The 57,671-nt window shown below is 68.3% G+C and carries 49 protein-coding genes, 1 tRNA gene and 8 pseudogenes (2 of these 58 running past the window's edge); 29 read left to right on the top strand and 29 right to left on the bottom strand.

From position 1 onward, the window contains the following. The 4 genes from PBV52_RS50805 to PBV52_RS50785 form a co-directional block, all read right to left on the bottom strand. A protein-coding gene (locus PBV52_RS50805) for a hypothetical protein (protein ID WP_274249177.1) crosses the window boundary here: on the bottom strand, positions 1 to 59 show its beginning. 145 nt of this gene lie to the left of the window's left edge; the window shows 59 of its 204 coding nt (coding positions 1–59); the start codon lies at positions 57 to 59; its stop codon lies off the left edge, out of view. A gap of 796 nt (positions 60 to 855) precedes the next feature. Further along, entirely contained in the window at positions 856 to 1,128 is a 273-nt protein-coding gene (locus PBV52_RS50800) for a hypothetical protein (protein ID WP_274249175.1), read from the bottom strand. Positions 1,129 to 2,607: 1,479 nt separating this feature from the next. After that, positions 2,608 to 5,034, bottom strand: coding sequence for a DEAD/DEAH box helicase (locus PBV52_RS50795; protein WP_274236148.1), 2,427 nt, complete (start codon positions 5,032 to 5,034; stop codon positions 2,608 to 2,610). 495 nt (positions 5,035 to 5,529) lie between these two features. Further along, positions 5,530 to 5,603 (bottom strand) — tRNA-Met (locus tag PBV52_RS50785). Positions 5,604 to 6,171: 568 nt separating this feature from the next. Here PBV52_RS50785 and PBV52_RS51985 point away from each other — a divergent pair. The 3 genes and pseudogenes from PBV52_RS51985 to PBV52_RS50770 form a co-directional block, all read left to right on the top strand. After that, positions 6,172 to 7,079, top strand: a pseudogene (locus tag PBV52_RS51985) (DUF6192 family protein). A 2-nt stretch (positions 7,080 to 7,081) separates the two neighbouring features. Further along, the gene (locus PBV52_RS50775) at positions 7,082 to 7,492 is read left to right on the top strand and encodes a RacP protein (protein ID WP_274236149.1); all 411 of its coding nucleotides are present in this window, start codon (positions 7,082 to 7,084) and stop codon (positions 7,490 to 7,492) included. 22 nt (positions 7,493 to 7,514) lie between these two features. Further along, a pseudogene (locus PBV52_RS50770) lies at positions 7,515 to 8,313 on the top strand (IS5 family transposase); the annotation flags it as partial. A 299-nt stretch (positions 8,314 to 8,612) separates the two neighbouring features. On the opposite strand, the gene PBV52_RS50765 reads toward PBV52_RS50770, so the two are convergent. Together PBV52_RS50765 and PBV52_RS50760 are read right to left on the bottom strand one after the other, a co-directional pair. Further along, a complete protein-coding gene (locus PBV52_RS50765) occupies positions 8,613 to 9,218 on the bottom strand; it encodes a dihydrofolate reductase family protein (protein WP_274236150.1) in 606 nt (201 codons plus the stop codon). A gap of 149 nt (positions 9,219 to 9,367) precedes the next feature. After that, a complete protein-coding gene (locus PBV52_RS50760) occupies positions 9,368 to 9,844 on the bottom strand; it encodes an RES family NAD+ phosphorylase (RefSeq protein WP_274236151.1) in 477 nt (158 codons plus the stop codon). Positions 9,845 to 10,225: 381 nt separating this feature from the next. Here PBV52_RS50760 and PBV52_RS50755 point away from each other — a divergent pair, with 381 nt between their 5' ends. After that, positions 10,226 to 10,936 carry an SDR family oxidoreductase gene (locus tag PBV52_RS50755; protein ID WP_274236152.1) on the top strand — a complete coding sequence of 237 codons (711 nt, stop codon included), beginning with the start codon at positions 10,226 to 10,228 and terminating at the stop codon, positions 10,934 to 10,936. A 92-nt stretch (positions 10,937 to 11,028) separates the two neighbouring features. On the opposite strand, the gene PBV52_RS50750 is transcribed toward PBV52_RS50755, so the two are convergent. Then, a complete protein-coding gene (locus PBV52_RS50750) occupies positions 11,029 to 11,631 on the bottom strand; it encodes a hypothetical protein (RefSeq protein WP_274236153.1) in 603 nt (200 codons plus the stop codon). A 10-nt stretch (positions 11,632 to 11,641) separates the two neighbouring features. Here PBV52_RS50750 and PBV52_RS50745 point away from each other — a divergent pair, with 10 nt between their 5' ends. The 3 genes from PBV52_RS50745 to PBV52_RS50735 all read left to right on the top strand — a co-directional run bounded on the left by PBV52_RS50745 (position 11,642) and on the right by PBV52_RS50735 (position 14,018). Further along, complete coding sequence (locus PBV52_RS50745; protein WP_274236154.1) at positions 11,642 to 12,274, top strand: hypothetical protein; 633 nt, start codon at positions 11,642 to 11,644, stop codon at positions 12,272 to 12,274. A 785-nt stretch (positions 12,275 to 13,059) separates the two neighbouring features. After that, positions 13,060 to 13,806, top strand: coding sequence for a hypothetical protein (locus PBV52_RS50740; RefSeq protein WP_274236155.1), 747 nt, complete (start codon positions 13,060 to 13,062; stop codon positions 13,804 to 13,806). Next, complete coding sequence (locus PBV52_RS50735) at positions 13,773 to 14,018, top strand: hypothetical protein (RefSeq protein ID WP_274236156.1); 246 nt, start codon at positions 13,773 to 13,775, stop codon at positions 14,016 to 14,018. Before PBV52_RS50740 ends, PBV52_RS50735 begins: the two co-directional genes overlap by 34 nt. 759 nt (positions 14,019 to 14,777) lie before the next feature. On the opposite strand, the gene PBV52_RS50730 is transcribed toward PBV52_RS50735, so the two are convergent. Further along, complete coding sequence (locus PBV52_RS50730; RefSeq protein WP_274236157.1) at positions 14,778 to 14,951, bottom strand: hypothetical protein; 174 nt, start codon at positions 14,949 to 14,951, stop codon at positions 14,778 to 14,780. Between the two features lie 1,077 nt (positions 14,952 to 16,028). Between PBV52_RS50730 and PBV52_RS50725 the strand changes: the two genes are divergently transcribed. The 6 genes from PBV52_RS50725 to PBV52_RS50700 all read left to right on the top strand — a co-directional run bounded on the left by PBV52_RS50725 (position 16,029) and on the right by PBV52_RS50700 (position 19,590). Next, on the top strand, positions 16,029 to 16,178 hold the full coding sequence (locus PBV52_RS50725) for a hypothetical protein (protein WP_274236158.1): 150 nt from the start codon (positions 16,029 to 16,031) through the stop codon (positions 16,176 to 16,178). Between the two features lie 113 nt (positions 16,179 to 16,291). After that, positions 16,292 to 16,534, top strand: coding sequence for a hypothetical protein (locus tag PBV52_RS50720; RefSeq protein ID WP_274236159.1), 243 nt, complete (start codon positions 16,292 to 16,294; stop codon positions 16,532 to 16,534). A gap of 188 nt (positions 16,535 to 16,722) precedes the next feature. Next, entirely contained in the window at positions 16,723 to 16,947 is a 225-nt protein-coding gene (locus PBV52_RS50715) for a DUF6207 family protein (RefSeq protein ID WP_306801505.1), read from the top strand. Between the two features lie 843 nt (positions 16,948 to 17,790). Next, positions 17,791 to 18,543, top strand: a complete 753-nt coding sequence (locus PBV52_RS50710) for a hypothetical protein (RefSeq protein ID WP_274236160.1) — start codon at positions 17,791 to 17,793, stop codon at positions 18,541 to 18,543. A gap of 1 nt (position 18,544) precedes the next feature. Beyond that, on the top strand, positions 18,545 to 18,691 hold the full coding sequence (locus PBV52_RS50705) for a hypothetical protein (RefSeq protein ID WP_274236161.1): 147 nt from the start codon (positions 18,545 to 18,547) through the stop codon (positions 18,689 to 18,691). A 200-nt stretch (positions 18,692 to 18,891) separates the two neighbouring features. Further along, entirely contained in the window at positions 18,892 to 19,590 is a 699-nt protein-coding gene (locus PBV52_RS50700; RefSeq protein ID WP_274236162.1) for a hypothetical protein, read from the top strand. Between the two features lie 363 nt (positions 19,591 to 19,953). Here the strand turns inward: PBV52_RS50700 and PBV52_RS50695 are convergent, their stop codons facing one another. Then, positions 19,954 to 20,205 carry a hypothetical protein gene (locus PBV52_RS50695; protein ID WP_274236163.1) on the bottom strand — a complete coding sequence of 84 codons (252 nt, stop codon included), beginning with the start codon at positions 20,203 to 20,205 and terminating at the stop codon, positions 19,954 to 19,956. Positions 20,206 to 20,463: 258 nt separating this feature from the next. On the opposite strand from PBV52_RS50695, the gene PBV52_RS50690 reads away from it, so the two are divergent. Both PBV52_RS50690 and PBV52_RS50685 read left to right on the top strand, forming a co-directional pair. Further along, positions 20,464 to 22,245, top strand: coding sequence for a WD40 repeat domain-containing protein (locus tag PBV52_RS50690; protein WP_274249173.1), 1,782 nt, complete (start codon positions 20,464 to 20,466; stop codon positions 22,243 to 22,245). 2,222 nt (positions 22,246 to 24,467) lie between these two features. Continuing rightward, positions 24,468 to 26,450: an amino acid transporter gene (locus PBV52_RS50685; RefSeq protein ID WP_275947772.1), complete on the top strand. Its 1,983-nt coding sequence runs from the start codon at positions 24,468 to 24,470 to the stop codon at positions 26,448 to 26,450. A gap of 578 nt (positions 26,451 to 27,028) precedes the next feature. Here the strand turns inward: PBV52_RS50685 and PBV52_RS50680 are convergent. Continuing rightward, on the bottom strand, positions 27,029 to 27,163 hold the full coding sequence (locus PBV52_RS50680) for a hypothetical protein (protein WP_274249170.1): 135 nt from the start codon (positions 27,161 to 27,163) through the stop codon (positions 27,029 to 27,031). Between the two features lie 653 nt (positions 27,164 to 27,816). On the opposite strand from PBV52_RS50680, the pseudogene PBV52_RS50675 reads away from it, so the two are divergent. Together PBV52_RS50675 and PBV52_RS50670 are read left to right on the top strand one after the other, a co-directional pair. Further along, positions 27,817 to 29,473: pseudogene (locus tag PBV52_RS50675) on the top strand (IS1182 family transposase). A 122-nt stretch (positions 29,474 to 29,595) separates the two neighbouring features. Further along, positions 29,596 to 30,114 carry a cupin domain-containing protein gene (locus PBV52_RS50670; protein WP_274250006.1) on the top strand — a complete coding sequence of 173 codons (519 nt, stop codon included), beginning with the start codon at positions 29,596 to 29,598 and terminating at the stop codon, positions 30,112 to 30,114. 125 nt (positions 30,115 to 30,239) lie between these two features. Here the strand turns inward: PBV52_RS50670 and PBV52_RS50665 are convergent, their stop codons facing one another. Together PBV52_RS50665 and PBV52_RS50660 are read right to left on the bottom strand one after the other, a co-directional pair. After that, a complete protein-coding gene (locus tag PBV52_RS50665; RefSeq protein WP_274249169.1) occupies positions 30,240 to 30,455 on the bottom strand; it encodes a hypothetical protein in 216 nt (71 codons plus the stop codon). Between the two features lie 217 nt (positions 30,456 to 30,672). Next, entirely contained in the window at positions 30,673 to 31,047 is a 375-nt protein-coding gene (locus tag PBV52_RS50660; protein ID WP_274249167.1) for a peptidase inhibitor family I36 protein, read from the bottom strand. Between the two features lie 335 nt (positions 31,048 to 31,382). On the opposite strand from PBV52_RS50660, the gene PBV52_RS50655 reads away from it, so the two are divergent. Then, a complete protein-coding gene (locus PBV52_RS50655; RefSeq protein WP_274250005.1) occupies positions 31,383 to 32,357 on the top strand; it encodes a phosphotransferase family protein in 975 nt (324 codons plus the stop codon). 511 nt (positions 32,358 to 32,868) lie between these two features. After that, positions 32,869 to 33,408, top strand: a complete 540-nt coding sequence (locus tag PBV52_RS50650) for a hypothetical protein (RefSeq protein ID WP_274249165.1) — start codon at positions 32,869 to 32,871, stop codon at positions 33,406 to 33,408. A gap of 130 nt (positions 33,409 to 33,538) precedes the next feature. Here the strand turns inward: PBV52_RS50650 and PBV52_RS50645 are convergent, their stop codons facing one another. Next, entirely contained in the window at positions 33,539 to 34,768 is a 1,230-nt protein-coding gene (locus PBV52_RS50645) for an MFS transporter (RefSeq protein WP_274249163.1), read from the bottom strand. 314 nt (positions 34,769 to 35,082) lie between these two features. Here PBV52_RS50645 and PBV52_RS50640 point away from each other — a divergent pair. The 3 genes and pseudogenes from PBV52_RS50640 to PBV52_RS50630 form a co-directional block, all read left to right on the top strand. Next, positions 35,083 to 35,238 (top strand): annotated as a pseudogene (locus PBV52_RS50640) (kinase); the annotation flags it as partial. Between the two features lie 52 nt (positions 35,239 to 35,290). Then, positions 35,291 to 36,001: pseudogene (locus PBV52_RS50635) on the top strand (ABC transporter ATP-binding protein). 315 nt (positions 36,002 to 36,316) lie between these two features. Further along, positions 36,317 to 37,006, top strand: coding sequence for an FtsX-like permease family protein (locus PBV52_RS50630; protein WP_274249161.1), 690 nt, complete (start codon positions 36,317 to 36,319; stop codon positions 37,004 to 37,006). Positions 37,007 to 37,097: 91 nt separating this feature from the next. Here PBV52_RS50630 and PBV52_RS50625 read toward each other — a convergent pair whose 3' ends face one another. From PBV52_RS50625 to PBV52_RS50615, 3 genes and pseudogenes are all read right to left on the bottom strand, one after another. Then, positions 37,098 to 37,694 (bottom strand): transposase, encoded by a 597-nt coding sequence (locus tag PBV52_RS50625; protein ID WP_274249159.1) that lies wholly within the window; start codon positions 37,692 to 37,694, stop codon positions 37,098 to 37,100. 197 nt (positions 37,695 to 37,891) lie between these two features. Further along, a complete protein-coding gene (locus PBV52_RS50620; RefSeq protein WP_274249157.1) occupies positions 37,892 to 38,341 on the bottom strand; it encodes a hypothetical protein in 450 nt (149 codons plus the stop codon). A gap of 175 nt (positions 38,342 to 38,516) precedes the next feature. Further along, a pseudogene (locus tag PBV52_RS50615) lies at positions 38,517 to 39,007 on the bottom strand (DNA polymerase III subunit alpha); the annotation flags it as partial. A 237-nt stretch (positions 39,008 to 39,244) separates the two neighbouring features. Here PBV52_RS50615 and PBV52_RS50610 point away from each other — a divergent pair. After that, entirely contained in the window at positions 39,245 to 39,838 is a 594-nt protein-coding gene (locus tag PBV52_RS50610; RefSeq protein WP_373922056.1) for an HD domain-containing protein, read from the top strand. A gap of 173 nt (positions 39,839 to 40,011) precedes the next feature. Here the strand turns inward: PBV52_RS50610 and PBV52_RS50605 are convergent, their stop codons facing one another. The 7 genes and pseudogenes from PBV52_RS50605 to PBV52_RS50575 all read right to left on the bottom strand — a co-directional run bounded on the left by PBV52_RS50605 (position 40,012) and on the right by PBV52_RS50575 (position 47,479). Beyond that, positions 40,012 to 40,881, bottom strand: coding sequence for a calcium-binding protein (locus PBV52_RS50605; protein ID WP_274249153.1), 870 nt, complete (start codon positions 40,879 to 40,881; stop codon positions 40,012 to 40,014). Between the two features lie 85 nt (positions 40,882 to 40,966). Next, positions 40,967 to 41,596, bottom strand: a complete 630-nt coding sequence (locus tag PBV52_RS50600; RefSeq protein ID WP_274250004.1) for a HEAT repeat domain-containing protein — start codon at positions 41,594 to 41,596, stop codon at positions 40,967 to 40,969. A gap of 445 nt (positions 41,597 to 42,041) precedes the next feature. Further along, positions 42,042 to 42,341: a pentapeptide repeat-containing protein gene (locus PBV52_RS50595; RefSeq protein ID WP_274250003.1), complete on the bottom strand. Its 300-nt coding sequence runs from the start codon at positions 42,339 to 42,341 to the stop codon at positions 42,042 to 42,044. 498 nt (positions 42,342 to 42,839) lie between these two features. After that, positions 42,840 to 43,376 (bottom strand): hypothetical protein, encoded by a 537-nt coding sequence (locus PBV52_RS50590; protein ID WP_274249151.1) that lies wholly within the window; start codon positions 43,374 to 43,376, stop codon positions 42,840 to 42,842. A 13-nt stretch (positions 43,377 to 43,389) separates the two neighbouring features. Then, positions 43,390 to 45,471 (bottom strand): hypothetical protein, encoded by a 2,082-nt coding sequence (locus tag PBV52_RS50585; RefSeq protein WP_274249149.1) that lies wholly within the window; start codon positions 45,469 to 45,471, stop codon positions 43,390 to 43,392. Positions 45,472 to 45,718: 247 nt separating this feature from the next. After that, a pseudogene (locus PBV52_RS50580) lies at positions 45,719 to 46,124 on the bottom strand (transposase); the annotation flags it as partial. A 419-nt stretch (positions 46,125 to 46,543) separates the two neighbouring features. Next, positions 46,544 to 47,479, bottom strand: coding sequence for a LysR family transcriptional regulator (locus PBV52_RS50575; protein WP_274249147.1), 936 nt, complete (start codon positions 47,477 to 47,479; stop codon positions 46,544 to 46,546). A gap of 133 nt (positions 47,480 to 47,612) precedes the next feature. Between PBV52_RS50575 and PBV52_RS50570 the strand changes: the two genes are divergently transcribed. Further along, positions 47,613 to 48,905: an MFS transporter gene (locus PBV52_RS50570; protein ID WP_274249145.1), complete on the top strand. Its 1,293-nt coding sequence runs from the start codon at positions 47,613 to 47,615 to the stop codon at positions 48,903 to 48,905. A gap of 71 nt (positions 48,906 to 48,976) precedes the next feature. On the opposite strand, the gene PBV52_RS50565 is transcribed toward PBV52_RS50570, so the two are convergent. Further along, complete coding sequence (locus PBV52_RS50565) at positions 48,977 to 49,120, bottom strand: hypothetical protein (protein ID WP_274249143.1); 144 nt, start codon at positions 49,118 to 49,120, stop codon at positions 48,977 to 48,979. Between the two features lie 182 nt (positions 49,121 to 49,302). On the opposite strand from PBV52_RS50565, the gene PBV52_RS50560 reads away from it, so the two are divergent. After that, complete coding sequence (locus PBV52_RS50560; protein ID WP_274249141.1) at positions 49,303 to 49,617, top strand: hypothetical protein; 315 nt, start codon at positions 49,303 to 49,305, stop codon at positions 49,615 to 49,617. A 287-nt stretch (positions 49,618 to 49,904) separates the two neighbouring features. Here PBV52_RS50560 and PBV52_RS50555 read toward each other — a convergent pair whose 3' ends face one another. After that, on the bottom strand, positions 49,905 to 50,240 hold the full coding sequence (locus tag PBV52_RS50555) for an ankyrin repeat domain-containing protein (protein WP_274249139.1): 336 nt from the start codon (positions 50,238 to 50,240) through the stop codon (positions 49,905 to 49,907). A gap of 365 nt (positions 50,241 to 50,605) precedes the next feature. Between PBV52_RS50555 and PBV52_RS50550 the strand changes: the two are divergent. The 3 genes and pseudogenes from PBV52_RS50550 to PBV52_RS50540 all read left to right on the top strand — a co-directional run. Then, positions 50,606 to 50,710: pseudogene (locus PBV52_RS50550) on the top strand (hypothetical protein); the annotation flags it as partial. Positions 50,711 to 50,927: 217 nt separating this feature from the next. Continuing rightward, a complete protein-coding gene (locus tag PBV52_RS50545; RefSeq protein ID WP_274249137.1) occupies positions 50,928 to 51,725 on the top strand; it encodes a thymidylate synthase in 798 nt (265 codons plus the stop codon). A gap of 8 nt (positions 51,726 to 51,733) precedes the next feature. Then, positions 51,734 to 52,240: a dihydrofolate reductase gene (locus PBV52_RS50540; protein WP_274249134.1), complete on the top strand. Its 507-nt coding sequence runs from the start codon at positions 51,734 to 51,736 to the stop codon at positions 52,238 to 52,240. 583 nt (positions 52,241 to 52,823) lie between these two features. Here PBV52_RS50540 and PBV52_RS50535 read toward each other — a convergent pair. The 4 genes from PBV52_RS50535 to PBV52_RS50520 form a co-directional block, all read right to left on the bottom strand. Further along, positions 52,824 to 53,399, bottom strand: a complete 576-nt coding sequence (locus PBV52_RS50535; protein ID WP_274249132.1) for a transcriptional regulator — start codon at positions 53,397 to 53,399, stop codon at positions 52,824 to 52,826. A 164-nt stretch (positions 53,400 to 53,563) separates the two neighbouring features. After that, complete coding sequence (locus tag PBV52_RS50530) at positions 53,564 to 54,718, bottom strand: hypothetical protein (RefSeq protein ID WP_274249130.1); 1,155 nt, start codon at positions 54,716 to 54,718, stop codon at positions 53,564 to 53,566. A 237-nt stretch (positions 54,719 to 54,955) separates the two neighbouring features. Then, entirely contained in the window at positions 54,956 to 56,590 is a 1,635-nt protein-coding gene (locus PBV52_RS50525; RefSeq protein WP_274249129.1) for a helix-turn-helix transcriptional regulator, read from the bottom strand. Further along, a complete protein-coding gene (locus PBV52_RS50520) occupies positions 56,587 to 57,204 on the bottom strand; it encodes a hypothetical protein (RefSeq protein WP_274249127.1) in 618 nt (205 codons plus the stop codon). The genes PBV52_RS50525 and PBV52_RS50520 overlap by 4 nt, the downstream gene beginning before the upstream one ends. 329 nt (positions 57,205 to 57,533) lie before the next feature. On the opposite strand from PBV52_RS50520, the gene PBV52_RS50515 reads away from it, so the two are divergent. Further along, on the top strand, positions 57,534 to 57,671 hold the beginning of the coding sequence (locus tag PBV52_RS50515; RefSeq protein WP_274249125.1) for a transporter substrate-binding domain-containing protein. 579 nt of this gene lie beyond the right edge of the window; only the first 138 of its 717 coding nucleotides appear in the window; its start codon is at positions 57,534 to 57,536; its stop codon lies beyond the right edge, outside the window.

The raw sequence follows: 57,671 nt of genomic DNA, 5'->3' as shown, positions 1-57,671 counted from the left end.
GTGTAGACCAGCGGCGGCCAGCCGTTGTCCGCGTTGCGGAACTGGTCGCTCAGCGGCATGCGCTGCCTGCACAGTATCTACCGGATACGTCTGGCCCAGGCAAAAGCGGCACGTTCCCAGTGGAGCGTGGCACGGCTATTGCTCCGCAGCTTTTCATTCTTCGTCCATAACGGGGATTGTCGACGCTGTCACGATCCATTTCGTGAAGGGTCGACCTGTTTGTGATACCGTCAGGCGTCGGCCAGGAAAGCCAGCATCAGTACGGCCGGTCAGGTCATGAACTTGTAGGTATCTCCGATCGTCCAGGAGTCGATGTAGCGAGCCGCGGGCGATGGGGCATCACACACGGGCGGCGTATTCCCGTCGATCGCCTGGTCATGCCTGTTTGAACAGGTACCAGCCGCTGCGTTTCGAGCCACGGCGCCGGCGGCTGGCGGCGGCATCTGACGTTCGAGGCCAGATCAGGGATCGCCCGATGCCTGCGGGTGCTTCTCCGCGGGTACAGCTCCGTCACCCGTTTCGAGTTCAGAGGAGAACCTCATCATTTACCGCGGCGGCTTCAGATCGAGCGGTCGCTCCATTTCACCCGGTGGATCCGCACGTATCGCGGCCGACGTTTATCAGAACGCCAGATTCCTGCCGTTGCGGCGACGAGCTCTATCTTCCAAAGATATCACGATTAACTGGATCTTCGTGACATCTCGATGAAGCAGGTCCTCCGCGATGATCTTCAGACGCTTTCTGGAAACGCCGTTTACGTTGCGGGATTCAATCACGTAGCGCCAGTACGATCATCAGTTTCAGTTCTTCATCACATCCGTAGCGTCAATGGCCAGAAATTTGCCTTCAGCAGGTTCAGTAGCCTGAAGAGGAAACGTCATCAATCAACGTACCGATCAGGCGTACTGACAGTGCCGTTTCAACCGGCGATGGACGCGGATGAGTATCAAATTTCAGGTAGCATGCGGTGGAGGCCGACGCCGCTGGACCGCATCGTTTGCGACGCGTGGCAGTGACATGATCAGCCCGCTGCAGCGGCCAGAAAGACAACGCCGACTGCTGATGCCTGCTGCTGGCGGTACGGTAGATAAGAAGAATCTTGCCATTCGCCGAGAGGGCCTGGCCCACGATCCGGGCCTCTCGCAGCCTGTTATTTGTTTATCTGCCCAGCCAGCGCCTGTTACTGGGTCGACGGGAATGGCTGAATGCCTCTGCCAGGACGCTTCGCGGCGATTTACCGTAAAGATACTTACGGCCGCATGAAATCAGATTAACCTCCGTCAGAGATTGCCAGTTCAGCTTCACGGCGATAATAAGATGCTTCTTCAGCGGTACACACGGGCTCAACGACGGTGATCATAGAACGATACCGCCACAATCAAAGCTATATAGATACATAATTTTCCGCATAGTCAGCCTGGAGGAAATCAACAGACCGTCAAGAAAGGCGTTAATGATAAATGCAGGCGCCTGACCCAAGTCGCGCAGTATAAAATGTTGCGACTGTCGCCGTTACTGCGCGAATACACTGCCTTCGCCGTCAGCCGATCACACCGCGGCGTTCGACATTGGTCACCGCTTCAGCAACGGAAAGCCAATCAGCGATTGCGCCAACGAGTTCGGCGATCTTCGCCCGGCCTGCGTGTTAATACGCCACGGTACAGCACTCCGGTTTACACTGGATCGCGCTGGCAGATAACGAACGATGACCCGGCCGAGCGCCACGCCATCGCCACACAGCCCAGGGCGTGTGGGAAGCCCACGGGCGCAGCTCAGCGCCTGCCGCGACAGCCTGGACGCGTCTCGTCATCATGGACTGCGCTATCACGTCAGCACATCTACTTACGCGCGAAGAATGACGGTAAACTCGGCCGACTGGTCAGCTCGCCCCCACATCACGACACAACTACCAGACACGATACTGGAAGCTACCGGTTTGCCCTGCACTTGCCATTCAAAGCCGATGGCGGGATCGTGCGGCGACGCTGGTATTGCCGACGCCGCCGACTTACCGCCAGCTGTCATCACTTTCTCCCTATTAACGATTGCACTATCTTCGCCGACATTCTGATTATCGTCCTTGGCGGCAGTTCAGCGCCCACATTCCACCAATTTCACCGCCGACGGCCAGCCGTTCACTATCGATTCTCCTCGGCACTTCTACGCTGGTTAAAACGAGAACATACAGCGACGCGCCGACGCTACGCGTCGGTTCAGCCCCCCGCTCCGCGGGGGGCTGGGCTCGGTCCCTCCGGGACCGGATCCGCTCCGCGGATCGAGTTGGGTCGTCGGTGCGGTGTCCCGATCGCTCCGCGATCGTGCCCCCTCCCCGACTTGCCTTGGCTTTTCAAGTCCAACATGACTGGGGTGCAGGTTAATTCGGCTAGCAGTAAGGGACCGACGGTCGTTGTTGTGCCTGACTAGATGTTTGGTGACGCCTCGTCAGTTAACGACCAGAACGTCGAGCCGTGCCAATCCTGTGTGCCGCTGCTTCCTTATCTCCAAAACTTTGGAGTATTCGAGTTCTGCCGCTCCCACGCATACCGGAGATGGGACCCGGGGCGCGCGAAACGAGGCTGCCGCCGCACTGAGCTCAGCGGCCAAACCTCAGCCGTTTGATGGCCCGATGGTGCCGGGAGCACGGACCAGATCGATGCCGTGCTCGGCAAGGGTAGCGGACACCAACTCTTCTTGCTCTGAGGGGAGTTGATCAGCGTTCAGCTTGGTGCGGACCTTGGCGAGCCAGGGACCAATCATGACACGGTCGCCGTCCACCTCGATCCACTCTCGGGCGCCGGGGGTGCGTCCCCACCGTGCCACGAAGAGCCCGAGGATCTCGGTGGTCTGCGCGAACGTGCGCCGCCGCGATGTGCTCGGCCTGCCCGTGGCGTGCTCTTGGTCCAGGAGGGCGCGGTCGGGGGTGATTCCCATGCGGGCGAGCAGGTCGCGCTGGCCGGGGTCGAGGTCGGGCCAGCTGGTGAACTGGCGGTGCAGCCATCTGCCCGCCTTCACTCCATGGATGACCGTGTCGCGGCGCAGCGTGCTGGGGTGGTTGCCGGCTTCCAGGTGGCGGCGCAGCAGATGGTACTTGCGATGCCAGTCGGGGCCGTAGGGGAGTTTCCAGTCTGGGTCGAGGGCTGTGAGCTGGTTGTCGCGGTCGGGGGTGAGGCGGTCCTTTCGGGCCAGGGCGCGCTGGTCGGCAAGGAACTGGCCGCCGGGTAGTTGGGTGGGGATGGCAAGGTGGCCGTGTTCGGCGTGGAAGGCCTCGACGGTGGCCAGGTGGCCCTGCCAGGTGGCCTCGTGGTCGTCCCAGATCATGCCGAGATCCTCGAGCTCGGCGATCCATGCCGGATCGAGGGCGCCTGCCTGGTAGGCGGTGCGCTGGCCGGTGATGAATTGCCCCAGCCGGTAGCCGTAAGCGTCCTCGTAGTCGGCGCTCACGCGCAGGTGGCTGTGTTCGCTTTGGTAGCGGATGGCGGCGGCTAGGCCGGCGCGGCGGGGGGCGGACAGGACGGCGCCGTGGGAGGGCCAGACGAGCAGGTCCAGGGCGCGGGCGATCGCGGTGGGGTCGAGGGTGTGGTCGAAGCGGAAGCGGCGGGTGATGTAGGTGTGGGAGTCGCGGGCGGGATGCTGGTTCTTGGCCCGGGGGGCGCGGGCAGCGATGGTCTGGTCGTGGTGGCGCAGGGCAGAGGTAACCAGCCAGAGGGCTTCGTAGGGGGTGCCGAGGAGGTCGGTGGGGTCGGCACCGGGCGGGATGTAGGCGGGGACAACGAGGCTGGCCGTCTTCGTCGTGACGGTGGGTGGTTTGCGTAGGGCGCGGCCCAGGGCCTGGATGATGCGGCGGACGCTGGCGGTGCGGTCGGCGAAGACGACGGCGTCGACGGCTGGCAGGTCGACCCCTTCGCCAAGGACCTTGGCGTTGGCCAGCACGGCCCGGTCGGCGTCGGTGAAGCGGGCAATGATGTCGGCGCGTCGGCGGGGGCTGTGGGTGCCGTCGATGGACTGCACGACGACGTCGTCCGCCCAGTCGGGGCGCAGTTCGTCGGGGAGGGTGCGCAGGGTGTGGGCGAACTGGCGAGCAAAGTCGGCGGCGTCGGCGATCTGCTGGAAGTAGACGAACACGTGCCGCAGGTCCTGCTCGCGCATGGCTTTGAGGATGGCCAAGTGCAGGGCGGTGGTGCGGCGCGCGGTGGGCCCGGCTTCCGGATCGGTGAGCGCAGTGTGCAGTTCAGTGTCGGTGATGGTAGGGACGACGAGCTGGTAGTCGGCCAGGACGCCGTCATCGATGGCGTCGGCGTGGGAGTAGGTGTGCAGGCGGGGGCCGAAGATCTGCGGCTGGTCCATGGTGGCCAGCAGGGCCGGGTCGTCCCAGGCCGGTGCTGTGGCGGCGGTGCGCTTGGGCTGCGCCCTGGTAGTGGGCGGCTCGGTCAGGCGTGGGGCTTCCCACACATACGGGGTGGCGGTGAGGTAGAGGCGGCGCTCGGCAGGGATGCGTTCGTTGTCGTGCAGCGCGGTCCAGTTCTTCTCCCAGGTGCCAGCCGTGGCGTGTGCTTCGTCCACGATCAGCAGGCCGAAGACGGGGGCGGGGAAGATCGCGGAGTGTTGGGCTTCTTCGATCTTGGACAGCGAGTCGTAGGTGAAGAAGACCGTTGCTTTGGGGTGGCGGGCGAGCCAGTATGCCAGGTACTCCCCCGCGTTGGCCGAGTCGACCTTGGCCTTGGCGAGGAGCGGGTGTGATTCGGCGCGCAGCGAGGAGACCGTGGTCATCGGCTCTTGGCGGCCGTCCGTGCGAGCCGCTGCCGCCCACTGCGCGACCAGGTCCAGGCTGGGCACTGCCACTGCCAGGTGTCGCACGCCAAGTTCTTCGGCGACGCGCAGTGCGAAGAGGGTCTTGCCGGTGCCGCAGGCCGAGACGGCGTGTCCGCGGGTGCGCGGGCGGCGCAGGTGGCGGATTGTGTTGGCGAGGCCCTCTTGTTGGTCGGTGCGCAGGACCAGACGCCCGGTGTGTTCTGTTGCGGTGGGACTGGCGGTCATCGCGCGGTTCCTCGGCATATGTGAGGGGCTGACTCGCGTTTATTCTCGCGTACGGAGGGGGTGTGGCGCAGTGTCTCTTGGTTGGCGGGGGGGCGCTGCGGGCCACGCGTTCCCCGTGATCTGCGTCGTTGGTTGTGGGTCATGGGCGATGGTGGCGGCTACGTTGCGCTGAGGAGAGCGCGAGTTGATCGCCGTGGGGCCTAGAGACGGCCGGTCTTCCTCTTCTTGATTGCGGGCGTTCCGATTGGTTGTGTTTTGTGGAGGTTGAGCTCTCTCCCCTTGATTTCATGCGGCCCGGCGTAGGGCTGTCTTGCGAGCCGTGGGCAGCCGCAGAAGGTCTGGCAGGGGCGTGCCGTGTTCGGCCCACCGGCGCAGCCGGTCCCGGTCGACCCAGTGCACCTGGCGGCAGGGCCTTCTGCCGGGCAGGAGGCAGACGTGGCTCGTGCCGGGAACGCGAAGAGGCCCGGATCGTGTAGATCCGGGCCTCTTCGGCAGTAGCGGGGACAGGATTTGAACCTGCGACCTCTGGGTTATGAGCCCAGCGAGCTACCGAGCTGCTCCACCCCGCGTCGGTATCCCCCACCGTACGCCATCCCAGCAGGCGCCGAAGACCGCCTTCCGGCGCAGGGCTCTGTGCGGCGAAGCCGACGTTGGTGACGTGCTCGTACTGGCCCCGCTGCGAGCCGAGGTCGACGATCGTGTCCTGCCACGCAGCGTCGAGGCTCTGGTGGTCGCCGGCCGCCCAGGAGCCGACGATGCGGTCCCAGCGGCGCACGTTCATCGTCCGGTACTCCACCACGCGCTGCAGCGGCTGCGGCACCTGGGACTGGTTGAGCGGGTGGATCTCCACTCGCGTCCCGCGTCCGTCGCGGTTGAGGCGCCTGAGGAGGTGGCGGGCGACGTTGTGACGGCGCACTGTCCGGTACGCCTGGTCGGTGCGTTCCAGGTTGGTCTTGGAGGGGCGGCGTTTGCCCTCCTGCCAGGCCTTCAGAACCCATCTTTGAACCTGCTGAAGGCAGAGCTCTGGCCATTGGTTGCTACGGATCTGGCGGTGGCGGGATTCTGCGGGGAGAGGCCTGGGCTTGGTGTCGGCGAAGGGAGCGCTGGCGTCCCGTGCTGCGAGGTGGGGTGGGTGTCATGCCCGCGAGCACAAAGGTCGGCAGCGTTTCCCGAGCGCGGTACGAGGAGATCATCGCGGAGGACCGCAAGCTCATCGAGGTCGATACGAAGATCCAGTTCAAGATCGGTGACCATGCTTTGGAGATAGAGCCGATGCGCCCGCACGGCGGCTCGCTCCCGGCGGCCGGGGAGGAACTGCTCGGGGTCCGCGAAACTCTGGAGATGTACGCCGAGGACATCGGCGTCCTCTACAACCAGGTGCGGATCACGCGGCAGACCTGCAGCAAGTGGCCCGCGAAGCACCGGGCCGCGGGTGTCTCGTTTGAGATCCACCGGATCCTGGAGAAGCTCGACGACCGCTTCGAGCGGATCACCAAGCCGCCGCAGCCCGTGATGGGGTTCCGCGCTGGACTCAGGATGCGGCGAAGCGGCAGGTCGGGTGGCAGGTGACCAGCCCGCAGAGCGCACAGGAGAAGGTCGAGGCGATCCACGATCTGGCCTCGGACGATCAGGTCGCCGCGCGGGTGGCCACCGGCTTCCTCCGCCGCCCCAACGTGGCCTTCAGGGCCGCGAGCGACGACACCGCCCGGCACCTGTTCAACAAGGCGCAGGCCGACCGGTGGCACGAGATCGACGAGAACACGCCGCCGCCCGGCCAGCCGGAGTGCCCCATCGCCCCGGTCGTGCGGCAGCTCGACCGCACCATCGACTTCCTGGACCTGATCGGGGCCTGCCACAAGTTCGTGGCCGCGACCGGCCGGCTGATGCCGCAGCTGCGCGGCCGGCGCCTGACCGACGACGAGCGGGAGCTGATCCACAAACAGGTCGACCGGGTCCACGCGACCTGCGAATGGATCGTGACGGCCGTCGACAGCGGCCACCTGGACATGGACGAGGAGCTGGAGAAGCTGCTGCGGGGCGAGTAGCCGTGCCACGCTCCCGCAAGAAGGGCGATGCCGCCCGCGGCTGGGCCAAGACGATCCGGCGGGTGCTGTTGCAGGCAAGGCCCGCCGGCCTGCACATGCCGCAGCTGATAGAGGCGACCGAACTCACCCGCAGCCAGGTCCGGTCCGGGCTGGCGATGCTGCGCGACATCATCGCGGACAACGGCTGGCCGCCGCTGGTCTACACCCGCGCCGACGGCTACCAGTTCACCATCGACGGCGATGTCCTGCAGGCCTACGAGGTCGGGGTGGTCCGCGAGGAGCTGACCGAGATCCGCAGGCTGATCACCGGCACCGTCACCCCGCACGCCGCCGCAGCCCCCGAGGACAAGTGGGTCCGCCACATCGTCGCCCGGCTCAACTCCGTCGAGTCCACCCTCGACCTCGTCGCATGAGGTCGAAGGGGGGATGGCCGGCATGCGGCAGCGCCGCTACCCCCTGGGACACCACCGATCTCGAATGGGTGCTGATCGAACCGCTGCTGTTGGTGCCGGCCTGCCGCACTCCCCGCGGCGGCCGCCCCGAGGCTCATCCCCGTCGCGAGATCGTCGATGCCCTGCGCCACGTCGTTGACACCGGCTGCAAATGGGCCGCTCTTCCGCAGGACTACGCGCCGTTCAAGACGGTGTTCGGCTTCTTCACCCGCTGGTCCGAGGCCGGGGTCTTCAACCTCATCCGCGACCAGCTGCGGCGCCGGGTCCGTACGTTCATGGGCATGTCCCCGCACGCCGTCGCCGTGGTGATCGACTCGCAGTCCGTCAAGGCCGCCGCCACCGTCCCCCGCGCCACCTCCGGCTATGACGCGGGCAAGAAGATCACTGGCGGGAAGAGACACATTGTCGTGGACCTGAAAGGCCTTCCGCTGTTCGTGATGGTCGCCCCTGCCGGCATGCACGACAGCGTTGCCGCACGCGAAGTCCTCTTCCCTCTCCGGCTGATGCACCCCGAAGTCACCGTCGTCTGGGCCGACCTCGCCTACGCGGGCACGCTCGTCGACCGGGCGAAATCCTTCCTGCACCTGACGATCAAGTCCGTGAGCAGGCCGAAAGGAGCGAAGGGGTTCGTGATCTTGCCGCGTGGGCGGGTGGTGGAGAGGTCGCCGGCGTGGTGGTTGCACGCACGCCGGAATGTCAGGGACTACGGGAGGCTGCCCGAGCACTCCGAAGCGATGCTCGCGCTCGCTGCGATCACTCTCATGACCCGTCGGCTGACCCGCGGCAGCGTTCACCCGGCCTCGGCCGTTCCCCGGCCCGTGCCGGCCGTCGCAGCAGCCTGAGCTGCCGGGTCTGTACGGTCAACGGTGGATCTTCGAAACGGAGTAACACCTGATGACGGACGTGACCGTGTCGGCTGAGGCCGCGACCGCCTCCGGGTGCGAAAGGAACCCTGTCTCCCTCAACCGCGCCACGACACGGACCGGGCGTCCTGGCGCTGGCCGTTCGCCCCCTGTTGGGTCTTGCTCCGCGCCCGCCGGCGCCGGCCTGGCGGCCGTCCAGACCGGCGGACGGGGCGACGTCACGCAGGGACGCCGAGCGGCGGGTGCTCGAGCACGCGGGGCTTGTACTCGACCAGCTGGATGCGGCCGTCGAAGGTGCGGTGCTCGATCATCTCGAGGGCAACGTCCGGATAGCCGTCGTAGATGCGTTCTTCGCCCGTGGCCCCGGTGATCACCGGGAACATCACGACCCGGAAGCGGTCGACGAGTCCGGCCCGTAGCAGGGACCGGCACAGGCTGAGGCTGCCGATCGTGCTGAGGAGCCCCGAGCCACTCGACTTCATGGCGCGGACCGCCTCGACGGCGTCGTCGCGGACGAGCGTGGAGTTGGCCCACGTCAGTGGCTCCTCGAGTGAGGAGGAGAACACCACCTTGGACGCTTGCGTGAGCTCGTCGACGGACGCCTCTTCTTCGGGCCTGAACTCGTCTTGGCCATCCGGGACCTCGCCTGCGGCGAAGCCCGACATCAGGCGGTAGGTGTTCGCTCCCATCAGGTAGGTGGCCTCGGGCTGCTCACCGAGCCATGCGAGGTACTCCGGGCCCTCGAGGCCCCAGAAACCGGGCCATCCCTCTCCCGATGCGTGGCCATCGAGGGAGGTGATGAAGTCGACGAGAAGCTCCGACATGGCGGTGTCCTTTCCTAGGTGTCATGAGCTTGGACCCGCCGGGAGCCACAAACTCATCGGCCGCGCTGTGGAGTAACGAGAAAACCCATGACGCTGCAGCCGATCAGGTCGGCGGAGCGGCACTGCTTCGCAGGGCCCGGAGGGTTGGTTCAAAGATGGGTTCTCAGTGCGCGCCGCAGGTGTGCGCGGTCGGTGTCGAAGATCGTGGGGACGAGCTCCGGGCGGGTGAAGTCGACCACCGTGCAGGGGCGGGTGGTTTCGAATGCGGCGTAGGTGACGAGCGTGGTGTCGTCGCTGGCGTGCCGGGCGACTTCCTGGATGGCGGTGGCGGGGCTGTCGGCTCCGTAGAAGAGAGGGATGCCTGCTGGGCTCATCCGATCGGGGTGTCGGGCCTGGACAGGCGACGCGGTTCCCAGGAGGTGTGCGGACCAGTGCTGTTGGGGAGTCTCGTGGGCCCGTGCGCGCCACAGGCGGTGCCCGGCCGGGATCTCGTGTACGAGGCCTGCCTGGGGGATGAGGCCACCGGGGGTGTCGAGGATGGCTGCGGCGGGGATCTCGCCGCCATCGAGATAGGCCTCGTCCTTGTCGGATGGTGCCAGCCAGAACACATGCCTGGTTCGGTACATCACTTCGCGGCTGAAGCGCATCCACCCGTCGAGCAGCGCTTCGTCCTGGCGGGTTCGATGAAATGGCGCTCCACCCCCACGTCATCGTGTCGGGCCGCCTCGCGGACGGCGTACTCGTTGACGAGGTCGCCGCCGTCCCAGTGCTGGACGGGTCGCCGCCGCTTTTCGCGCACCTTTGGTGCCTTTGGTGCCTTTTTTGGAATGCTCGCGCACAGGCTGGTGCGCCGGAACATGCGCGGTGCCGGGAGAGACGCTGGTGACTGTGTCGGTGTGGTGGGGTTCCTGGGCGGCTGTCAGCCTGCCGTCTGGCCCTTCCGTTGCCAAGGCAGTCATCTGTGCGCTGGGGGTGGCGGGTTGGCTCCTGGCGCTGGAGCGGAAGGCGTGGGAGAGGACTGGGAGATCCTCTCAGCACTGGCGGTGCAGGCCGACGTGGCACGGTCGAAGGACAAGCTCACCGAACTGGCCGAGCGCCTTGAGGGCCGGCACGCCGTGAACATCCAGGTGATCGCGGCCGACCTGGCCGTCCCCGGAGCCGGCGGACATCTGGCCGCAGACATCACGCACCGGGGACTGGCCATCGATGTCCTCATCAACAACGCGGGCTCCGCCATGCACGGACGCTTCGTCGACGCGGACCAGTCCCGCGCCGCCGAGCAGATCGCGCTCAACGCGGGCGCGGTAGGTGACCTGACCGGGCGCTTCCTGCCCGCGATGGTCAAGCGCGGACGCGGCGCAGTGATCAATGTCGCCTCCACCGCAGGGTTCCAGCCGGATCCGTACATGGCGGTCCAGGGAGCCACCAAGGCGTTCGTCCTCTCCTATTCAGAGGCGCTGTGGGCAAAAAACACGGGCGACAGGTGTGGACGTCCTGGCCCTGTGCCCCGGTGCGACCGAGACACCGTTCCTCGATGTCGTGGGTACCGACTCGGCGTCAGCCGGCAAGCGCCAGACACCACAGCAAGTCGTCAGCACGGCACTGCGCGCATTGCGCCGGCGTCGGCGTCGGCCCTCGGTCGTCAGCGGCCGCGCGAACGCACTCTTGGCCAGACTTCCCGGACTGCTTCCCCAGTCGGTGACAGTCCGCATCAGTGAGCGCGCTTTGCGCCCTGGTCCCGCACATTGACCTGAACGGGTCGGAGCCAACTCGCAGCGCCCGGTCCGCGGCACACCCTCAATCGGGCGCCCTATTCCTGGCGTTGCAGGCCGGGGAAGCGACGGATGAGTTCTTGTGCTTCTGCTGCGGCCGGCCCCTGCGACGCCGCGGCACGATGCACCAGCGGGGCGATTTCCCGCCTGCGGTTCTTCTTTCTGAGCGCGGTATCCCATGCGGCGACGGCGCCGGAGGGCAGTTGGCGGACGGCCTGACCGGCGAGTCCGGGAGCGTGTCTGCCGCAGGCTTGGAGCCACCTGGAGAGGCCTTCGAACGGGTCGGTGCAGCTCGAGGCAAGTCCCGCAGTGAATCCGGGGAGGTTGGCCTCGGCGAGTTCGGCCGCAACCTGGGCGTCGTGGGCGGCGATGCGTTCCAGGATGGTGGCCGCAGTCCCCCAGTGCTGGTCCTGCAGGGCGAGGTTGAGGGGCAGACCGCGGCGCAGCAGCCGGATGGTCATCGCAGGATGCACGTAGGCGAGGAGAGGATCGATGCCGGCGAATCGCGACTCGTAGCGTTCGAGGAGTGCTCGCGCTTCGGCCGGCCGGTGTTCGTTGAGGACCTCTACCGCGTACAGGTGGTTCTGGGCCGGCGTCGGCAGGCTGTGCTCGAGTTCCGCTGCGAGCACGTCGGTGTCCATACGACGGACGATGCGCTCGGCGCTCGGCGCTCGGCGGATCGGCTTCCTTGACGAACTCGACGAAGGAGGGGAAGTTCTGCCAGGTCCGGTCGGCGCGGGGGCGCGACAGCGTGTCGGCGAACCGTTCGGGGTCGAGCGTGCGCACGAAGGTCCTGGCCAGTCGGCGGGCCACCGGGTCCGGCGTGTGGCGGCCGCGCAGGAACGGTGGGGCGAATCCGAGGAGGAATGCCCAGGTCTGGAAGATCTTCTGGGACTCGACGGGGAGGTTGCGCGATACCTGTGCGGCGAGGTGGGGGATCAACTGCTCGAACACGGCACGTCCGAGGTCGCGTGCTGTGCAGGCCAAGGTGTTGAGGAGTTCATCGATGGCCTCGATGCCTGCGGGAGGTTCGGCGGCCAGTGCGTGGAAGGCGCTGGGATCGTAGGCGTTGCCGACGTGTTCGATGAGCGGCTTTCCGCCGGCCTGCGTGATCCTTTCCACGGCATGGGTGGTGGAGTAGATGTGCGGCCATCCCCCTTCGGGGATCAGCCGGGCGAGTGCGTGTGCGTCCGCGTCGGTCAGCAGTTGCTCGGTGAAGGCCCGCTCGTCGCTGGACAGCGTGTTGATCAGGTCGCCGATGGCCCACCCCGTTTTCCGGGGTGACGTGGTGCACCCCTTCGCGGAGCCTGCTGTGATGCTCGCGGATCAGGTCGAGGCAGTCGTCCTGGTCCGGGACCAGGAGGTGCTCAAGGAGCTGGGCGGCCATCGCTGTCTCGGCTCCGGCCGGCGTGGCACGTGCTCGTTCGGCCAGAGCACGGATGCGTGCACGGGTCAGCACGCCGTGCCGGCGAAGGACCCATCGCGTTTCATGCCAGAGATTGCGTCCGACCAGCCATGCGGCGCCGCGCAGTGGTGTGTGGGGTGAGTCCAGGGCGAGGCGGAAGAGTGCCGCTGCGCTCTCACGGTCTGCCTCGATCTGGTGGTCAGCCAGGACCGCTCGGGCTTGCGGTCTCCAGCGGGGAGCGGGGGCGGACGAGGGCGGCGGGTGCTCGGTGGCGGACACGATCGGCGCTACCGTGACGCGCTGCACGGGCGTGTGGCGGAACTCCGGCGGGTGGAGCATCCACTTGATCAGGGCCCAGGCGGACCTGAGGTGTGCGCAGCGCAGGACTGGGTCGTTCTGGGTGGTCAGCCGCTTGTCCTGCAGGGTACGCAGGCCTCGGTCGATCCAGTGGCGGTCGCGGCCGAATGCGTGCGCACAGGGCTCGAGGTCGTCGGCTGTCACACCGGCGTCGACGCCGGCGACCTGGGCGATGGCGAGTGCCAGAAGGAGCAGGTCGGCCCGGTCGTGGTGGCGCAGGTCGAGTGCGTCGCGCTCGGTGCGGCGCCAGCCGCCGGTGAGTGTGTAGAAGAAGAGCCAGGCCGAGCCTTGTGTGGAGGCTTCGTCGATGCGGCTCGTGAAGCGGTTCGTCACCGAGTTGGTCTCCGACGGAGTCGTCCAGAGCCCGGACCTTGGGCAGGATGTGGTCCGTTCCCTCGCGCATGGCGCGGGTGAGGGTGCCGATCGCTGCGGCGTCGCTGATGCGGCAGGTGGTGATCCCGCCGGCGACGTGGTCCACGCCGACGACGAGGACCAGTTGGTCTTCGGTGGCGGTCTCGGCGAGTTCACGGATCAGGTCTGCGGGCAGGTCCTGGGCGTCGTCAATGAGCAGTGCTTTGCGGTGCGGGTAGCCGGCGAGGTCGGCTGTCCACTGCCGCGGGTCACCCCTGCGGGCGTCGTCGCGCAGCCGGAGCACTTCGTAGCCGTCCTTGAGCAGGTCGCTCAGGGCCTGGTAGGCGGTGATGGACTTGCCGCAGCCGCTGTCCCCGTTGAGGACGACCGCGTGATCGCGGCGGAGCGCGTCAGTGAGGAGGGCGACTTCCGTCAGCCGGGGGCAGGCGTCGACGTCGGAGGGACCGAGACGTTCTCCGGCCAGGGCGTGGCCGATGTCGTTTTTCCCGGTGAAGGGGAGCACGTGCCACGCCGATGCGGCTTCCCGGCGCCGGACGTCGTCGGCGAGGGCGGGCAGGGCGGTGTCGGCCGTGGAGGGGATGTCGTCGTCGCCGGATACTCGGGGCCGATGCGGCAGACACGCCACCCCTGGTCGAGCGGTGCGATGAGTTGGTCGACGACGACACGGTCTCGCTCCGAGTAGCCGACGATGAGGAGGGTTCCGGGGTGATCCGCAACCAGGTGACGGACCCGGTCCGTGAGGTCAGGGATGAGAGTGCCGGGCAGGTGCGGAAGCATCCAGGGCTGTTCCGGATGAGCGGCATCACCGTGCGGCTTGAACAGGATCCCGACGGGGATATCGGTCCCGTACCGACGGCGGTAGGCGGACTCGAGGGCGGTGTCCCAGTTGAGTGAGACGACACATTCGATGACACCGGCGTGGATCAGTGCGGCAAGGGCCTCATGGGCGGCGGACGGCTGCGCGCTGCGGTGGCGGTCGAGGTTGGCCATCTCCTCCTGAAAGCGTTGCCTGGCCGGTGTGGAGCTCTCGACGGCGCGCCATGCGGGATCCCCGTGGGCGGCATCGTCCCCGACCAGCAGCTTTGTTGGTGCATCGCGCGTGCCGAGTTCGGCGGCGAGGGCGCCGCGAGCGGCAGGATCGGCGTCGAGAGCGTCCCACAGCAGTGCGGTCAGACCGGGGCTGGTCGGGTATCGGGCCGAGATGGACAGCCGGCGCCGACGACTGCGACGACACCGAGCCCGAACCGGCTGAGCAACTGTGCAATGCGGTCTGCGTTCTCCGTGTTCATCGGCCCGCCACGGATGCCGACGTGCAGCGCACTGGCTTGCTGCGGAATGGGAAAGCCCGCATGCGCTCATTATCGGCCATGGCACTGACAACACGTGCCGCTGCCACCCCCGGGAGCACACCGGTACCGGCTGCCGTAGTGCAGTCGAACCCCGCGTGTCACGCACATGCGTGGGAGCTGGTGAACGGCGCCGCCTGTCTGCCGTCCGTACTGCACCACGCCGGCCTGCCGGGGTGCATGCTGCCGGGATCGGGCCGGTGGACCGACTCCCTTTCGGCAGCAGGCCGCAGGCATTGGTCGGTCGCATGCCCCTCGCGGTGGTTGTGCGGGCCCGGCGTGCACGCCGGGCCCGCACAGTCCGGCGTCAGCTCGAGCGCGGGACTGCGATCTTGGCGGCGAGAGTGAACCCGGAACCAGCGATCGTCACGGCGGTTCCGAGGGCCTCGAGCTCGCCCGGCATCACCAGCAGGACGGCGATGGCGCCGAGCAGGGCGACTATGGCGATCAGCACCGCCGACACCGCATTGGAAACGGGCAACTGCGCGACAGCAGCGGGGGGTTGTTCAAGGCCCGAGGGCTCTAAGGGGGTTCGAGTCTGGGACACGCGGTTCCTCATGAAGGTTTTCCTCTCGGGTCAGCCCAGGTGAGACGGGTGGGGCGCCGAAGTATGCGGTAGCAGCCGCATATTCGTGTTCCGAGAGATGCCCTGTCGCCTTTGTGTCAGAACGTGGCTCCGGGGCAAGGCGCCTTTATGCAGGAGGTCGCTCTCACGCATCCTGCGGGGCGAACCTACGCATGCGGCCTCGCCGGATCTTGATCCGGCGAGGCCGCATGCGTCTTGGGTCCTGCTGCTACAGGGCCCCTGCGGGCCTGCTGCTACACGCCCGCTGGTTGTTTGGCCGTTGTCTCACCTGGGCTGACAGGAAAACGAGGACCAAGTTTCGCCAACTCAACCAAGTTGGCGACCAACTCTATACTGTTTATCCCCGCTTTGAAGCGACTCGTAACCTCTGGCCGAGCAACTCCCCGTGAAGGGGTCCGAAGCGCGCGGCCATCGGAGGCTGCGACCGGGCGGGCACCGGGGCCGCGGAGGAGCCGCGGGGCGCAGACAGCATCCCGACCATGTCCCGCCTGCGCCGCAGCCCTGTGCACGTGGTCCGCTCTCCCCCAGCACGCCGAGTACGCCCACCGGCGCGCCTGCCCCCCCCTGACACTGGCTCTGCTCTTTCGGGTGGTACGGCCGCCCGACCAGCCGAGGACGGGACACGTCAGGAACGCAGAACTCTGGGTCGCCTTCGCTACCGGCTTCATCGCTCTGATCGCACTGCCCACCAGCTCCGCCGGCGCCGCCAAAGCCCGCATCAAGACCATCGAGGACACCTACATCGCACGCTGCCGGCAGATCCTCGACCACCTCCCCCGCCGAGGCCCTCGTCGCCGCGGCCGGCACAGCGTGCACCGGGGAAGAACTCAAGGCCGCACGCCTGTACTTGCGGCTGTGCGAGGACGAGCTGGAGCTGCGCCAGCTGGAGCTGCGCCAGCTGGGCTGGGCCGGGGCCGCACGACCTGGCAGCAATGGCGCCCCGGCATCCAAGCCCAGCTCAACCAGTGGCCCGTGGCAGCCGAATGGGCCCTCATCCGCGACGGCCGGCACGCACCCCACCAGTTCACCCTGCTGCCCCAGCTGGACGGTGTTGCCGACCACGACCCCTGCCGGCCCCGCCCCTGCGCCGGCCGCGTCACCCGCCGATGGCGCGGACTGTGAGAGCACACCGACGCCGTGGCTGAGGCCACAGACACACACAGGGAGAAGCTGGTGCAGCCTCTTCGGCGCCATCGGGGACGGCAGCCGCGGCCCGTGCCACTACGGTGTCGGTCATGAAGTCGCGCATCGTGCAGATCGTGCGGTGGAGCACCCCGCAGCCGCAGCTCGCCGACACCGTGTGCAGCGCACACGGTGCCAAGACCTGCACCCGGGACCTCGTCGCTGATGTCTTCCTCTGCGATGCAGGCAGCCCGCGCATCCACTGGACCGTCTGTCAGCAGTGGCTCGACCACGAACCCGACGTGGCCCCATACGAGGCTGCACGGCGCGACCCCGGCCGGGAGGATCCCCGGTAGGCCCGGCGCGGCTCAGCGGGTGGCTTGCCTCGCCTGCCGGTCGGACATCGAGTGCGGCCGCGCACGCTCCCGGAGTGACTCCCCCAGCCTGCAGGCCGAGATGGCAGCCAACCAGCCCTGGCTGACCACAACTTGGGCACGTCCCGCAGGTTCGGGCCGGTTACCGTCCCCACGGGTACCAGGGCCGTATTCACCTCAAGCCGCCTACCCGGGCAATCCCTGCCCGGCGTCGCAGTCCCCGGGCGGCGGCCCTCCAGGAGGCGCTCGCCGCACGGTGGACGACCGCGACGGCGGAGGAGACAACACACTCCCCCGGTGAGCCGGGCGTACGGCTGCGCTGCCACCTGGACGACGCCTGTCCCAGCGCCCATCGGTCGTTCGGGGCCGGACAGCGCAACGGCCCCGAACGGTGAGTCCGCTCAGGGCCGTGGGCACAACAACGCGGTCGTGAAGGGCGGTCTTCTACGCGGCGAAAGGCACTGCAGGGCGTCAGCCGAACGATCGTCCCAGCGGGCACTAGATGACGAGCCCTGGTCTGGCGGACAATGCGCTCGAGGCCGTAGCCGCCGCCGCGTTCGGCGCGCTTGGCCTGGACGCGCATCCCGAAACCCTCGCCGCCCGCGTGGAACCACCATTCCCAGTCAGCCCCGTTGCGGACCTCTTCGCTCCGCCGGAACTCACGGATCACGATGCGGTACCTGTGCAGACGGCAGAGGTCTTGCAGGCTGAACTTGGTGTAAGCCTCCTCGTCCGGCACTGGCCCGCGAAAGTGGTCGTCAGCCAGCCGCTCGAACGTCCTCGAAGCGCAGGCCCGCAGCGTTCGGCACAGGGAGCCGGCCGGCGAAGGAGAGCTGCGTCGCACCTCGGCGGACCAGCGTAGCTCGATCCCGCAATGCAGGCAGGAGGTGAATCGCTCGGCGATGTCCCCGCCACAGCCGCACAGCAACTCGCAGGCCTCTTCCCCCATAGGCCAAATCACTGGCAAGGACAGGTTGGTGAACGGCCCCTCGGTACTCGTGAGCGGGCCGGCACACTCGTCGGTCTCGGCCCGCCATGCGTGTCCCGCTGTCCGTGCCCGCGGCTTGTCCTGCGCCTGGCTCGAGCCTCCCAGAAATGATCCCGCCACTGCCTGAGACTGATATCAGACTGACACCATGAACGTGGAGGACAAGATCACTCAGTTGTCGTGAGCTGATGAGCTTGCGCAGGTCCTCCGGGACCGGTCGTACGGCGTCGTTGACCAGGACCTGGCGTGGGTGGAGACGCTGCAGCAGGTGCGGGCCCGGCTGGGCGACACCCGCCCGTACACGGGCCAGCACAAGCGGCCCTGGGAGGCTGCCCTCACCGACTTCCGTCACGCTACCGACCAGTTGCGAAACGAGGTCCGTCAAGGACATGCTCCGCACCTTCCTGAGCTGCTGAGCGTGTTGTCGACTCCGCCGGCCGACAATGCGCGAGACCGCGCCGTTCGAGCCGCCCGCCTGGCCGACGAGACTCTCGAGACGACGGACACAGGACGGCTGCCGCCCCTGGCCTGGAAGAATCCGGTGGCTGCGGTGCATGAGAACGCTCCTTTCCAGAAGGTCCGTGCACAAGGCCACCTGCCGGCGACGCCTCTGCACCGATCGGACCGCGATGTAGAACGGTCATGCCGCCGGATGGCCGGCGTGCTGCGGAACCAACTGATGAACGTGCGACGGGCACAGCTACGTCTCGGCGACATCGCCGTTGTTCAGCCAACGCAGGACATCGCGGGGGCATCGGCCGGCCTGAGTCCGAAAGACCGGGCCGATCCGTGTCTGCGCCTGTTGGCCAATCCGCCTGCCGCAGCTCATCACGTGGTACGGCATGCCTTCGGTCGGGCCGGCATCAGCAGGATGGTCGAGGAGCTCAGCCCGGTCACGTTCTTCGATGACGAATGGCAGCGCAGGAATCTCACGCATCGTCGGCCCCTTCAGAAGCTCCCTGCCCGCCGAAACGACAGGCCCAGATACCTCTTCCCCAGCTGAAATGCTGCCCAAGGGCAAAGATGTGGTGATGGCCCAGGCCGATCCAGGGGTGGGAGCCCGCGCCGACGCACCATCCGATTCCCGGCTCCTGGTGCAATCGCTGATCCTGGCCGCGGCCTTCCCCGAAGACCGGCACGACCGGCAGTAGCACGAGGGCTACATCCACACTGCCGATGACCAGTACGACTGGAAGATCCTCCCTCTCGCAAAGGAGGACATCGAGAACCAGCTGCCGCACGAACCCTCGGCCATCACCGCCGCACAACTGTCCGAGACAGCCCCCCGGACAACACCCCACTCGGCGAAACCTGGCACCGCCATGCCCGAAGCAATCGACGCAATCGGATCGTGAAAGGCACCCGCGACACAACCTCAACACAGTGCTGCCGCACGACAGAATCCTGGAATAGCTCACGACCCGGCTCGACGGCACCACCCCGCCACAGACATCCGACCAAACACCACAAGACCGCATGGATCCGCGACCGTACGGCCGCCGACCTGGTGCATCTGGTGTGGCACGCGCGAGACGACGTACGGTCGCTGGGACCGAAGACGGCCGAGGCTGTCATCGCGCTCCATGACAGCCTCGTGCAGCATCAGCGGTGGGGCTTTCGCACCGACGTCACGCAGGCGATCACCGCTCTTCCCGCCCTGGCCGCCGCCCGTCCTCCGCACACACTGCAGCAACGGCGCACCCAGGACATGGCCCACAGGGTGAGCGTCCCCGACGGCAGACATGCCTGGTACACAGAGCTGGAAGAACGATGGTCGCGGGCCGTGAATCGGCTGACGTCGGTACGCAATGCTCTCGCGCACGGCGGCCCGGCAACGGCGTCAGCAGCGGCAAATACGGCGCCCATGGTGCACCGGCTGGCCGGCGAAGCACTGCACGCCAGTCTCACCGCTCTCCTGGACGGCAAGCACCCGTACGACGGGCACCTTCGCCGACGGGACCGTGCCGCTGAATGGGCACAGAGGTGGCTCTCAGAAACGCCGCCGCAGGAAGCCTGGTCGCAAAACCCCGCCGGTGGACACAAGCCCTAGCGAATGGGACCGCACGGCATTCTGGTTCCATGTCCTCACAGGCGGCCCAAGGCTCACCAGGTGTGCAGCGCCCACGGCGCGAGGCCTGCTCGCGGAACCTCGTGCCGATGTCTTCCGGGAGCCGGGCCCCCAGCAGCTGGCCCGCTCCACTTCCTCGCCGGTGGCACCGCTGTGGGCCAGGCCGATCTCCAGCGCCCGGAAATACTTCAAGCCCGGCCACGAGGCCCTCGCCGAAGTCACCAGCCTGCTCACCCCCAGGCCCCGGGCTGCCGGCGCGCGCGGCGATGACGGGCGCCACGGATTCAACCGCCCCCGCCCCCCCGGGGCCGTGCGCATGCCGACGTGCAAAGCGAGTCACAGCACTTACGGATCAAAGCGCTGGCGGGGCCGGCCGATCAACGAGCGCAGGACGGGCACCATGGAGCCGGACGCGCTGAGCCCGGCCAGGGCAGCGCCCGCCAGGGGGGCGCCGGCCAGCACGGTGAGACCGCCGACGACCAGCCCCAGTACGAGCGCGGTGAGCAGGACGACGGTGGTGTGCAGGGACAGAAACGGCGGTTCTGATTCGAAGCCGCTCGGGCCGGGCTGCGCCGGCGAAGGTGTCGACTGGGTCATGCCAGCACCATCCCCCAAGAGCCTGCCGTTGACCTGCATCAATCGAACAAGCCGGGGTCCAGCCTGATCAGGATCGCCTCACGTCGAACACACCACACCGTGTTCCGGGCTGTTCCGTCATGTTCGGTGCCGTTCCGGCCAGGTGCGCCTACTCTGCTGCTCACCACACAAGACGGGAGTGACGTGGCAGGCAACGGCGGGCACGGTGAAAGCGGTTACGCGGCAACGCTGCGCAGGCTGGGGGAGGCACTCACAGACTTGAAGCGCGAGCGTGGTGCCCCTTCCTACGACCGGATCCTGGTGCGCGGAAAGAAGGTGTGCGGCGAGCGGTCAGCGATGTCGAAGGCTTCGATGAGCGAGGTGTTCGCCGGACGACGCGGCCCCGCCTCGCTGGACCGGCTGCTGTGGCTGGTGCGCGTCCTGCTGTCATACGACGACGGCGAGGAGGTGAAGCCGCCCGAACGGCGCGATCCTCAACTGCAGGCCTGGAGGAACCGGTGGCACACCCTGGAGAGCGAGCGGGCCTCATCGCGCCGCGCATCTTCGGCACAACAAGCGGAGTCGGCGTCCGAGGCCGGCCAGGACCCGGACGCGATCCCGTCCGGCCACGAGGGCCTGGCGCCCGACGACATACCCAGCCGCTTCACAAAGCACCAGCACCGCAGCCCCCTCCAAGCCCTGGCCGCTGATCCCGCCCTCCTTCCGGCAGCCACGGCAGACGACAACACGGCCGCGGCCAGAGCGCAGGCGGCATCACCCTCCCAGATACCCCTTCCCACACAGCAGTTACCGGCACCACCCACAGCGAACACCTCACCCACAGCACCGCAGCCTGAGCCCTTCGCCCCTGCCGGCGCCCCGCTCACCGGCGACACCGGGGCCGTCTGCGCGATGGCGTTCTCCCCCGACCAAAACCTCCTCGCCATCGTGAGCGGCAACGTCATACGCCTGTGGGATCCGACCACGCGCGTCTCCCTCGGCTCTCCGCTGACCGGCAGGAGTCAAGTACCGTTCTGGACAGTGGCCTTCTCCCCCGACAGCCGCCTCCTCGCCACCGGCAGCAGGGACAAGACCGTGCGGCTGTGGGACACGGCCCGGCGCATCACCGCCGGTGACCCCCTCCGCGGCCACACCGACGGAGTCTGCTCCGTGGCCTTCTCCCCCGACCAAAACCTCCTCGCCACCGGCAGCAGGGACAAGGAAGTACGGCTGTGGGACACAGCCGGACACACGCCCGCCGGTGACCCCCTCACCGGCCACACCGCAGACGTCTACTCAGTGGCCTTCTCCCCCGACGGCCGCCTCCTCGCCACCGGCAGCGAGGACAGGACCGTGCGCCTGTGGAGCGTGGCCGGCCAAACCTGCGTCGGCGCCCCCCTCACCGGCCACACCGCAGACGTCTACTCAGTGGCCTTCTCCCCCGACGGCCGCCTCCTCGCCACCGGCAGCAGGGACAAAACCGTACGGCTGTGGGACACAGCCCGGCACATCCCCGTCGGTGCCCCCCTCACCGGCCACACCGATCAGGTGTACTCGGTGGCGTTCTCCCCCGACGGCCGCCTGTTCGCCTCAGGCAGCAGGGACAAAACCGTACGGCTGTGGGACACAGCCCGGCACATCCCCGTCGGTGCCCCCCTCACCGGCCACACCGATCAGGTGTACTCGGTGGCGTTCTCCCCCGACGGCCGCCTGTTCGCCTCAGGCAGTGAGGACGGGACAGTACAGCTGTGGACCCAGCCCGCCGACAGCCCCTCCAAACCCCGGACCGATCCTCTGAAGCAACCGCTGACGGACAAAGCACAGGTAATCGCAGTACTCAACGACCTCCGATCGATTGTCCGCGAACAGGGGGAAGCCGGGGCCTGCGAGACAGACACCATGGCCCTCATCGGAGCATGCACCGTCCTGTGGCTGGAGTCCCTGCAGGACAGCGTCCTCCCCATACGAGCCATACTTGAGCACACACTGGACAAAAGCCCGACCGATGAGCGCCCCCTGATGCCCGCCTCCATCCGGGCAGGCCGGTTCACGACAGACTGACAACCAGCTCCCACAGCACACCGATCAAGGCACTCCCCCCCCCACCGGCCGGCGATCCAGCCAGGCATCCCAGCCGCCGCCATGGGCAACCAGGCCCCTCCAACACCGGATATCACACTGACTGCGTGCCCCTCTCAAGGCGAAGGGAAGAAGGCGTGCTGCGCGAAGACGCCCCTCGGCCCGTATCAGCTGCCCGGTGATCCGCGTGGCAATATCGGGGATGAACAGACGTAGCCCATCGGCCAGCACCCGGCACGCTGTGACCAGCATGAGGACAACGCCCTCAAAACGCTTCGCCGCCTCACTCCCACCCCAACCGCTCCGCCCAAACCCGTTCCCAGGACCGGACGGCATCCATGCACCAGCTGGCTTTCTCCACCGGCTCTGCCGGCGAGTCATAGTGTCGTAGTGTCATTTGTCCTTGAGCGCGGATGTCACCGTTACTCCGGCAAAAGCGATGTCGCTGTGTTTTAGGGGCAGTTGGGGCCTTGTGGCGGGACGATGGCTGTGCTTCTCCCGCTGGGGGCACCGCGTCTGCCGAAACCCAAGGCTGATCTGTACGCGGCGATCCGCCGGGACCACCGCGCGAGGATGTCGGTGCGTGCTCTGCAGCGCAAGTACGGGGTGACCTGGCAGACGGACCGCAGGGCACCGGACCTGATGTGGTCTGAGCCGCGCAGGAAGCCGCCCCCGCGTCCGACCAGGCGGGGTCCCTACAAGCCGCTGATCGACGAGATACTGCACAGGGATCTGGACGCTCCGCCGAAGCAGCGGCACACCGCCAAACCGCCAAGCGGGTCTTCGACCGGCTGCTGGACGAGTACGCCGCGACGGGGATCCCCTATCAGATGGTCCGCGGCTGCATCGCCACACGCCGTGGGGAGATCCGCCAGGAGGCGGGGCGGGGGCCGGTGGAGGTGTCCGTGCCGCAGACCCATCTGCCGGGCACCGAGGCAGAAAGGGACTTCGAAGACGTGCACATCGCGCTCACCGGCGCAGCGACCCGCTGCCATCCGTTCCCCTTCCGGCTGCCGTACCCGGGCAAAGCGGCAAAGCGGTCCACCGGGTCTTCGCGTCCCGCGGCCAGGAGGCATTCTTCGAGGGCCACGATCACGCGCTGTCCCTGCTGGGCGGCACCCCTCGCGGCCACATCCGCCACGACAACCTCAAGACCGCCGTCGCCCAGAAGCCCGGGTTCACCCGGCACCGCCAGGACAGCAAGCGGTGAACCGCATTTCGCACACACTGGAGCATCAAGAGCTTCTACAGCAGACCAGAACTCGAAGACGCCCACGACAAGGACGGCGCCGAAGAACAGACCGGATACATCCGGCGCAACCACCTCGTCCCCGCTCCCGCGGCCGCCCCGCCGACCGAACTCAACGAAATGACCGACCAGTGCGACCCACAGGACGAAAGCCGCAGAATCCGCTCACGGGCGACGACGGTAGGCAAGTACTCCGCCGTTGAAGCGCCGTCGCTCAAGCCGTTACCGACCAAGCCGTCCGAGACAGGCCGGCACTTCACACCACGGGCCCACCGCTCCAGCCAGACCGCCGCGCAGACCAACCGCAACTCGATTCCGATCCAGCCGATCGGCCAGACAGTGCAGGTGATACTCCACACCGACCATCTCGCCATCCACGACCGGGACCAGGCCCCCCCACACACACGAACGGCTCAACACGAAGCCCACCTCACGCCCAGAGCTGAACCACTATCTGCAAGCGCTGATCCGCAAGCCCAACGCCCCCCGGCACCACCACTCCCAAACAGGCCAAGACCGCAGGCAGGTCCACACCGGCCCATAGCCACTAGCCGACGGCCTGCGGTTGGCCGGTGTCCGGCCCTTTGGTTGGTGGGCAGCGGACCTCCGTGGTCGATCCGGGGCCGCGTCGGGTCCGTGGTGGGTGAAGCCACACCCAGGCCCGACACGGTCACCTTTCCTTTCCTGTAGAGGCGAGTGTCGGTGACTGTCCCTGCCTGCGTCGCTGCCCAAGTGGCGAGGGCGGCGGCGCCCCGCTGGATCAGTCAGGCGTGGTCACCGCTTTCCCACCTGCCGAGACCTCGGCGGGCATGGTGATGCGCACGGGCAGCGGTATGTCGCCCCCGGTGGGGTCGGGGCGACTGAGAGGTCGCATACTCGGTGATCGTTGCGATGCCGTGAGTGCGGTGCCTGCTGCGACCGGTGCGCTGGGCAACCAGGAAGGCTGATGGGGGATATGAAGAACGCGAACGAACTGGCCGTGCCGGAAGTGGTGGACAGTCCCGCTCTTCGGGAGCAGTCGAACGGCAGCCTGGCACGGTGGTTGCTGCGCCACCGGGTGCAGCCGGTCGGGCCGGCGGCGGGTGAGGGGCATACCGAGCCGCAAGCCTGGTGGAAGGTGATGTGCCTGACGGGGGTGGACTACTTCTCCAGCCTGGCGTACGTGCCGGCGATCGCGGCACTGGCGGCCGGAGCGGTGTCGCCGTTGGCGACACTGCTGATCGTGGCGCTGACGCTGGTGGGGATGCTGCCGATGTACCGGCGGGTGGCCCGGGAGAGCCCGCACGGCGCCGGGTCGGTGGCGATGCTCGAGGATCTGCTGCCGTTCTGGTGGGGCAAGCTCTTCGTGCTGGTCCTGCTCGGCTTCGTGGCCACCTCGTGGATCATCACGATCACTCTGTCCGCGGCGGACGCCTCCGTCCACATGATGGAAAACCCCTACCTGCCCCATGCCCTGCACGGCCACGAGGTCGCCATCACGGTGGCGTTGTTGCTGGTACTCGGAGGGGTGTTCCTGCTCGGGTTCAGCGAAGCGGTCAGTGTGGCCATCCCGCTGGTCGCGGTCTTCTTGGTGCTCAACGCGGTGGTTATCGCCGTCGGATTGGTCGACGTGTTCACCACGCCGGGGGCGTTCTCGGCGTGGACGGACGCACTCGCCGAGGGCGGAGGCGGATTCGGTGATCTGGCAGGTCCGGCGCTTATGGCGTTTCCGCTGCTGGTACTGGGTCTGTCGGGTTTCGAGACCGGGGTGAGCATGATGCCCCTGGTGTCCGCCGTAGGCGCCGATCCCGAGCAGCGGCTGCGCTCGCGGATCCGCAACACCCGTACGCTGCTGACCACCGCCGCGCTCATCATGAGCGTCTACCTGCTGTCCGCGAGCTTCGTGACCACGGTCCTCATTCCTCATAAGGAGTTCGAGCCCGGTGGCGGGGCCAACGGCCGGGCCCTGGCCTGGCTGGCCCATGAGAACGTCGGGGAGGCGTTCGGCACCGTCTACGACGTGAGCACCATCCTCATCCTGTGGTTCGCGGGCGCGTCCGCGATGGCGGGGCTGGTCAACATCGTCCCGCGGTACCTTCCCGACTACGGCATGGCCCCGGAATGGGGACGCGCGGTACGCCCGGTCGTGATCGTCTACACCGTCCTCTGTGTCCTCATCACCATCGCGTTCGACGCCGACGTCGACGCCCAGGCAGGCGCCTACGCCACCGGCATCCTGGCCATGATGGTCTCCGGCGCCTTCGCCGTCACCGTCTCGGTCGTACGCCGCCGCCGGCGTGCGACCGCCACAGGCTTCGCACTGCTCACCGCGATCCTGCTCTACGCCCTGGTGGCCAACATCGTCGACAAGCCCGACGGCATCACCATCTCCGGCATGTTCATCGCCGGCATCATCGCCGTGTCGCTGATCTCCCGGGTCTCGCGCACCACCGAACTGCGCGCCGACCGCATCGTCTTCGACCCGGACGCCCGCCGGTTCATCACCGACACCCTCGCCCACGACAACGCCATCAACATCATCGCCAACCGCCGCCAGGCCGGCGACGGCGCCGAGTACTCCGCCAAGGAACGCGAGCAGCGCGGCACCAATCCGGTGCCCACCCCGGCCGACGTGCTGTTCGTGGAAATCGACGTGGTCGACCCGTCCGACTTCAGCGAAACCCTCGCCGTACGCGGCGTCGAAGTCGACGGCTACCGAATCCTGCGCGCCGAGGCCCCGGCTGCACCGAACGCCATCGCCGCAATCCTGCTCGCCCTGCGCAACGCCACCGGCGTTCAGCCGCACTGCTACTTCGCGTGGGCCGAGGGCAGCCCCCTCATGCACATGTTCCGCTACTTCCTGCTCGGCCGCGGCGACACCGCCCCCGTCACCCGCGAAATCATCCGCAGCAACGAACCCGACCCCGACCGCCGCCCCGGCATCCACGTCGGCGGCTGACCCCCGCGCCCCGCCGCCTGGCACAGACCTGGTCCACCGCCTGGAACCTCCACAAAATTGGCCAACTACCGCTCGTCAAAATGGCCGATCAAAAATCGACGCGAGCGTGAGACCTGCACCTCTACGGAGTCGCCTGGCCACCTATCGCTCGTGGTCACAGGGATGTGGACGAGGCCGGCACCGACGCCGGGCCGGGTGCGCGGCCGGCCTTCGCGCGCCCAAGCAGAAGTTGATCGAGCCGGCCAGCTCGCTTGCAGTGGCGGTGGCGGTGGCGGTGGCGGAACTGCAGGGCGCGGCCGCCGCCAACCGCCTGCGTGGGCAAGCCCGGCTGAACGCGCACGGTCGTTCCTTCTGGCCTCGTTCGCGTTCTTCGGTGGCGCCGCCCAGGCGAGGATTTTCGGCGGTACGGACACGCAGTGCGGCCAGGTGGGCTTCGGGCAGGCCGTCCGCGCGGCCACCGCGCCGCGCCTGTCCTGGTGGGCCGGCGGCGCGGCGTCCCGGCGGGATGACGGCCGGCTCATGGCTGCTCATGGTGCCGGGGCTGCGGGCCCGCAGGTGAGCGCGGGCCCGCAGCGAGATCAGCGGCGGGTCTCCCACCACAGGATCAGCAGCGTCACGGCGCCGCTGCCCAGCTTGTAGGCCACGCCCTGAAGGAAGTGGTAGTGGACACTGTGTCCACGGCTATCGCCCCATTTCCGCAGGTGAATGCGCATAGACGCCAGCCATCTGTCCACGGGGCGTGGATGTTTGTCTCGTGAATTCACGCTAAGCTCCGTACTGGTGTTAGTTGCGTTCGTTGCGTTGCGGCACCACGCAAGGAGCCCTCCCAACTCAGTGGCCTGGAAACCCGTTGGGAAGCAGGGCTCCTTTCGCGTTCTTGGAGTCTATCGACGGGTGATCGTGTCGTTGTAACTCGCAGCCGGAGCACAGCGCTTGGCGACGTTCCCGATCTGCAGACCGGCTACACCCTGAGTGCGTTGCCGGGCGTAAAACAGCAGGTCAGAATCTACACACCGTGATGCACGTCACTCTTTTCGGGAAGCACATCGGTTAAACCCGGTAAACCGACTCCTCAAGGCGGGAACACTGTCGCACTCGTGTTCATCCGGCTGTTCCGATTCAGGCCAGTGCCGTCGGGTGAGGAGGATGAGTGAGTCTGGCCGAGAGGAAGTGAGTCCGGCCGGGGCATACCGGGCTTGAAGTCGCCCTGAGCCTGGGCGTCATGGCTCGGTCCTCGCAGGAATGTGAAAGGCCTCGCGCCCGGCAGCTTCAAGACACCGTTGGCGAATTCCGGGGCGAGCGTGACGTCCGCCTTCATGACCCGTTGTGGTCGTGAAGGCCGACGTTGTGTCTGGGGAGGGTGTCGGTGTCGCTGCACGCCAGGAAGATCGGCGGGGTTCCTGATGAGACGGCCCGGGTGGCACGGGCCGCGTTTCCGAAGGGCAGCCTGGCCATACGGATCCGAGATGAGCTGGGCGAGCTGTTCTCGGACGCGGACTTCGCCGGGCAGTATTCGAGCAGGGGGAAGCTGGCATGGTCGCCGGGCCAGTTGGCGTTGGTGTCGGTCATGCAGTTCGCCGAGGGCTCTCGGACCGGCAGGCCGCGGACGCAGTGCGCGGGCGGCTGGACTGGAAGTACCTGCTGGGGCTGGAACTGACCGATCCGGGTTTCGACCACTCGGTGCGCACCGAGTTCAGGGACCGGCTGATCGCGGGAGATGCCGGGATCGGCCTCCTGGACCGGGTTCTGGAGGCCGCTGCGGAGTGCGGCTTGCTCAAAGCCGGTGGCCGTGCGCGCACGGACTCCACGATCGTGCTGTCCGCCGCGCGGCAGATCAACGGGCTGGTGCGGCTCGGTGAGACCCTGCGGGCCACGCTGAACAGCGTGGCCGCCCGCGAGCCGGAGTGGCTGGCCAGCTGGGCTCCGGCCGACTGGTTCGGCCGATACGCGATCCGGTTCGAGGACACCCGCCTGCCCAAGGAGAAGACGAAACAGACGGAGCTGATCGAGCAGATCGGCGCCGACGGGCTGGGGCTGCTGGCGGCCCTGCACGGACCGGACGCCCCGCCGTCCCTGCGGCAGCTCGACCGGGTCCAGACCCTGCGGCAGATGTGGATCCAGCAGTACTTCGTCGACGAGGGGCAGGTCCGTCGCCGCGACCTCAAGGACCGCCCGCCGGGAGCGGAGCGGCTGGTCACCCCCTACGACATCGACGCGCGAGGGAGCGTGAAGCGCGGCATCTTCTGGGACGGCTACAAGGTCCACCTCACCGAGACCTGCGAGCCGGACAGCTCGAACCTGATCACACACGTCGCCACAGCCGACTCCACCGTCCAGGACGTGCGCCTGGTCGCCCCGATCCACGCACACCTCGCCAAACGCGACCTCCTGCCCGATCGGCACCTGGTCGACGCCGGCTACGCGACAGCCAGACAAGTGGTCACCGCCCGCCGGGACCACAAGATCGACCTGGTAGGCCCGATGCTCGCGTCCACCAGCTGGCAGACCAAGGACGGCGGCGGCTTCTCCCAGGCCGACTTCACCATCGACTGGACAACCGGCAGGTAACCTGCCCCAACGGTGCGACCAGCAGCCGCTGGGCCGAAGACCGTTCCCAGTACGGGGCGGCCGTGGTCCGAGCACGGTTCCCGCCAGCTGCCTGCCGTCCCTGCAACACCCGAGAGCAGCGCACCCGTTCCAACAGCAAGGGGGACATGGGCCGTCGGATCACCCTCCGCCCCCAGGCGGAGTACGAGGTGATCCAACAGGCACGAGCCCAGGAAGACACCCAGGAGTGGAAGGAACAGTACGCACACCGGGCCGGTGTCGAAGGCACGATCTCCCAGGGTGTCCGCGCCTTCGGCCTGCGGCGATGCCGGTATCACGGCCTGGCCAAAGCCCGGCTACAACACCAGCTCACGGTCACCGCGATGAACTTCCAACGCCTCAACGCCTGGTGGACCGACACTCCGCGAGCCCGCACACGAACGTCTCGCCTGGCGGCCCTACGGCCTACCACCTAGCACTGCAGTACTAGGTCCCCAGCCCTCAGCCCGGGCCAACCCAAGATCATCCGCAAGTCCGATGCCCCCTTCTGGATGCGGGAGCCACCATGCTGGTGGAACCTGCCAAGAGGGAGCGCATCATGTCGTACCCGGAATACCTTGAGTACCCAGAAGCCCGCTACCACCGCAACAAGGGCGAAGTGAAAGCGGCCTTCCGCCCGGCCGACAGCCCACCGGACATCTCCTCACCCGGCGCCTCTACCCACTACCTCGCCACCAACGAGTCGACCGGCGGCGAATTCGGCCTGTACAAGGTGGAGCTGGGTGCACGGTCCGCTGGGGCCAAGACCCACTTCCACAAGGCGATGTCGGAGTCCTTCTACATTCTCTCCGGCGAACTGGAGCTGTACAACGGCGAGAAGTGGGTCACGGGCCGCGCGGGCGACTTCCTGTACGTACCGGTCGGCGGCCTGCACGCCTTCAAAAACGTGACCGACGAGCCTATGTCCATGCTCATGCTCTTCTCCCCAGGCGCCCCACGCGAGGAGTACTTCGAGCGGGTCGCGGAAATGGCGCAGCGCGGTGGCGAAGACCTTAAGCAGTTTCGCATCCGACACGACAGCTACTTCCTGGAAGACTTCGAGTCCGGGGAGGAGTAGTTCGGGGCCGTTGCAGGACTACCGCTCCCCCACCGCGATGGCCACTCCAGGGCGAGCCCGGCCTGTACGAGTGCGCCAACGGTGTCGCTTCAATGCCAGGGACGAGGCGCTTGTGATGGCCGGACCTACAGCTGGATCTCGATGGACTCCACGTCGGTGAACTCCACGCACAGGCCGGCTGCACGGGTGTTGTTGCTGCGGAAGTACATCCGTGCGAAGCCGTCGGCCGCGATCTGCTGGAGCTGCTGCTCGGTGACGCCCTGCTCGCGTGAGGTGAACAAGCGGTCCGCGAACTCGGGCGGCAGGGCCTTTGTCTCGGGTGCAGATTGAGCGTCAGGCATGTTCGTCATGTGGCCCCAGGAGCCCGCGCCTGACAGGTATCAGCGGGTTGTTGAGGCATGTTGGGCACGTACGCGAGGTGCCGTCGACCCTCGGTTCGGTCGAACCGAGGTCGCATATCGGGCAGGAAGTTCCTCCGCAGACAGCGGTGCCGGGCGCGACGGAGGCGCCGGTCTGACCATGTGCCATCACCACAGATCAGTCAGCGGACGTCTCTGGCTACTCGTTGACGATGCGGTAGGCGCTGACCCATGCACCAATGCTGCGGTAGCCGGAACCGTCGATGGCGATCGAACCCCCGTTGCAGTCGGCGTTGTCCCACCTCTCCACCCTGCGGTGGTCAACCTCCGTGCGGGCGGACCGGATTTGGTCGTTCCAGGTATCGCCGACGTACTTGCACTCCCGCACACCTCCGTCGAACCAACGATCCAGGCCTTCGAAGCCCGTATCGGCGTAGGCGTGCCGACTGGCGGCCGCCAGCCCGGGGCCGGCAGAGGAATCGGAGGACGCGAGTGCGAGGGGCTGGGCGGATGCCGGTTGGGTAATGATGAATGCGTCGGCAAAGGCCGCAGCCGTGAGTAGAACCTTGCGCAAGACGGGCAGGACGTCTCCTTGAGTAGACATGTCGTGTAGACATGTCGTGTAGACATGTCGTGTAGACATGTCGTGTAGACATGTCGTGTCCGTGTGAACGAGATTGCGCGAAGAGGACGAAACAGGAACCGGGGCAACCGGGGCTTCGATCCCGTCGGCGCGTTCACTCGGTGATGGCGAGCATCCCGGCGGTGGCCGTGTCCAAGGGCGAAGCGACGGCCACAGACCGGACAGCGCACCAACTGCTCGGTCTCGACGCCCCCCACGCCGATACTCCCGTAGGGTGCGCGGGTTGTCGTGGAGGAGAGGCGGTTCGGAACGTGGCACCCAGGTCAGTGACGCGGGAGCAGTTGGCAGGTGCAGCGCGGGCCGCGCTGGGCGGCGGGCGGCGGTTGGAGGCAGTCGAGCGGGTCGCGGGCGGCAGTAAGAAGGGCGTGTACCGCCTGGTGATGGACGATGCGACGACGGCGATCGCCTACCTGTGGGACGGCGCCGAGAACTACTGGCCGGCGTCAGAGGGCGACGACGACCTCACCGACCCGTTCTCACCCGGCCTCGGGCTCGATCTGTTCGAGGCTGCACACGCGCGGCTGGACGCGCTCGGCGTCCGCGTCCCGGCGATCCGTCTCGTCGACCGCGAGGGCACCCACTGCCCGGCCGATCTTGCGATCGTCGAGGACCTTCCGGGCGAGAGCCTGGAGGAGTTGCTCGCGCGCGACCAGCGCGCAGCTGCTCCGGTCATGGCCCGGCTCGCGGAGTCGCTGGAGGCGATGCGGGGCCACCGGGCACCGGCGTACGGCAAGGTGGCCGTGGTCGACGGAGGAGGAACGTCGCGCGGTACGTCGTGCGAGGAGGTGGTTCTCGACCGTGCGCTGCGGGACCTCGCCGAGGCGGCCTCGCGCGAGCCTCGGATCGCGGACGCCCGCGACCGGCTGGAGGAACGGCTGCTGAGCCTGGCGGCGGCGGTGCGGCCGCGCACGGAGTACGCGGTCGTGCACGGCGAACTGGGGCCCGACCATGTGCTGGTGGACGCGGACGGGAACCCCGTGGCGATCGATATCGAGGGATTGATGTACTTCGATGTCGAGTGGGAGCACGTGTTTCTACAGATCCGCCTGCACGACGCCTACCGGCCGCTAGGGGTGGACGGGTTGGACGAGGACCGGCTCGCGCTGTACATGCTCGCGCAGCGCCTCTCGCTCACGGCGGGGCCGCTGCGGCTGCTCGACGGGGACTTCCCCGACCGGGCCTTCATGGCGGGCATCGCCGAGTACAACCTGAAGCAGGCGCTGGAACTGGTCCATGCCTGAATTCCCGGGTACCTCAACTTGTTCGCTGAATAGCAGCAGGTGAGGCTGGTTACGGCTGGGCCCAGCCGTAGTCCGGCGGGGAAGGCAGGGATGTCGACGCCGTTGTCCCGGACAGACTTGGGCGTCAACTGTCGCATGTTGTCGGTGCTTCCTGCACTTGCGCGCGGGCAGCCCCACCCCCGGTCGCCGCCGCACGCGGCACCGCCACATCGCCCCCCCGCCCGCCACGCCCAGCCGTCCCACCTCCGACGCTGAATCGCCGCCCCCATACCCGGCGCCACCCACTGGAGCGGCCGATAGCACTGGACACTCACCAGAAATCCCGCCGCCCAGCGGCAGGGCGATGCCCCTCGCCGATGGACACGGCACTGGCCCGTCACCACGGGGAGAGCGACGGGCCAGACCACTTCACACCGTGCCGCACACCCACCGCAGCCGAGGGCCGTTGCCGGGCTGGCCGGTTCCTGGTGCACTCTGTCGGGCCCGGCCACCCAATCAATAGGGTCGGCGCATGAGCAGCGACGGAGTGGTCGGCGACGGAATAGTCGTAGGCGTCGCGGTCCGCGCGGCATGGGACTCGTACCGGATCCTGGAGAACCGCACATCGCAGGAGGACCGCCGACAGGCGCAGCAGCGGATCAAGGCCGCGACGGACTCATACGGCCAAGGAGAGGTCGCCCGGGGCGCGGTCTTCCTGGTGGGTGTGCTGACCACCCACATCATCGGGCAGGACAGTTCGGAGGGTGAGGAGAGGCGTCTTGATCCGCTGAGTGATCTGATACCGGCGGTGATCCGCAGGCTCCCCGATTTCAAGCTTGCCGACCCCGCACAGGTGCCGATGGTCACCGGAGTGCTGATGGCCGCCGCGATGGGCATGGACGTGGTGGCCTGGCGCGACCAGTTCGGGATCATCCCTGCGAAGGAGGCCGTGACGCACAGCTTCGTGGTGTGGCTGCTGGCCGACCTGTACGACACCCTGGTCGACCGGCCCGGCGCTACGGACCTCGTCATGCAGGACGCCTTCAACTCTCTGGCCGCCGAGACCGGCTGACGGCACAACACCTCCAGGTGACCCGCAGCCCGACGCGGGTCAGGCTGTCGCCGGCCGGACAGTGGCGGTCGGTTGGGCGCTTCGTTATCGAGGACCGCCCCGTGATCCAGGATGGTTCGTAGGGCATCGCTCAACGCGCAGCCACTGCCTCGGCCTCGGCCAGCGGGGGCAGATGCCGGATGGTGCGACTCAACGTGGCGCCCAAAGCCGCGACCGCCATGACGGACGCGATCGACAGCAGGGCGGCCGTCGCGCCCCAGCGGTCCAAGATCAGTCCCGAGGCGAGCGGCCCGACCGGGGTCACCGCACTGCCGATGAGGGCGAGGCTGCTGATCACTCGGCCCTGCAAGTGGTCGGGCGTGATGGTCATCTGGTAGGTGTACAAGATCGCGTTGGCCGCCGGGACCAGGAAGAACGCCAAGGCCAGCAGCGGTCCGATGGCCCAGGCGGTGGGAGCGACGGCCATCGCGGGAATGGCCGCGGCGGCGACCCAGAACATCGCCAGGACGACCGACGCCGGGCTGCGCCGCTGCAGCCGGGGGCCGGCCAGCGCACCCAGCAGGCCTCCGGCGCCGGAGATCGCCATCATCAGGCCGACATCGGCCGGTGCGGCGCCACTCTGCCGGACGGCGACGATCGCGGTGAAGGTCAGCGCGGAGAACACCAGGCTGAAGCCCGCGGCCGTCACCAGCAGGACGCGCAGGAACCGCTGCCGCCAGGTCCAGCGCAGGCCCTCGGCGATGTCGCGCAGGAGCGTGCGCGACCGGTCCGCGGCCGGGACTGCGGGCGTCGGGTCCTTGATGGCGAGGACCGCGGCGAAAGACAGCAGGTAAGCCAGGAGCTCTCCGACAAGAGGGACCGTTCTCCCCAGGTTGAACAGCAGGCCGCCCAGCGGAGGACCGGCGATCGAGGCTCCGTACTGGCGGGCTTCGTTGTGCGCGAGGGCCTGAGGCAGGTGCTCGGCGGGAACCACGCGCCGTAGCATCGTCGTCTCCGCCGGCTGGAAGAACACCCCGCAGGCGCCGCTGATCACAGCCGCGGCCAGCAGCATCCGCCAGTCGAGCAACCCGAGCAGCGAACCGGTAACGGTGGCGGCGAGAAGAGCGGCTCGCATGAGATCGCAGCTGAGCATCGTGCGCCGCCGATCCCACCGATCAACCAGGGCGCCCGCCGGCAGGCGCAGCGCGATGCCGGCGACCATCGCGGCAGAGCCGATCAGCCCGGCGTGGACGGCCGAACCGGTCAGTTCCAGCGCCAGCAGGGGGTAGGCGACGGAGGCGACCTGGGAGCCCAGCGTCGAGGCCAAGGTGGCGCTCCAGAGCAGGACGAAGCCTCGGTTGCGGCGCAGTGGCTCACTCATGATCGCGATTATGTACGTTCTTTAAAGAATGTACAATCTCGAATCGTACGGAACTGCAGTCCTGTGCAGACATGGATGCCGAGGCAGCGCCCTTCACCGAGGCGCGGCTTCAGCTGGCCGAGTTGATGGGGCGGGTGGCCTACGGTGTCGAGCGGATCGCGCTCAGCCGCCATGGCAAGCCGGTGGCAGGTCATCACCCTGAAGCGGTCGTCGTTCGACCGCGCCGGGCCACCGCCTGCTGCGCCGCCACGCCGTGTGGACATCGCGACATCGGACACAGGACACAGGACACTGCGAGTCTCAGAGGCCAGGTCGTGGAAGAGCTGCTGGGGCGCTGGGAGTGCGTGACGGACGGGAACGTCATGCACGGGGGCGTCGGAGTCATCATCCCGGTGCGGCAGCGGGCCGAGGGTACTGCTGTGCTGAAAGTGTCATTTCCGCACCCCGGCAACGTCCACGAGCCGGACGCGGGAGCCCGCTTAGCGTCCAGGGCGCCACAGATGCGGACCCGAGGAGCCCTTCATGACCGAGCCGTTGATCGACCTGAGCGACGTGAGCCGCAGATACGACGAGGGGCCGCCCGCCCTGCGCGACGCGTCGCTGACCGTGTGGCCCGGTGAGGCCGTCGCGATCCTCGGGCCGTCCGGCAGCGGCAAGTCCACGTGCTCAATCTGATCGCGGGCCTGGACCGGCCGGACACGGGGACCGTCACTGTGGCACGGAGACCGTCACTGTGGACGGCGTACGGTCGACCAGTTGGGCGAGGCCGCGGCGGCACGCTTCCGACGATCGGAGATCGGCATGGTCTTCCAGTTCTTCAACCTGCTCGACGACCTGACTGTCGCGGACAACATCGTGCTTCCCACGCAGCTGGCCGGTCCGCCCCGAGACGAAGCTCATCGCAGGGCGGCGGAACTCCTCGAAACCCTCGGCATCGACCGGCACGCCCGCACCTACGCGGGGCGCCTGTCCGGTGGTGAACGCCAGCGCGTCGCGCCGGCCAGAGCGTTGATGAACCGGCCGCCGCTGATCCTGGCCGACGAACCCACCGGCGCACTCGACACGGCCGCAGGTCAGGACGTCAGCCGACTGCTCAGGGACCTCAACGCCGAGGGCCAGACCCTGGTCGTCGTCACTCACGATCTCGCCCTGGCCCGGTCCTGCACCGACCGCAAGGTCCGGATCGTCGACGGCGGGATCGCCCACGACTTCAGCGCGGAGATGGCCCGATGAGCGCGCTGGGCCGGGTGGTGCGCTCGGGCGTGGGACGACGCCGGGTGCAGACGCTCGTGATCGGCCTGACCGCGATGACGGCGGCCGCCGCGTCCGTCCTGGGAGGCTCGCTGCTGGTGGTCTCCGGCGCGCCGTTCGACGACGCCTTCGCCCGGCAGCACGGCGCCACCTGTCCGTCGCGTTCGACGCGGACCGCACGAGCGCCGGGCAGGCGGAGGCAACCGGGCGCGCCGATGGGGTGGCAGCTGCGCCAGGCCCGTTCCTCGCGGTGTCGGTCACCCCCCCCGCATCCACGACGGCGCGGAAGCGTGGCCGATGACCATCGTCGGCCGGGGCGAGCCCGATGGAGCGGTCGACGACCTCACTCTGGCCGCTGGGCGCTGGGCCACTGGCCCCGGCGACATCGTGCTGAACACAGACGCTTCGCCGTTCCCCGCCCTCGGTCTTGAACTCACCTTCCCTGGCCTGCCCGGTGCTCCCACCTTGAAGGTGGTCGACGCTGCTCGCTCGGTCACCCAGAGCGCCGACGCGTGGGTGACACCGGCCCAGGTCACTGAGCTCAGCACGCCCGAACGCCCCGGCAGCTACCAGATGCTCTACCGCTTCACCGCCGCCGACACCGCCGCACAGGTCTCGGCAGGCCGCAAGGCCGTGACAGCGGGAGTCAAGGCAGTGACGGGGACGCAGTCCTGGCTCACCGTCAGGGCGTCCGCCGAGCGCGACACCGCGCTGTATGTCCCGTTCCTCCTCGCGTTCGGCGTCCTGGGCCTGGTCATGTCGGTGCTGATCGTGGGCAACGTAGTTGCCGGCACCGTGGGTACGGGGCTGCGCCGGATCGGCCTCCTCAAGGCCATCAGCTTCACCCCGGCGCAGGTCGTGCGGGCCTACCTGGGCCAGGCGCTGATCCCGGCGGCGGTCGGCACGGCACTCGGCATCCTCGCGGGCCACCTGCTGGCCGTGCCGGTGATGTCCGAGACCGAGGACGTCTACGGCACCACCTCCTGATGTTCAGCCTCAGCACCATGACCCTGGTGCGGACACTGTCCGCGCGCCTGTCGCCGCTCTCCGCCGCCGACCCAGATGATTGAGTCCGAGATCAGTGATCGAAGGCGGTCAGTAAACGCAGGACGGGTTGATCGGTCCGGGCGTTGTGCCAGACGGCTCCGGTCAGGGCGAGGCACCGTTGGAGGACTCGGACGGTGCCCCGCCAGGGGGTGCGCCCTCCGTGGTGTTCGAGGCCCAGCTGGGCCTCGAGGGTCTGGTTGACCGATTCGATCAGTTGCCGCGGTGGCTCGAAAAGCGTTGATCCGGGCCGCTCGAGTTCGCCTTTGCGGGCTGGCAGCAGCAGTTGGGCTCCAAGGTCGGCGAGCTGTTGCGCGAACTCGCGGCCGTAGTGCTTCTTGTCCGCGATGATGGTCTGGCCCGGCCGTTCGGCGATCAGGGCCGGTTCGGCGGTGAGGATGTCCAGCAGCACTCCGCGCCGCTTGGGGGTCTTGGCACCGGCCAGGCCGAAGGCGACGGGCAGATCGTGACGGGTGCAGACCAGGTGTAGGCGCAGGCCCCAGGAGTCGCCTGAGCGGCTTGCGCAGTTCCCGTACTCGGCCCGCCCGGCCAAGTCGGACCGTTTCGCGGTCTCCCGGGACCGGCCGCACTCGATGGGGGTGGAGTCCACCACCCACAGGGCCTGAACCACCGCCAGCGGCACCAGTTCCGCGTCACTCGGCGCGGCGCAATCCCGAATCTTCGCCCCGCCACGGAGCGAGCTGCGGGGCAGCCCTCAGCAAGTCGTCGGTTCTCACATACAGGCCGGTGGCGAGGGTGTTCAATTCGATCGTCACACACCGACTCCGGACGCCTTCGTCGCGGCTCCGCAGGAAGAACGAGGGACCATCACGGTCCGGAGCTGGCGGGGACGCTCGGATTGGTCGTGTCGAAGTAGACCGTGTCCGTGCCGGGATCGAGATAGAACGCGCCGGTGTACGTCCCGGCCGTCATGTCGTGGTCGAAGGAATCACTCCGAACCCACCGTGCATCCTTGGGCACAAACTCGGCCAGTTTTTCAGGGAGCTGAGTTGGCAGCTCTGGCTGAAAGCTATGCTGCGAAGCCCCCGTGACGGCGGCAACGGTCCCCGCTCTCAGCTGGGCGGTTCCCACGAGGCGCACATCGGTGGGGCCCGGAATGGACCCCCGTGAATCGGTGCCAAGTACGATGCCGAGCCAGTGCGCACCTGACAGCGGGCCGAGGCCGGCGAACCTACGTTCCAGAGGCTCCAGGTCGGTGCGAACCTCGGCGTCATCTGCGCTCTTCGAATTCGCCGTGCACGCCGCAAGCAGCGTCACCGCTCCGAGCGCGAGCAATCCCCGACGTCCGAGACCCGCCATGGCACCCACAGGCCGCCCTCCCAAAGCCCCCACATCTCACGCCTGATCGTAGCCGTCGGCTCGCAGCGCTCACCCCTTGGAATTGATCATCTGGTCCCGCGCGACCACATGGTGACCGGGAATGCGAGCTGACGATGGCGCCGGCGCCGCGGTCGCAGCCGGTCATCTTCGACAGGATGGCGATGATCTGTTCGTGCCAGATCACCACTCCGTACGTGGCGTTGAGGATCGGCTCCAGGTCCGGGTGCGGGTAGCGGGGTGCGGCGCCATGCCGGGATGCGGCGCCGTGCCAGGGTGCGGCGTGCCGCGCGGCGGCGAACAGCGCGGGCATGCCGCCCTGGAGGAGGCCGGTCCGGAACAACGAGATGTCGGCGATGACGTCCTGCATGTGCCGCGGCTGCAGCCGCCCCACGAGCTCCTGCTGGCCAGAGTTTTCGAGCTGGAAGAGGCCGACGGGTGTCGGAGGCCCGGATGACTTCGAAGGCGAACCGGCCGTTGAGGTCGACGTGGTCGGGGGTTGTCCCGATCGAGCCGGCGGCCGGTGGTGCGGCGGATCTCCGCGTCGGCCTGCACCATCAGGTAGCCGCCCGGGGTCGGCTGCACCGGCAGCCGGTCCAGCGGGCTCTCCTCCTGCCCTGGACAACAAGCGCCTCCCTCACCCGCGTACATGACCAAACAGACCACTCACTCGGCATCACCGGCACCCGCGAACCACTGAAGCGGCGCACCGCTGCCGCACCCGCAAGCGCACTGGAAAGCGGGTGGAACAGCGGAAAACCACCTACACATCTCGCGGCCGCGGGTCGCTCAGAACCCCGCCTTCGGGACGCTCGGCCCGGTAACGTCACCGCGATGACCTCTATGCCCTCGGACCTGCTGTCTCGTGCCCTCGACGCCCCGGGCGAGCCGCCGCTGCGGCCACTGCCGCCCCTGGTGGCAGCGCTCCTGCATTCCCTGGGCGCCCCTCCCCGACTGGCAGCGCACCTGCGCGCCGTTCACGACGTTGCGGTTGAACTGGTCGACTGGGTGCGGGACCGCCACCCGGACCTGGCCGTCGACCGTGACGCCGTACTCCTCGGTGCGGCGACCCACGACATAGGCAAGACCTTGCACCCCGAGGAACTCACCGGGCCCGGCTCACGACACGAGGAAGCCGGTCGCAACCTCCTTCTCGACCATGGCTTCACACCGGCCCTGGCCCGGTTCGCGGCCACGCATGGAAGCTGGGCCGGCCCCGCCGTGACCACCGAGGACCTCCTGGTCAGCACGGCAGACAAGGTATGGAAGGACAAACGAGTACCCGACCTCGAGGACAAACTCGTCCGGGCGCTGGCCAACGCGACAGGGCGGGAGCCCTGGGAGGAGTACCTGGCGGTCGACGACCTCCTCACGCGCCTCGGCGCGGACGCCGACCGTCGCCTGGCCTTCCAGTCAGCGTTCCCCGTGCACCCCTGACCCACCCGGCGGCCGGTCGATCCCTGCAGAGCCCGGACACATGGCAGCTCCGGGTGCTCCACAGCCCCCCTGCCGCCACGCCCACTTGATGCTCTGCGCTTCGGAGTTCGATGCGAGGTGCCGGATCCCTCCGGGCCGGGCCGCATCGGTTGCTCATGGTGGTGCTTGCCGGATCAGGGACGTACTTCGACGTAGTCGCCGGTGGCCTTGGCCGGGCCAGTGGTGGTGGTGCCGGTGAAGTTCCAACGCCAGTAGCCGTCCTTGGCCGCCTTGACCGTGGTGCGCAAAGTACCGGTGTTGCCGGTGTTCACCGTGGCCACAGTGGTGTAGGTGCTGCTGCCCTTCGGGCGGAACTGCAGTTTCACGGCCTGGCCCGCGTATCCCGCATACCGGTAGGTGTCCCAGTTGGCCCGCACGAGCTTGCCGGTGACGGTGATACGAGCGCCCTTGGCCACCGGTTCTGGTGACGCGTTGACCGTGAGCCGCGCGGCACGCTTGAGGCCGAACGCCCCCACGCCAGGGGCAAAGACCGAATCGCCGTCGTTGGCGTCGACCAAGGCGTCGACCGACCATGTCCCCGCACTGGCGTTGGTCAGGTCCACCAGGTCGTCGCTGCCCGAGGCCGGGTGGGCGTTGACGGTGAACACCGTCGTGCATGCCGTCGCGGTCTCGCAGAACGCGTCGGTGGTATAGAAACCGCCGTGCGGCCCCTTCAGATCCACATCGGCGAAAGACAGACCGGAGTCATCCGATCCGGTGACCGTGACCGGGAACACCACATCGTGCGTGACACCCACGATGACGTCATGTCCGGAGTTGACGGTGGCACCGCTGACCACCGGGACACTGGACGCGGACTCGGCGGCGGCATCGGCCGAGGCGCCGGCACCCGCCAGCAGAACGGCGACGGCCCCCACCACGACACCACGGCTGGACGCACGACCAACGGGCTTGCGACGAAGGGCACGTACGGCGGTGACGGGCAGGGCGATGCCACGCCTGCCGCTTGGTCTGTTGCCAGGTCGTACGGCGAAGCGGCTCATGAATCCTCCCAGGGATGACAGTCCCTGCCACCAACCACCGCACAAGTGACGGCAGTTGGTGGCCGGCGCGAGAGACAGATGTGTGTCACTCCCTACGACTGCCGAACCAGCCCGATCGTTGCACTCGGCCAGGGATGGGAAAACGGCTCGCCAGCAGCCACTGGGGTCGGACAGCAGACGGACAAGACAACGGGACCGGCCAGGACGTCATCACGTCCCCGAGCGCGATCAACGCCCGGCTGAGGCTCAGCTGCGTCTCGCGTTCGCCGCGCCCGAGCTGTGTCGCCAACACTACGGCCAACTCGCGCTCCTCACCTTCGGGCACGAGCACGATCGCTGCCCGCCAGGCGCTCCGGGCCACCTCGTCGTCGGCGTCGGACACCAGCGCCGGTGTGATCGCCGGCCACGCTCGCCGATCCCCGATCTTGGACAGTGTGTGCAACGCCTGGCTCCGTGCCTGCGCACGCTCCGAGCGGACTTCGTCGAGAAGCACCGGGAGTGTCATCGATGCCGCGTGGCGGGTGAGTGCCCACGTCAGCATTTCGCGCACGTAGAACTCGGGTTCGATCGCGCATCGCTCGATGAGCTTGCCGATGAACCCCGGGTCCGGAGTCGTGCCGACCGCCAGCGCTGCCTGCAGCCGGACCGACGAGCTGTTGTTCTCCAGCCCTTGGAGAGCTCGCATCGTGTTCGTGTCCTGTTTCGGCATGGTCATCGGGACCACCTCCTTGACGGAGTGAAGACCTTGTCACTGTGTCAAGGTCAAGCGGAGCCAGGCTGAGAGAGGGCCAGACGCCTCCCCCTGGCCAACCCCACCGTCGAACTCAGCTCGCTGCTCGTTGCCGACTGGGCCGCCCCGCATGACCTGTGCGACGACCAGATCGCCTTCTTTTTCGACGCCGGCGTCATCGCCCCGGCAGGCGCCGCCGCCCTGAATCCTCACGACGAAGAGCTGTCCCATCCAGCTCACGATGGGACAGCGGTCAGTGTCTCCGCACCGTCGCGGCCATCCACGCGCGTGCCGGAACTCAGCACCCGCTGGAACGCACTCCTCATCGAGTCGATGGCGTGCTCCAGCGCCTCCCCTTAAGTCCGTCGACGAAGTCTGCGGCGATGTCATCGTCGAGGTCGAGGAGGATGCAGTCATCAGCGAAGCACGGTCACAAACCTTGGCCGGGTGAAGCCACGCAGGAGCCAGCCAGCCGAGGCAACGCAAGGTCGGCACCGCGCAGGCCGACCAGGTCGAATCGTGCGCCATCAAGGACTGCGCCGGTCAAGTCAGCTCCGCTGAGATCCGTCGCGCGCAGGTCAGCGTGATCGAGGCGGGCGTACCAAAAGACCGCCGTCCGAAGATCGGCTTGTTGCAAGTTGGCCTCTATGAGCGCCGCTCCCGCCAGCCAGGTCCCCGTTGGATCGGCTCGCCGCAAGTCCGCGCCTACTAAGCCCGAATTGCGCTGCACGAAGGCGCACAGCGCCTCGGCGACGACGCCACGATCCTCTCGGAAATCGACAGCACCCTCTCCAGGGCGAAGACCGCGCCGATGTCCCGGCGTGGTTCCTCCGGGACGGGGTGCCCCGGCAGGCTCCGCGGGGTTCTCGATGATCGAGCCATCTCCGCCCCCCAGTTGTACCAATCGATGCCGCTGCTCCTCGTCGTCCTCGGCATCGACACCGTCATGCGTTGGCGGGAGACTGTACTCCCACAAGGCTCCTCAAACTCAGGTCTGCAGCCACCAGCCGTGCTCAGGTCCGAGTTCTGGCGGGTCGCGACCAAGCTTCCGTGAAGCGTCGTTCAGATGTGGAACACCGAGTAGCGCTCACTGACGTGTCGGGGGCAGGGGCTGCCTGCAGCAGCCGAGGGCGAGCCGATTCCTTGCTTGCAGCGGCTACCGTTTCCGCCGGGTGCGAGGGGAATGTCTGACGGGTAAGCAGGCGGCTACGTCCGCACGGTTCGCGGGTCAGCCGGTGCCATCGGCGCGGCCCGTTTGCCGGTTCCCCCGTTGGCGCCACTCATGGAAGGGGGCGGCCCTTGCCAGGCCAGGGTCGACTGCCGCCAGGCCGTCGGCGAAGTCGGCGGCCAGCGTGGTCAGCATGGCCATGAGTTCGCCCTGGGAAATTCGCTCCCACTCCGGGTCCGGTACCCACTGTGTGCGCGAGGCGCAATGAATGGCCACGGCCCTGCCTTCCGGGCGGAAAGTCAGCGTTCTCTCGATGCCCTGGGAGTAGAGGTCGATCTCCACCTCCCGATGTGCCCTCAGCCCCGCAAGCAGATCCGGGAACTGCTCCATGAACGCGGACAGGTCGTACGCCACGTCGAGCGGCCACTCTGGCGTACCGAAGCCGCTCATGTGGAAGCTGCCGTTCCCGGCCTCGGCGAGGGCTTCGCACGCCTGCATGACCAGGGTTTCGTACTCCTCGTCCGGTTCCGAAGGGACCGGGGCGCCGGCAGGGGCGCCCCTGGGTACAGGTGGGCGGAACGATACCGAAAAGCTCATGACCTCAAGTTTCCTATTCCAGGTCAACGACCGGGTATGCCGTGCGGTAGAGCCCGCCCGGGCCCGGGACGAGGGTAGCCGCCCGGGCAGGGACGATGGTTCCGTCCGGCATGATTACCTGTCCGAGCCCTTCCGGGATGGGCACCTTGCGGGTGCCGGAGCCGGGTACGTGGGCGCTGCGCAGGAACTGCGCGGCGGCGTCGTCGTCCAGCCACTGGCCCTGCTGGTTGCCGGTGCTTCGGGCGCGATCGGTCAGCTTCTTCGTGTTCTTCGCGCCTGCGCCGTGGGTCTTGAAGCTGTGCCCGAAGGTCTTCACGCTCTTGGCCGACCAGTTCACACAGTCTTCGTCACCGGCGGTCTGCGCCGCAGGCCAGGTCGACCGGTTGTGGCCTGCCAAGGCTGCGGGGTACCGGACTTCCTGGACGCCGCCTCGGACCGGGTCCTCGAGGATGCCGGGGATGTGGTGGGTCGCCCCCGAGGCGCCGCGGGAGGTGGGGCAGTTCGCGCCGTCGCGTTCCTGCCGCACCTTGTCGACCAACCGCTTGACCTCGATCGTCGCCAGGGCACGGGCGGTGATCAGGGTGTCGGCGCGGTAGGGGACCTGATACTGAACCGGGCGGCCGCCGCTGGCCCGGGAGCGGGCCCGTGCCTCGGCCTTCTTCTGCGCCTCGACCGAGGCGAAGGTGGGACCGGCGCCAGGGTTGGAACAGGACAGGCTGCCGGAGACGCTGGTGCTGCTGACCGCGAACGAGCTTTGCGGGCTGGTGCACTGGCCCGCGGGCCTGCCGTCGATGCTGAAGGAAGCGGTCATCACCGCGGTGACCTTGCCGTCCACCAGACGGCTCTTGGCGCTGGTGGTGATCTGCCCGGAGAAGCTGTTCCTGGCTGTGCACCCGCCTGAGCCACAGTGCACCGTTCCCGAACCGCTGAGGTTCAGGGTGATGCCACTGTCGGTGGCGTTGTTCAGCTCCTTTGCCTGCTTCTCCAGGGTGTCGAACATGGTGTCGGCGGCATCCCCGGTGACGGGCGCCAGGTCCAGGCCGTCGGAATCGCTGCCCTTGAGTGGGCCGTCCGTCACCTCGGGGCTTTCGGAAGGGTCCTCGTCCGAGGCGGCTCTCTGGGCCGTGGCGTGAGCGAACCGGGCTGAGGCCGGCTCAGTCGCGCCACCGGAGGCCTCGGCCGGCCAGGAGGGGCCGTAGGGCTCCATGCGCAGCACCCGGTGGGGCTTCTTCCCAGTGACGAGGAGACGGCCCATCGAGGTGTCCACCGCGAGGGCGGGTGTGCCGTTCACCGTGGGCGGCTTGGCGGATTCGCTGGGAGCAGGCGTGTTCTCCAGCGCGTTCAGGGCCTTGGCGAGCTGGATCGCGAGCAGGGCCGGGGACGGCCTGCGTTCGACGACCTCCTGCGTCTCGCGGACGCCGCTCTCCTCCGCGACCGCCCATCTGCCGGAGGCTTCCGCGCCTGGCTCCGTGCCCTGGGCCAGGCCCTTGTACCGGGTGAAGGTCCTGCCACCGATGTGCAGGATCTCGCGGTCAAGTCCGCCGCTGCCCAAGCCGCTGGTGCCGAAGCTGCTGCCGGAGGCCGTGACAGTGATGTCCCGCTTCATCAGGCCGACGACGGAGTCCTGGTATCGCAGGCCGGGAGAATCGGCCAGCGCGGCCACGGCCTGCCGGAACGGCCCCAGGTCCCGCTTGGCCTCCGGCGCCTTTGAGCCCGAGGCGTTGTTCCAGACCAGCAGCCCGGCCAGCAGCGCGACGATCAGCACACCGATGCCGCCGAAGAGCAGGAAGCGCCCTCGCCGCTCGGCGGGCAGCAGTCGCCGTCCCTGCCCGCCCGGCGGCGGAAACGGCGAGCCGTACGGGGCGCCGTGGGGGGCACCGTAAGGGGAGGGCGATGCGAAGGGTATGCCCTGCTGGGGCGGGCCCTGCGGCGGTGGCCCAAACGCGCCGGGCGGAGCGGCATATGCGGAGTACTGGGGTGGGGCGGCCGGAGGGGCTGGGAGCGGCGGCCCGAAAGTGCCGGACGGCGGTCCGTCGGGGGAATCCTGCTGTGGCTGGCCCGTCGGGGGCCTGTGTGCGTCTTCATGCTCCGTCAAGGTGATCCCCCGTGTGGTCCGCCAGCCGCCCTCTCAACGGGGCAGCGCCCTTGCGCCCTGACTCTCATGGCCGCCGAGGACCGGAACGGGTGTCGGCGGCGGCAGGATTCGATCGCTACGCAATAGTGTGGAGTTGACGCAGCGTCACGCGCCGCTGCTTTCCGGACATCCGGTCCTGGAAGGGTCGCGGACCGGTTGGGATGCCTCGTAGGTGGGGCGCGGCACTCAGCGGTTGGCCGGCGCCGCATGGGGCCGATCGGATTGCCTTACGGATCCGGCGACACCCGGCCGGCCACGCCACCGTGCGCTCTACGGCCCAACGGTGGCGACCCAGCCGCTGAGAGGACTCGATGCCCCATGCAGGCGATATGCGGCACACCGTTCCGGGACCGGAGCCAGCCACGCAGGTAGTCGTAGTCGTAGTCGTACCCCTTGTCAGCGTGGAGCTTGGCGGGCTGTCGGCGACGCGGTCCACGCTGGGAGCGGATCGGCGGGATGCCCCGCACCAGCGGCTCGAGGCCCTGGCTGTCATGGGTGTTAGCGGCGGAGAGGTGCCGATGGAGAGCGGCATACCCTTCCGCTCGGTGATCAAGTGGATCTTTGATCCCTTCTTGACGCGATCTACGGGAATTCGGTCCCATCAGGTCGGCTCGTCTTCAAGCGCCTGCACAACCGGCTGCGGCGGCGCGGAACGGGAGCCGCCCGGGCGGCTGCCGAGTGGGCTGTCCACTTCGCCTTCGCTGTCATGTTCAGCGTGTTGGCCCGGTGACGCTCCTGAAGGCCCCGGAGCGCGTGGTCCTCGTACCTGGAGCAGCTGCACCGGACCGCCGACGTGGACAACAGCCCGGCGCCGAGCCCGGACAGCGGGGACAGTTCGCTCGGCGGCTCAATGGACGGCCCGCACCGGCCTGTGCCGCCGATCAAGAGCGAGGGTTGTCCGGGGTGAGGCGTACGGAAGGGGCGAGCCGGAATGTGCCGATGGCCTCGTCCGATCGGCTCCAGGACCTTTCTCGCGCGTCTCCCGAGTCACCCTCCGCCGATCCGGCCACGGTGATCGCAGACGTGGCGACTTTCAGCGTGCCATCCCCCAGCCCGGCGCCCAAGTCCCGGCAGCGTCGTGGCCGGCTGCTGTGGCGGCGAGCTGGGCGCGGAGGGTGACCAGCGCCGGGTGGGGGTTGTCGCGGTGCCAGAGGAGCGAGTGCGGGTAGACGGGTGTCGGGTCGGTCACCGGGATGCGGCGCAGGCCGTGGCCGTCGGGCCAGACGAGGCGGGTGTGCGCGCCCATGAAGGTGGCCAGGGCCGGGGTGTCGGCGACCGTGTCCAGGAGCGCGTCGGAGCCGAAGTTGGGGCCGGTCGCCTCGATGGTGAGGCCGAACTCGGCGACGAGGTCGTCGTAGTAGGCGGCCCACTCCGTACCGGGGACGATGCCGGGCATCCAGATCCGGTGGCCGACGAGCTGAGCAACGGTCACCGACCGGGCGCCCGCCAGCGCGTGGGCGGGGCCGGTGAGGAGCTGCAGCGGCTCGTCGAGGACCCGGACGGACGCGATGTCCTCGGCAAGAGGCCGGCCGGGCGCGGCGACGGCGCGGAAGGACGCGTCGATCGCACCAGAGCGGATGGCGGCGACGGCCGTCTCGATGTCGAGCAGCATCACCACGTCGAGGTCGATCTCGGGGTGCGCGTGGTGGAAGCCGCGCATCAGGCCCGACGGCGCGCCGCGCGAGGCGATCACGTCGACGCGCAGCGGACGGCGGCCGGTACGCACGGACGCGACCGCGCGCTCGGCGACGCGCAGCAGCTCGCGCGCGTGGGGCAAGAACGCCTGCCCGTCGATGGTGAGCTCGGCACCGCGCGCGGTGCGGGTGAACAGCCGCACGCCGAGGTTGCGCTCCAGCGCGGCGATGCGCTTGGAGACGGCCTGCTGGGTGACCGCCAACTCGGCGGCCGCCTCCTGGAACTGCCCCGCGTCGGCGGCGGCGACGAAGGTCCGGACGATGTCGAGATCCACGTACGAGACCCTACGGGTACAACCGTTGGTTGTGGCCAGGTGGCCTCGCGGTTGTTTGATCCCCGCCTGTGGTGCCCGCTTTGATGTTTCCGGTCGCGGATTGGTTGTGCGGGTGAGCGGCGAGGGGGCGGGCATGAGGAGCGGGCACCGGCTGGGACGTCTGCCGGGACGTCTGCCTGGACATCTGCTCGGACATCGGCTGGGGCGGCAGTTCGGGTGGCTGTGGGCAGCGTACGGAACCAGCGCGCTCGGCACATGGCTCGCCTTCGGCGCGTTCCCGCTGATCGCCATCCAGGTGCTGCACGTCGGTCCGGCCGAGGTCGCCGCGCTCTCCTGCGTGGGGTCTGCGGTGGGAGCGGCCGTGGCGGTACCGCTCGGCCCGTGGGTGGAGTTCCGCCGCAAGCGGCCGGTGCTGATCTCGATGGACCTGGTGCGGTTCGCGGCGCTGCTGACGATCCCCGCCGCGTTCGCGCTCGACGTGCTCACCTTCCTTCAGCTCCTGCTGGTGTCGGTCGTCGTCGCGGCGGCCGACATCACCTTCCGCGCCGCCTCCGGCGCGTACCTCAAGACGCTGCTGCCGGCCGAGGACCTGCTCGTCGCAAGCGCCCGGTTCGAATCCACGGCCTGGACGACCACGATCATCGGACCACCGCTGGGCGGCGCGGCGATCGGGCTCCTCGGTCCGGTGGCGACGGTGGTGGCCGACGCGGTCAGCTACCTGCTCTCGGCCCTCGGCATCCGCGCAACAGGCGGGCACGAGCCGCTGCCCGAGCGCCGTAAGGCCGCGCGTATGCGGGCCCGGGACCTGCTCGACGGCTGGCGGTACATCCTCGCCGACGCGATGCTGCGACCGCTGTTCTTCAACACCGCCTTGTTCAACGGCCTGCTCATGGCCGCCCAGCCGCTGCTGGCCGTCCTCATGCTCGGCCGACTCGGGTTCACCCCGTGGCAGTACGGCCTCGCCTTCGCCGCGCCCTCGATCGGCGGGCTGCTCGGTTCCCGACTGGCCCGACCCCTCGTCACCCGGTTCGGACAGCACCAGGTCCTCATCGCGGCCGGGGCGCTGCGCGCAATCTGGCCCATCGGCCTGGCCTTCCTGGGGCCGGGCACCGGCGGGCTGCTGCTGGTGATAGGCGTCGAGCTCGGACTCATCTTCTGCTGCGGGGTCTTCAACCCCGTCTCAACCACCTACCGCCTCGAACGCACGCCAACCGACCGGGTCGCCCGCACCCTGTCCGCCTGGGCGGTGACGACAAAAGCCTCGACCGCACTCCTGACAGCCGTCTGGGGCGTACTCGGCGCCCTGCTCGGCCCGCGCACCGCCATCGGCCTGGCCGGCCTGCTCCTGCTGGCGACCCCGCTCCTGCTCCCCCGCCCCGCAGCAACGCCTGTCTCCAAGCCCAAGCCGGCACCGAGCCGCACCTGACAGGCCCCCACGCCCGTCACCATGCTCCCCCGCGGTCTGCTGCTCGGCAGATACGACGTCGCTGGGCGCCTTCAGCGCACCGGCCGCACCACCACCCTCGCCCAGACGGCCACCGGCACGGTCGCCTGCCTGCTCGCTCCGGTCCGGCGCGGCCGTCCTTGGACAGGCCGGTCGTTCTCCGCCAGGAGGGGCACCAGCCAGACGTTGAATGTCACGCTGGTCCGTGCCGAGCTGGTGGTGAACGTCGACGTCGCACGCGCCGCACGGCGCTGGCAGCCCATCCGGTTGACGGGCCTGTCCGGGCGATCGCGTGCCTGTCGAGCTATGGACGCGCGTTGCGGTGGGTGTCATGATCACGCCGTTGCCGGGCGTGGGCCCGGCACACCGGGGAGAATCCGTGAAGCTGTACCTCGCCATGCCTCTTGTCGTGTTGGCATTGCTCATCGCCGCCTCCGGCGTTGCGGCGGTTACCCGTGGCTGGGTGCTCCCCATGAACCGGCGCCATGTTCGCACCCCGCGGATCTACGGCTGGGGTCAGCTGGTGGTGGCCTTTGCCCTGTGCTGGCAGCTGGTCTTCGGGTTGGTGATCAGCGATTCCGGCGCCCGGCCGGCGGGAACGCTGATCGGCGGCGCGATGCTCCTGGCTGGCATCATCTTCATGATGGTGGGTCAGTTCGCCGGTGGTGACCGGAAGGGCGACGGCACACCGTAAAGCCTGTCCGAGCGATCATGTTCGGAGCCAGATGACGAGTGCAGCTGCTGTGGCGGTGCCGAGGAAGACGTTGCCGCGCGCGCAGTCCCAGCGGGTGGCGACGGCCCGGGACTGCTTCCGCCCGTTGATCGCTCGTTCGACTTGATCGCTCGTTCGACGGTTTTGCGTTTCGTGTACCGCTCCTCGTCGAAGTCGGATGGCCGTCCGCCGCGTGATCCTTTGCCGGACCGATTCCCGGGACGCGGATCTTTGCCGGCACCGTCTGGAACTGGTCGGGGGGTGCACCCTCATCTACTGGCGCCGCTTGGTCCGTTGATGTGCCGATGCAACAGCTTGACCGCCAGGTCATGGCCGTAGTGGACCGCGAGGCCCATGGGTGTTTGCCCGTCAGGATCCGGGAGCTGCGGGTCAGCACCGAAGGCCAGCAGCACTGCGGTGGTATGCACGGTCAACGGGCCGCCACTCTGCAAGGCGCCATCGCACTCCGCGTCAATGGCATGCGTCAGGAGCGTCATGTTGTCGCATACCTCATCGGGGTCGACTCCCTCGGCCAGCAGCTGAGCCAAGGTCTCGGCATCCTCGTACTCCGCCGCCTGATGGGCGGGAGTCCACGTGTTCTTCACGGCGGCATTCAACCCCCTGTTCCACCAGCCCCACCAGAAGCTTTACCCGCCTCCGATCAGCAATTGAGATGAGCGGTAACTGAGGACGAAGTCGCTGGTCAGGCCGGGAACGATCGTGACGACCACGAAGGCCTGATCGGGCACGTCCAGTCGATCAAGAACCGGCCTTCCAGCTTCGCCAGGTCCTGTGAACCGGTACCGGGGTCCCTTAGCCCAGCGAAGCGCTCCCGGTATGCCGCCGTCACCCGCGGTTCCGACGGGTACGTGGTCGTGGCGCCCGTACCGACGCGGGTAACCCGGGCCGCTTCGGCCTCTCGGCCGGTATCTCGTTGATGGCCGGCATCGGGTGAACCAGCGCTGAGACGATCTGTCCAATCCGGTCCTGTTCGGGCGTTGTCGCGGGCGACGAGCCCGACACCGTACTGATCGGCGGCGGATCCGTTACCGTCTCCCCGCTCGGCGAGGTCCTCGCCGACCCGCTGCGCGACGGCGAGGGAATCCTCACCGCCGAACTCGACCTCGACGACCTCCCCGGTGCCCGCTTCGACATGGACACCACCGGCCACTACGCCCGCCCCGACGCCTTCACGCTCCACATCGACCGATCCCCCCTCCCCCGCGCCACCGTCACCAGCAGCCAACGGGTGCCGGGTGTCGCCTCCAGAGCCGGCACTAGACTCGATCTCCGTGGCGGATACACAGTACGAAGACCTGTTGCAGATGGTGCTCACCTCCGGGACGGCCAAGGCCGACCGGACGGGGACCGGCACCCGAAGTGTCTTCGGGCACCAGCTCCGCTACGACCTCTCGCAGGGGTTCCCCCTGGTCACCACGAAGAAGGTGCACCTCAAGTCCATCGTGTACGAGTTGCTGTGGTTCCTGCGCGGCGACTCGAACATCGGCTGGCTGCACGAGCACGGCGTCAGCATCTGGGACGAGTGGGCCGACAGCAACGGCGAACTCGGCCCCGTCTACGGCGTGCAGTGGCGATCCTGGCCCGCGCCCGACGGCAGGCACATCGACCAGATCAGCCAGGTCCTCGACACCCTGCGCCACGACCCGGACTCCCGCCGGATGATCGTCTCCGCCTGGAACGTCGCTGATCTGGACCGGATGGCACTCGCCCCGTGCCACGCCTTCTTCCAGTTCTACGTCGCCGACGGCAGGCTCTCCTGCCAGCTGTACCAGCGCAGCGCGGACCTGTTCCTCGGCGTCCCGTTCAACATCGCCAGCTACGCCCTGCTCACCCACATGGTGGCGCAGCAAGCCGGCTTCAAGCCGGGCGACTTCATCTGGACCGGCGGCGACTGCCACATCTACGACAATCACGTCGAGCAGGTCACCGAACAGCTCGCGCGCACCCCGTTCGACTTCCCGGAGCTGCGCCTGCGCAAGGCCGACTCACTGTTCACCTACGCCTACCCCGACGTGGAAGTACTGGGCTACCGGCACCACCCCGCCATCAAAGCCCCCGTCGCCGTATGAACAGCGGCGTGGACATCGGACTGATCTGGGCACAGACCCTCGACGGCGTGATCGGCGCCGACAACGCGATCCCCTGGCGCCTCCCCGAGGACATGGCGCACTTCAAAGCGACCACCCTCGGCCACCCCGTGATCATGGGCCGCAAGACCTGGGACTCACTGCCCGCGCGATTCCGTCCGCTGCCCGGCCGGCGCAACATCGTCGTGACGCGCGATCCGCTCTGGACGGCCGAAGGCGCGCAGCGCGCCGGATCCATCGACACGGCGCTGGAGCTTGCGGCCGAGTCGCCGGAGCCGACCGGTACGGCTGCCGCCTGGGTGATCGGCGGTGGTGAGATCTACCGTGCGGCCCTGCCGTACGCCAGGACGCTGTCGGTGACGGAAGTCGACGCACCGCTGTCCGGCGACACCTACGCCCCGCCACTCGATCCGACGTGGCGGATCACCGAGGACACCGGCTGGCGGTGCTCCACGACCGGCCTGCGCCACCGCATCCGTCGATACACCCGTCCGTAACCGGGCACAGGCGAAGTTCGAACAGCCGCCAGTACGCGCCGTACTGCTTGCGCGGGACCATCGTCACGTCCTTGCCCCGCCCCCCGCAGGACCTCGTCCACGAACGCCGCCAGCTCCTTCATCGCGCCGGACTGCCCACAGCACGACCGCCCCTGGCCGCCACGGGTACGGCCACGCCGGAAGGCCGCTGCCCTGGGTAACCGCAAGGCGGACCTCGAGCGTGGGCTCCGTCGCGCTCTCGCCGAACGCACTACAGATCGGCCTCCGCCGATTGCGGAGCGCCCTGCGGAGCGGGGCACGCCACGAGCTGATGGGGCTGCATCCCGGGGCGGCACGACGCTGAAGGCCCGTCCCCGACGCACCGCGGACGTCGGCAGGGCTTGGCGCGCTGGGGCCCGCGGCAACGCTGGGCTACTGAGCGAACACAGGGCTGCTGAGCGGCTGTTCGGGCCGACCGGCCGTAGGTGAAGTTCTTGATCCGCCGGGCTGGCGCCTGTCCGCTCCGGCGAAGTTCCGCCGCGACACCGGCGTGAACCACACATCCCTCAGGAATCTGTCCTGTGGGTCACTCATGTTCTCTGCATCAGGCGGCGAACCCGATGTTGGTGACGTACTCGTACTGGCCCCACTCGGAGCCGAGGTCCACCACCGCGTCGCTGATCCAGGCGTCGTCCAGGGCCGCTTCGTCGTCGTTGGCCCACGCCTCGACGATGCGGTCCCAGTGGCGGACGTTGAGCGTGCGGTAGGAGACCACGCGCTGGCGGGGTCGGTCGACTTGGGACTGGTTGAGCGGGTGGAACTCGACGCGGGTTCCGCGGCCTTCACGGTTGAGGCGCGAGAGGAGGTAGCGGGCCACGTTGTGTCGTCGCACCGTGCGGTAGGCCGTCTCGATCCCCTCGAGGTTCTTCCTCGAGGGGCTGCGCTTGCCGTCCAGCCACGCCTTGAGGGTGCGGTCGGTGACAGTCAGGCCGGCCTCGCGGGCCGCTTGGCGGGCGTGGTCGGTACGCGTAAGGTAGTGCAGCCGCGCAAGCAGGCCACGCGGTGCGGTGATCGGGGTGGCGATGAAGCTGGCGAGCGCGTCGAGCTGGCGGGCGACGGCCTCGTGTCCCTTGATGCCGGAAGCGCCGTATCTGCCGAACTCGATATTCCTCTCCGGCACCTTCATCTCCTCAGCCTGCGCCTAGTTGACGGAACCTCAAGCGCATCTGTCTCCGGGCGAGTCAAGAATACCGGGTTCTGGAGTGGTGAAGTGCAGCTAAAGGCCACGCCTGGTGCGCCTCGGCGACTAAGAAGCGGGCCGGCGAGCAGCCGGCCCGGCCCCGCTCACGCCGTGGAGGTGACCTCCTGCTGCTTGCCGGCTTCACGGCCACCTGCCAGCCGCAGTGTCGCACGGGCCGCCATCCCCGCCATGATGCCGAAGGTGAGGGCGGCCGGGACGCCATTGCCGAGCTTGGAGAACAGGTACACGGGCCCCCACACGGTGGCGGTGTCGTCGATCGCCATGTGCAGCACTTGGCTCGCCAGCAGTCCTAGCACGGTTGCGCATACCGCGCCCACCGCCATCGCCGGCACCGTGATCCGGGTGAGCAGGCCGGGCAGGAGCCGCAGCGCCCACCACACCACGCCCAGCATGAGCACATCGGCGGCTCGGTACAGGAGCCAGTCGCCGAGCGGCGTGGTCGCCGGGCCCGTCCAGCCGCCGAGCAGCAGCCACGTGCGCAGCAGGTCGCCGGGCTCGGACAGCATCCCTTCGCCGCCGAACGAGGTCTGGATCCAGGCCGCCACCGACTCGTACGAAAGGACCACCAGCGACAGCGCGATCACCGTGGTTCCGACGCTCGCGGCCAGGCGGGCAGCGCGCGGCGGCACACTTTGCCGGGGCGACGGGTCCGCACCCTTGGCCGTGACACGCGCCACAAGCACCGTGAGCAGGGCGGTCGACAGCGACACGAACACCGTGACCGGCCCGCTCGAGGCGATCACACCCGCCAGCTGCGGCAGGAACCGGTAGCTTCCGTGGCCCCCGGAGGCGATCAGCCACGGCGCGGAGACCGTCACGGCCAGCGTTCCGGCCACCGGGCCCCAGGCCCACAGCGCGAGAAACGTGGCAGGCGTACGGCCCTGCGTCGGCGGCATCCTGCGGACCAGGAGCAGCGCACCGGCCAGGAAGAACACAAAGACCGCCACGAATCTGATCTGCAGCGCGGTGCTGTACAGGCCGGTGTACTGGGTGCCTCCGCCCAGGGCCGTGTCCCCGCCCGTGCCCGCGTCCGCAGTCCCGTCCGACAGCAGCTCCATCGGCGGGTCGTAGGACCAGGGTGCGAGCCATCGCCGGAGTTCGCTCGCGGACTGGGCGTCGAACACGCTCGTGGTGCCGCGCAGTTGCAGGGCCTGCTCGCTCGCACCCGCCCACCACAGCAACAGCGTGAACAGCAGGCCTCCCACCAGTGCTGGTATCACCGCGCGCCGATATGTCATGTGCCTTCCCCCGCCTTGGTGCCGTATCCGTGAGTGTTTCGGTCAGGCGAAGAGTAGGCGGTCGTGATCGCTTTCGGCATGTGTCCGGCCGTACGGCGGACCGTTCCCTGTGCAGCCCGCCGCCGCTCCCGGGCCCGGAGGGGATCGCTGGAGCCGGTTGCTCTTCATTGCGCGGCCACTTCGTGCACGGTCTGGAAGACCGCCTTGCCGAGAGGCCGTTCGCCGGTCCTTCCGGCCTCAGTCGTCGTGTTCGCTACCAGGGGCGGGATCCGGCTCGGCGCCGACGGAGTAGACGTCTTTGACCTTTACCTCGCTCACACCGCGTCCTTCAGGGAACACCGCGCGCCAGTCGCCGGTGACGTGGAGTTCGTCGGTGCCCATCGCGCGGACGACCATCAGGCCCTCGTCGTACGCCCGGTGGGCCTTCCACCACAGGTTCGCGAAGGCCTGCGAGCGGATGAGGTGCATCCAGTCGGTGCGGTACAGCTCCCGGTTGTAGTTCGACTCCCCCATGGTCGAGACGAACTTCGAGTACATGGCCTTGACGTACTCCAGCGTCACCTCGTCGCCCTCGGCGATCGCCCGGTCGCGCGCGTCCTTCAGAGCGACACGGAACTTCTCCAACAGACCCTCCGTGGCCCCCGAGGTCCACGACTCGTGGATCTCCGGCGGATCGCACAGCCCGTACTTCGGCCCCGCGAGACGCAGCAGCAGGCGCAGGGTCGGCTCGGTCACCCACAGGGGGCCCGGCTCGTCCCGGCTGCCGATGGGGTTCGGGAGGTAGGCGTCGTGGTCCCACGCCGACGGGGTGATCAGGTGGACGCCCGCGCGGCGCCGGTCGTGGTGGTCGCCGGTGGAGTGCTCGAGCTGGCCGAGGGGCAGCCATGTCTTGAGCGCGCTCAGGTAGGCGCCGTTGATGTCGAGCGCGGTCACCTCGTGCTCGCCGGGCGGCAGTTCGGGGCGCGTCCACTTGGGGCGGGCCTCCCAGATCTGGTCTGCGCCGCGGGCACTTTGCTTGCGCAGGATGTCGGGCAGCCACGGGTGGGCGACGATGTCGTACCGGCCACCCCTGCGGGTGGTGTCCAGCAGCGTCATCGCGTCCGGGATCGCCTTCTTGACCAGCGCCGCCGTGGCCTTGTCCACATCACCGGCGTGGCTGGTGAGGGCCTCGGACACGGCCTGCCCGATCAGGTCCGGCATGTCAGCAGCCGACTGTGCCCGGCGTCCGATCGGCATGATCTTGACTCCCGGACCGGTGCTGGTGGGGTGCGGCCGGGTCCGGGGCGCCTGTCGTCCTTCCCGGCCCGCGGTCCTGACCGCGGGTTGCGGTGCGGAGGCGGCGGGTTCAGCACTGGTGCCGGCAGCGGCCGTGCATTCGGCGGGGTCGAGATGCTGAGGGAAACCGGCGACTTGGTGGCGGGCGGGTGCCCCGCACAGAACGCATGGCTGAGCTGCCGGGAGGGCCTCGACCTCGTCCGCGCCTGCGTCCCCGCCCGCGTCCCCGCCCGGGGCCCCGGTCTGCGTCTCGTCGCCGTCGGACGGGGCGTCCGCGTCCTCGGCCGGGGGTGCTGCCTGGGCCTCGGCCTCGGCCTGGTCCTCTGCCTGGGCCTGGGCCTGGGCCTGGGCCTGGGCCTGCAGTTTGACGCGCGCCTTGTCGAGGAAGTACGCGTACTTCTCCCGCAGTTCGCCGTTCGGGTCCCGGCCGGACTCCCAGCCGCCGACCGTGGACGGGCTCACTCCAAGGGCCTGCGCCACCTGTGCGCGGGACACGTTCAGCCCCTCGCGCAGGCGGCGCCGCTCGTCTGTGGGAGGCAATGGGACCTGCTGACGGGCGCCTTCCACCAGGGCGTCGATGGAGTCGAAGTCAGTCACGAATTCTCCCGGGCGGCGGGGTCGGCTTTCAGGTAGGCGATCGGGCCGCCCGAGACGGCGGTGTGCACGCGGGAACCGAGCAGTTTGCGCGTCAGGTCCGCCATCGCCCGGTCCGTGGCCAGGACCCTATAGGTATCGGGGGCGTCGAGCGTTCCCACCCGGCCGACGACGGTGGCAGTGAAGGAGTGCCGCACCTCACCACGCCCCAGATGCCGTGTGTCGTCTCTCCCTTGGATGGCGAGGACGCCGGTCACCCACCCAGCCACAGCCACCGGCAGCACCCCGGCGGTCACGATCGTCTCCGGCTCGCACCGCCACCACTGGCGGGACGCCTCGAGGAACTGCTCGTCCGTCAGGAGGGGCGAGTCACCGATGAAGTCGCGGTCGTCATCCGGGTGGGAGGGAGACGCGGCCGCGGCGGTGCGCAGCACCGGGAGCATGCCCTCAACGACGCTCACGTGCGGAGCCCGGGCCAGCGTGAGCACCCGAGTCGCCTGCAGGTCCCCGAGAAACCTGCTGTCGAGCAGCTTGCTGACGGTGTTGGGCGACAGACCCAACACGTTCGCCGCCTGGGCGCGGGTGAGCACCTCCTCAGTGGAATCTTCGGATTCCACCAGATCAATGGACGGCAGCACGTCAACCTCACTCGGCAGGAGCTACTGGCGCACCTACGACAGCAATCTCCTGTGCATTGGATCAATACACAGTGTATTGCGTCAACACACAGTCCTGAGGGACGGGAGTGAGGGGGAACGATGGTGACAAGGCCGGAGGGTGAGAGCACATCACCGCCCCAGGTGCTCACCGCGGCCTCCGGGACGGTGCCGCCCACTCTGACGGCCGAGCTCGCTTCGTCTTCCTCCGCCAGGGGCGCAGGCCACGAGCACAGAGACCGCCATGACCAGGCAATTGTCCCGCTTGCGACACGCTCTAGACTCGCGCCATGAGTCTGCCCTCCCTCGCCGCCGACCTTGCGCCCACAGGTACCCTGCGTGCCTCCATCAACCTCGGCAATCCCGTCCTCGCGCAAGGCACACCGGACGCGCCGAGCGGCATCACCGTCGATCTCGCTCGGGAGATC

Source organism: Streptomyces sp. T12 (assembly GCF_028736035.1).
Classification (GTDB): Bacteria; Actinomycetota; Actinomycetes; order Streptomycetales; family Streptomycetaceae; genus Streptomyces.
The sequence above is the reverse complement of the archived record's forward strand: the minus strand, read 5'-3'. Positions and strand labels throughout refer to the sequence as shown.

Excerpts from the sequence above, each read along its gene's own strand:
- PBV52_RS50795 (WP_274236148.1), bottom strand. The coding sequence starts at position 5,034 with ATGACCGCCAGTCCCACCGCAACAGAACACACCGGGCGTCTGGTCCTG.
- PBV52_RS50765 (WP_274236150.1), bottom strand. The coding sequence starts at position 9,218 with ATGTCGGAGCTTCTCGTCGACTTCATCACCTCCCTCGATGGCCACGCA.
- PBV52_RS50760 (WP_274236151.1), bottom strand. The coding sequence starts at position 9,844 with ATGTACCGAACCAGGCATGTGTTCTGGCTGGCACCATCCGACAAGGAC.
- PBV52_RS50750 (WP_274236153.1), bottom strand. The coding sequence starts at position 11,631 with ATGGACACCGACGTGCTCGCAGCGGAACTCGAGCACAGCCTGCCGACG.
- PBV52_RS50745 (WP_274236154.1), top strand. The coding sequence starts at position 11,642 with ATGCGCTCGGCGCTCGGCGCTCGGCGGATCGGCTTCCTTGACGAACTC.
- PBV52_RS50740 (WP_274236155.1), top strand. The coding sequence starts at position 13,060 with ATGCGGCTCGTGAAGCGGTTCGTCACCGAGTTGGTCTCCGACGGAGTC.
- PBV52_RS50720 (WP_274236159.1), top strand. The coding sequence starts at position 16,292 with ATGAAGTCGCGCATCGTGCAGATCGTGCGGTGGAGCACCCCGCAGCCG.
- PBV52_RS50705 (WP_274236161.1), top strand. The coding sequence starts at position 18,545 with ATGCTGCCCAAGGGCAAAGATGTGGTGATGGCCCAGGCCGATCCAGGG.
- PBV52_RS50695 (WP_274236163.1), bottom strand. The coding sequence starts at position 20,205 with ATGACCCAGTCGACACCTTCGCCGGCGCAGCCCGGCCCGAGCGGCTTC.
- PBV52_RS50685 (WP_275947772.1), top strand. The coding sequence starts at position 24,468 with ATGAAGAACGCGAACGAACTGGCCGTGCCGGAAGTGGTGGACAGTCCC.
- PBV52_RS50680 (WP_274249170.1), bottom strand. The coding sequence starts at position 27,163 with ATGCGCATTCACCTGCGGAAATGGGGCGATAGCCGTGGACACAGTGTC.
- PBV52_RS50670 (WP_274250006.1), top strand. The coding sequence starts at position 29,596 with ATGTCGTACCCGGAATACCTTGAGTACCCAGAAGCCCGCTACCACCGC.
- PBV52_RS50665 (WP_274249169.1), bottom strand. The coding sequence starts at position 30,455 with ATGCCTGACGCTCAATCTGCACCCGAGACAAAGGCCCTGCCGCCCGAG.
- PBV52_RS50650 (WP_274249165.1), top strand. The coding sequence starts at position 32,869 with ATGAGCAGCGACGGAGTGGTCGGCGACGGAATAGTCGTAGGCGTCGCG.
- PBV52_RS50645 (WP_274249163.1), bottom strand. The coding sequence starts at position 34,768 with ATGAGTGAGCCACTGCGCCGCAACCGAGGCTTCGTCCTGCTCTGGAGC.
- PBV52_RS50630 (WP_274249161.1), top strand. The coding sequence starts at position 36,317 with ATGACCATCGTCGGCCGGGGCGAGCCCGATGGAGCGGTCGACGACCTC.
- PBV52_RS50610 (WP_373922056.1), top strand. The coding sequence starts at position 39,245 with ATGCCCTCGGACCTGCTGTCTCGTGCCCTCGACGCCCCGGGCGAGCCG.
- PBV52_RS50605 (WP_274249153.1), bottom strand. The coding sequence starts at position 40,881 with ATGAGCCGCTTCGCCGTACGACCTGGCAACAGACCAAGCGGCAGGCGT.
- PBV52_RS50600 (WP_274250004.1), bottom strand. The coding sequence starts at position 41,596 with ATGACCATGCCGAAACAGGACACGAACACGATGCGAGCTCTCCAAGGG.
- PBV52_RS50590 (WP_274249151.1), bottom strand. The coding sequence starts at position 43,376 with ATGAGCTTTTCGGTATCGTTCCGCCCACCTGTACCCAGGGGCGCCCCT.
- PBV52_RS50570 (WP_274249145.1), top strand. The coding sequence starts at position 47,613 with ATGAGGAGCGGGCACCGGCTGGGACGTCTGCCGGGACGTCTGCCTGGA.
- PBV52_RS50530 (WP_274249130.1), bottom strand. The coding sequence starts at position 54,718 with ATGACATATCGGCGCGCGGTGATACCAGCACTGGTGGGAGGCCTGCTG.